General features: G+C 63.9%; 56 protein-coding genes (2 of these 56 only partly in view). 24 read left to right on the top strand and 32 right to left on the bottom strand.

Features of this window, described 5'->3' with window-relative positions:
• The 4 genes from API01S_RS10070 to API01S_RS10055 all read left to right on the top strand — a co-directional run.
• Positions 1–258, top strand: partial view of an NTP/NDP exchange transporter gene (locus tag API01S_RS10070; RefSeq protein WP_050727844.1) — the 3' end only. 1,035 nt of this gene lie to the left of the window's left edge; only the last 258 of its 1,293 coding nucleotides appear in the window; its start codon lies beyond the left edge, outside the window; its stop codon occupies positions 256–258.
• Positions 259–348: 90 nt separating this feature from the next.
• Positions 349–1,305: a Bug family tripartite tricarboxylate transporter substrate binding protein gene (locus API01S_RS10065; protein WP_050727845.1), complete on the top strand. Its 957-nt coding sequence runs from the start codon at positions 349–351 to the stop codon at positions 1,303–1,305.
• Between the two features lie 31 nt (positions 1,306–1,336).
• On the top strand, positions 1,337–2,317 hold the full coding sequence (locus API01S_RS10060) for a M14 family metallopeptidase (RefSeq protein ID WP_050727846.1): 981 nt from the start codon (positions 1,337–1,339) through the stop codon (positions 2,315–2,317).
• Between the two features lie 2 nt (positions 2,318–2,319).
• Positions 2,320–3,420, top strand: coding sequence for a pyridoxal-phosphate dependent enzyme (locus tag API01S_RS10055; RefSeq protein WP_050727847.1), 1,101 nt, complete (start codon positions 2,320–2,322; stop codon positions 3,418–3,420).
• A gap of 22 nt (positions 3,421–3,442) precedes the next feature.
• Here the strand turns inward: API01S_RS10055 and API01S_RS10050 are convergent, their stop codons facing one another.
• The 18 genes from API01S_RS10050 to API01S_RS09960 all read right to left on the bottom strand — a co-directional run bounded on the left by API01S_RS10050 (position 3,443) and on the right by API01S_RS09960 (position 20,349).
• Positions 3,443–4,351 (bottom strand): LysR family transcriptional regulator, encoded by a 909-nt coding sequence (locus API01S_RS10050; RefSeq protein ID WP_050727848.1) that lies wholly within the window; start codon positions 4,349–4,351, stop codon positions 3,443–3,445.
• An 18-nt stretch (positions 4,352–4,369) separates the two neighbouring features.
• Positions 4,370–4,957 carry a DNA repair protein RecO gene (recO, locus tag API01S_RS10045; RefSeq protein ID WP_039882914.1) on the bottom strand — a complete coding sequence of 196 codons (588 nt, stop codon included), beginning with the start codon at positions 4,955–4,957 and terminating at the stop codon, positions 4,370–4,372.
• Positions 4,950–5,840 (bottom strand): GTPase Era, encoded by an 891-nt coding sequence (gene era, locus API01S_RS10040; protein WP_006218052.1) that lies wholly within the window; start codon positions 5,838–5,840, stop codon positions 4,950–4,952. Before era ends, recO begins: the two co-directional genes overlap by 8 nt.
• Positions 5,837–6,598, bottom strand: a complete 762-nt coding sequence (gene rnc / locus API01S_RS10035) for a ribonuclease III (RefSeq protein WP_006218051.1) — start codon at positions 6,596–6,598, stop codon at positions 5,837–5,839. Before rnc ends, era begins: the two co-directional genes overlap by 4 nt.
• A gap of 2 nt (positions 6,599–6,600) precedes the next feature.
• On the bottom strand, positions 6,601–7,485 hold the full coding sequence (gene lepB / locus API01S_RS10030) for a signal peptidase I (RefSeq protein WP_050727849.1): 885 nt from the start codon (positions 7,483–7,485) through the stop codon (positions 6,601–6,603).
• Between the two features lie 23 nt (positions 7,486–7,508).
• Positions 7,509–9,302, bottom strand: a complete 1,794-nt coding sequence (lepA, locus tag API01S_RS10025) for a translation elongation factor 4 (RefSeq protein ID WP_006218049.1) — start codon at positions 9,300–9,302, stop codon at positions 7,509–7,511.
• A 225-nt stretch (positions 9,303–9,527) separates the two neighbouring features.
• On the bottom strand, positions 9,528–11,006 hold the full coding sequence (locus tag API01S_RS10020; protein WP_050727850.1) for a DegQ family serine endoprotease: 1,479 nt from the start codon (positions 11,004–11,006) through the stop codon (positions 9,528–9,530).
• 46 nt (positions 11,007–11,052) lie between these two features.
• Complete coding sequence (locus API01S_RS10015; RefSeq protein ID WP_006218047.1) at positions 11,053–12,135, bottom strand: MucB/RseB C-terminal domain-containing protein; 1,083 nt, start codon at positions 12,133–12,135, stop codon at positions 11,053–11,055.
• Complete coding sequence (locus tag API01S_RS10010; RefSeq protein ID WP_050727851.1) at positions 12,135–12,650, bottom strand: sigma-E factor negative regulatory protein; 516 nt, start codon at positions 12,648–12,650, stop codon at positions 12,135–12,137. The genes API01S_RS10015 and API01S_RS10010 overlap by 1 nt, the downstream gene beginning before the upstream one ends.
• A gap of 12 nt (positions 12,651–12,662) precedes the next feature.
• The gene (gene rpoE / locus API01S_RS10005; RefSeq protein ID WP_006218045.1) at positions 12,663–13,262 is read right to left on the bottom strand and encodes an RNA polymerase sigma factor RpoE; all 600 of its coding nucleotides are present in this window, start codon (positions 13,260–13,262) and stop codon (positions 12,663–12,665) included.
• A 486-nt stretch (positions 13,263–13,748) separates the two neighbouring features.
• Positions 13,749–14,978, bottom strand: coding sequence for a beta-ketoacyl-ACP synthase II (gene fabF / locus API01S_RS09995; protein ID WP_006218043.1), 1,230 nt, complete (start codon positions 14,976–14,978; stop codon positions 13,749–13,751).
• A 185-nt stretch (positions 14,979–15,163) separates the two neighbouring features.
• Positions 15,164–15,403 (bottom strand): acyl carrier protein, encoded by a 240-nt coding sequence (gene acpP, locus API01S_RS09990; protein ID WP_003813816.1) that lies wholly within the window; start codon positions 15,401–15,403, stop codon positions 15,164–15,166.
• A 215-nt stretch (positions 15,404–15,618) separates the two neighbouring features.
• Entirely contained in the window at positions 15,619–16,368 is a 750-nt protein-coding gene (gene fabG, locus API01S_RS09985; protein WP_050727853.1) for a 3-oxoacyl-ACP reductase FabG, read from the bottom strand.
• A gap of 4 nt (positions 16,369–16,372) precedes the next feature.
• Positions 16,373–17,308, bottom strand: a complete 936-nt coding sequence (fabD, locus tag API01S_RS09980; protein ID WP_050727854.1) for an ACP S-malonyltransferase — start codon at positions 17,306–17,308, stop codon at positions 16,373–16,375.
• Positions 17,309–17,401: 93 nt separating this feature from the next.
• Positions 17,402–18,388: a beta-ketoacyl-ACP synthase III gene (locus tag API01S_RS09975; RefSeq protein WP_006218039.1), complete on the bottom strand. Its 987-nt coding sequence runs from the start codon at positions 18,386–18,388 to the stop codon at positions 17,402–17,404.
• Positions 18,388–19,455, bottom strand: a complete 1,068-nt coding sequence (gene plsX, locus API01S_RS09970; RefSeq protein ID WP_039882903.1) for a phosphate acyltransferase PlsX — start codon at positions 19,453–19,455, stop codon at positions 18,388–18,390. The genes API01S_RS09975 and plsX overlap by 1 nt, the downstream gene beginning before the upstream one ends.
• 59 nt (positions 19,456–19,514) lie before the next feature.
• Entirely contained in the window at positions 19,515–19,697 is a 183-nt protein-coding gene (gene rpmF, locus API01S_RS09965; protein ID WP_006218037.1) for a 50S ribosomal protein L32, read from the bottom strand.
• 52 nt (positions 19,698–19,749) lie between these two features.
• Positions 19,750–20,349 carry a YceD family protein gene (locus tag API01S_RS09960; RefSeq protein ID WP_050727855.1) on the bottom strand — a complete coding sequence of 200 codons (600 nt, stop codon included), beginning with the start codon at positions 20,347–20,349 and terminating at the stop codon, positions 19,750–19,752.
• A 282-nt stretch (positions 20,350–20,631) separates the two neighbouring features.
• Between API01S_RS09960 and API01S_RS09955 the strand changes: the two genes are divergently transcribed.
• From API01S_RS09955 to API01S_RS09945, 3 genes are read left to right on the top strand one after another with little or no spacing between them, the layout of a single operon-like run.
• A complete protein-coding gene (locus tag API01S_RS09955) occupies positions 20,632–21,234 on the top strand; it encodes a Maf-like protein (RefSeq protein ID WP_006218035.1) in 603 nt (200 codons plus the stop codon).
• The gene (locus API01S_RS09950; RefSeq protein WP_006218034.1) at positions 21,231–21,941 is read left to right on the top strand and encodes an SAM-dependent methyltransferase; all 711 of its coding nucleotides are present in this window, start codon (positions 21,231–21,233) and stop codon (positions 21,939–21,941) included. Before API01S_RS09955 ends, API01S_RS09950 begins: the two co-directional genes overlap by 4 nt.
• 3 nt (positions 21,942–21,944) lie before the next feature.
• Positions 21,945–22,730, top strand: coding sequence for an N-acetylmuramoyl-L-alanine amidase (locus tag API01S_RS09945; RefSeq protein ID WP_061304341.1), 786 nt, complete (start codon positions 21,945–21,947; stop codon positions 22,728–22,730).
• 21 nt (positions 22,731–22,751) lie between these two features.
• On the opposite strand, the gene msrQ is transcribed toward API01S_RS09945, so the two are convergent.
• The 4 genes from msrQ to API01S_RS09925 form a co-directional block, all read right to left on the bottom strand.
• A complete protein-coding gene (gene msrQ, locus API01S_RS09940) occupies positions 22,752–23,405 on the bottom strand; it encodes a protein-methionine-sulfoxide reductase heme-binding subunit MsrQ (RefSeq protein ID WP_006218032.1) in 654 nt (217 codons plus the stop codon).
• 7 nt (positions 23,406–23,412) lie between these two features.
• Positions 23,413–24,375, bottom strand: a complete 963-nt coding sequence (gene msrP / locus API01S_RS09935; RefSeq protein ID WP_061304339.1) for a protein-methionine-sulfoxide reductase catalytic subunit MsrP — start codon at positions 24,373–24,375, stop codon at positions 23,413–23,415.
• Positions 24,376–24,486: 111 nt separating this feature from the next.
• Positions 24,487–25,152 carry an HAD family hydrolase gene (locus API01S_RS09930; protein ID WP_006218029.1) on the bottom strand — a complete coding sequence of 222 codons (666 nt, stop codon included), beginning with the start codon at positions 25,150–25,152 and terminating at the stop codon, positions 24,487–24,489.
• 2 nt (positions 25,153–25,154) lie between these two features.
• On the bottom strand, positions 25,155–26,117 hold the full coding sequence (locus API01S_RS09925) for an RluA family pseudouridine synthase (protein ID WP_174544670.1): 963 nt from the start codon (positions 26,115–26,117) through the stop codon (positions 25,155–25,157).
• 524 nt (positions 26,118–26,641) lie between these two features.
• Between API01S_RS09925 and API01S_RS09920 the strand changes: the two genes are divergently transcribed.
• Positions 26,642–29,725 (top strand): Rne/Rng family ribonuclease, encoded by a 3,084-nt coding sequence (locus tag API01S_RS09920; protein WP_061304337.1) that lies wholly within the window; start codon positions 26,642–26,644, stop codon positions 29,723–29,725.
• A gap of 133 nt (positions 29,726–29,858) precedes the next feature.
• On the opposite strand, the gene API01S_RS09915 is transcribed toward API01S_RS09920, so the two are convergent.
• From API01S_RS09915 to argE, 5 genes are all read right to left on the bottom strand, one after another.
• Complete coding sequence (locus API01S_RS09915) at positions 29,859–30,407, bottom strand: acyloxyacyl hydrolase (RefSeq protein ID WP_006218026.1); 549 nt, start codon at positions 30,405–30,407, stop codon at positions 29,859–29,861.
• 238 nt (positions 30,408–30,645) lie between these two features.
• Positions 30,646–31,521 (bottom strand): acetyl-CoA carboxylase, carboxyltransferase subunit beta, encoded by an 876-nt coding sequence (accD, locus tag API01S_RS09910; protein ID WP_006218025.1) that lies wholly within the window; start codon positions 31,519–31,521, stop codon positions 30,646–30,648.
• A gap of 36 nt (positions 31,522–31,557) precedes the next feature.
• On the bottom strand, positions 31,558–32,421 hold the full coding sequence (trpA, locus tag API01S_RS09905; protein ID WP_006218024.1) for a tryptophan synthase subunit alpha: 864 nt from the start codon (positions 32,419–32,421) through the stop codon (positions 31,558–31,560).
• A 4-nt stretch (positions 32,422–32,425) separates the two neighbouring features.
• Positions 32,426–33,625: a tryptophan synthase subunit beta gene (gene trpB / locus API01S_RS09900; RefSeq protein ID WP_006218023.1), complete on the bottom strand. Its 1,200-nt coding sequence runs from the start codon at positions 33,623–33,625 to the stop codon at positions 32,426–32,428.
• 124 nt (positions 33,626–33,749) lie between these two features.
• On the bottom strand, positions 33,750–34,901 hold the full coding sequence (argE, locus tag API01S_RS09895; RefSeq protein WP_006218022.1) for an acetylornithine deacetylase: 1,152 nt from the start codon (positions 34,899–34,901) through the stop codon (positions 33,750–33,752).
• 130 nt (positions 34,902–35,031) lie between these two features.
• Between argE and API01S_RS09890 the strand changes: the two genes are divergently transcribed.
• Positions 35,032–36,345, top strand: a complete 1,314-nt coding sequence (locus tag API01S_RS09890) for an MFS transporter (RefSeq protein ID WP_061304335.1) — start codon at positions 35,032–35,034, stop codon at positions 36,343–36,345.
• A gap of 40 nt (positions 36,346–36,385) precedes the next feature.
• Here API01S_RS09890 and API01S_RS09885 read toward each other — a convergent pair whose 3' ends face one another.
• Positions 36,386–38,695, bottom strand: coding sequence for a RelA/SpoT family protein (locus tag API01S_RS09885; protein WP_061304334.1), 2,310 nt, complete (start codon positions 38,693–38,695; stop codon positions 36,386–36,388).
• A 103-nt stretch (positions 38,696–38,798) separates the two neighbouring features.
• Between API01S_RS09885 and API01S_RS09880 the strand changes: the two genes are divergently transcribed.
• Together API01S_RS09880 and API01S_RS09875 are read left to right on the top strand one after the other, a co-directional pair.
• On the top strand, positions 38,799–39,632 hold the full coding sequence (locus tag API01S_RS09880) for a M90 family metallopeptidase (RefSeq protein ID WP_061304332.1): 834 nt from the start codon (positions 38,799–38,801) through the stop codon (positions 39,630–39,632).
• Positions 39,629–40,138 (top strand): hypothetical protein, encoded by a 510-nt coding sequence (locus API01S_RS09875; RefSeq protein WP_061304330.1) that lies wholly within the window; start codon positions 39,629–39,631, stop codon positions 40,136–40,138. The genes API01S_RS09880 and API01S_RS09875 overlap by 4 nt, the downstream gene beginning before the upstream one ends.
• Before the next feature lie 67 nt (positions 40,139–40,205).
• Here API01S_RS09875 and API01S_RS09870 read toward each other — a convergent pair whose 3' ends face one another.
• Together API01S_RS09870 and pncB are read right to left on the bottom strand one after the other, a co-directional pair.
• Positions 40,206–40,556 (bottom strand): RidA family protein, encoded by a 351-nt coding sequence (locus API01S_RS09870; protein WP_006218017.1) that lies wholly within the window; start codon positions 40,554–40,556, stop codon positions 40,206–40,208.
• Positions 40,557–40,626: 70 nt separating this feature from the next.
• Positions 40,627–41,802, bottom strand: coding sequence for a nicotinate phosphoribosyltransferase (gene pncB, locus API01S_RS09865; protein WP_006218016.1), 1,176 nt, complete (start codon positions 41,800–41,802; stop codon positions 40,627–40,629).
• A gap of 157 nt (positions 41,803–41,959) precedes the next feature.
• Here pncB and fdxA point away from each other — a divergent pair, with 157 nt between their 5' ends.
• From fdxA to API01S_RS09800, 13 genes are all read left to right on the top strand, one after another.
• The gene (gene fdxA / locus API01S_RS09860; RefSeq protein WP_006218015.1) at positions 41,960–42,283 is read left to right on the top strand and encodes a ferredoxin FdxA; all 324 of its coding nucleotides are present in this window, start codon (positions 41,960–41,962) and stop codon (positions 42,281–42,283) included.
• Between the two features lie 49 nt (positions 42,284–42,332).
• Positions 42,333–43,133 carry a ferredoxin--NADP reductase gene (locus tag API01S_RS09855; RefSeq protein WP_006218014.1) on the top strand — a complete coding sequence of 267 codons (801 nt, stop codon included), beginning with the start codon at positions 42,333–42,335 and terminating at the stop codon, positions 43,131–43,133.
• A 212-nt stretch (positions 43,134–43,345) separates the two neighbouring features.
• Positions 43,346–44,572: a polyhydroxyalkanoate depolymerase gene (locus tag API01S_RS09850; RefSeq protein WP_006218013.1), complete on the top strand. Its 1,227-nt coding sequence runs from the start codon at positions 43,346–43,348 to the stop codon at positions 44,570–44,572.
• Positions 44,573–44,683: 111 nt separating this feature from the next.
• Positions 44,684–45,328 carry an electron transport complex subunit RsxB gene (gene rsxB / locus API01S_RS09845; protein ID WP_061304328.1) on the top strand — a complete coding sequence of 215 codons (645 nt, stop codon included), beginning with the start codon at positions 44,684–44,686 and terminating at the stop codon, positions 45,326–45,328.
• The gene (gene nth / locus API01S_RS09840) at positions 45,325–45,960 is read left to right on the top strand and encodes an endonuclease III (RefSeq protein WP_061304326.1); all 636 of its coding nucleotides are present in this window, start codon (positions 45,325–45,327) and stop codon (positions 45,958–45,960) included. Before rsxB ends, nth begins: the two co-directional genes overlap by 4 nt.
• Positions 45,961–46,312: 352 nt before the next feature.
• Positions 46,313–47,086 (top strand): ABC transporter ATP-binding protein, encoded by a 774-nt coding sequence (locus API01S_RS09835; RefSeq protein WP_006218009.1) that lies wholly within the window; start codon positions 46,313–46,315, stop codon positions 47,084–47,086.
• The gene (locus tag API01S_RS09830) at positions 47,083–47,793 is read left to right on the top strand and encodes an ABC transporter ATP-binding protein (RefSeq protein ID WP_006218008.1); all 711 of its coding nucleotides are present in this window, start codon (positions 47,083–47,085) and stop codon (positions 47,791–47,793) included. The genes API01S_RS09835 and API01S_RS09830 overlap by 4 nt, the downstream gene beginning before the upstream one ends.
• Positions 47,794–47,854: 61 nt before the next feature.
• Positions 47,855–49,069, top strand: coding sequence for an ABC transporter substrate-binding protein (locus API01S_RS09825; RefSeq protein WP_050727868.1), 1,215 nt, complete (start codon positions 47,855–47,857; stop codon positions 49,067–49,069).
• Between the two features lie 97 nt (positions 49,070–49,166).
• Positions 49,167–50,054, top strand: a complete 888-nt coding sequence (locus API01S_RS09820; RefSeq protein ID WP_006218005.1) for a branched-chain amino acid ABC transporter permease — start codon at positions 49,167–49,169, stop codon at positions 50,052–50,054.
• On the top strand, positions 50,051–51,034 hold the full coding sequence (locus API01S_RS09815; RefSeq protein WP_006218004.1) for a branched-chain amino acid ABC transporter permease: 984 nt from the start codon (positions 50,051–50,053) through the stop codon (positions 51,032–51,034). Before API01S_RS09820 ends, API01S_RS09815 begins: the two co-directional genes overlap by 4 nt.
• Before the next feature lie 109 nt (positions 51,035–51,143).
• A complete protein-coding gene (locus tag API01S_RS09810; protein WP_061304323.1) occupies positions 51,144–52,175 on the top strand; it encodes an ABC transporter substrate-binding protein in 1,032 nt (343 codons plus the stop codon).
• An 86-nt stretch (positions 52,176–52,261) separates the two neighbouring features.
• The gene (locus API01S_RS09805; RefSeq protein WP_061304321.1) at positions 52,262–53,107 is read left to right on the top strand and encodes a branched-chain amino acid aminotransferase; all 846 of its coding nucleotides are present in this window, start codon (positions 52,262–52,264) and stop codon (positions 53,105–53,107) included.
• A 95-nt stretch (positions 53,108–53,202) separates the two neighbouring features.
• Positions 53,203–55,359 (top strand): phosphocholine-specific phospholipase C, encoded by a 2,157-nt coding sequence (locus tag API01S_RS09800; RefSeq protein ID WP_061304319.1) that lies wholly within the window; start codon positions 53,203–53,205, stop codon positions 55,357–55,359.
• Between the two features lie 97 nt (positions 55,360–55,456).
• Here API01S_RS09800 and API01S_RS09795 read toward each other — a convergent pair whose 3' ends face one another.
• Positions 55,457–56,218, bottom strand: a complete 762-nt coding sequence (locus API01S_RS09795; protein ID WP_061304317.1) for an ABC transporter ATP-binding protein — start codon at positions 56,216–56,218, stop codon at positions 55,457–55,459.
• A protein-coding gene (locus API01S_RS09790; protein ID WP_006217999.1) for a branched-chain amino acid ABC transporter ATP-binding protein/permease crosses the window boundary here: on the bottom strand, positions 56,215–56,487 show its final stretch. The gene runs 1,566 nt beyond the window's last position; only the last 273 of its 1,839 coding nucleotides appear in the window; its start codon lies off the right edge, out of view — the gene reads right to left on this strand; its stop codon occupies positions 56,215–56,217. Before API01S_RS09790 ends, API01S_RS09795 begins: the two co-directional genes overlap by 4 nt.

The following is a 56,487-nucleotide window of genomic DNA, read 5'->3' as shown; positions in this document are numbered from 1 at the left end:
GCCCTGATCCGGCCGGGCCGCGAAATGCTGTTCACCGCCGTGCCCGCGCAGGACAAGTACAAGACCAAGAATGTGATCGATACGGTGGTCTACCGTGGCGGCGACGCGGCCAGCGGCTGGGTCAAGGCCGGGGTCGACATGCTGGGCCATGGCGCGGCATTGATCGCGCTGCTGGGCGCGGCGGTGGCGCTGGTCGCTGCCGCCGTGGGATACGGGTTGGGCAAGCAGGCCGACGTGAAAAAGCCGAACGACGATTAGATTCATCCGAACATCCATCTTATTGAAGCGAACGGATTCCTCTGGGCTCGACCGCACAATGGCGCAGCTCTCAACGCCTCGGGAATCGTCATGAAACGCACCACCCGCCTTGCCGCCCTGCTGTTCTGCCTTGCCGCCCCCTGCGCCCAAGCCGACTACCCGGAACGCGCGATCACGCTGATCGTGCCTGCCGCCGCAGGCGGTAATGCGGACATCACCGCCCGATTGATCGGGCAGGAAATGAGCCGCCAGCTTGGCCAACCCGTCGTCGTGGAAAACCGGGTCGGCGCGGGTGGCCGCATCGGCACGCAGGCCATGCTGCGCGCCCCCGCAGACGGCTACACCATCGGCTACGCTCACGTCGGCACGCTGGTGCTGCATCGGTTCCTGTTCAAACAACAGCTCTATGACCTGGATCGGGACGTGGCCCCGATCGGGCTCGTCGCCGAAACGCCGAACGTGATCGTGGTCAATGCCGCCTCGCCCTACCGCGATCTCAAGAGCTTTATCGACGCCAGCCGCGCGCAGCCGGATCGCCTGACCATGACGTCGGCGGACCCCGGCACGACCAGCGAGGTCGGCGTCAAGCTGTTCATCGCGCAGACCGGCGCGGCCGTGCGCCAGATTCCCTACAAGGCCACCGCCGCGCAGCTGTCGGACCTGCTGGGCGGTCACGTCGACGCCATGATGGAAAACCTGCCGCCCCTGATCGGCAATCTGAAAGACGGGCGGCTGCGCGCCCTGGCGGTCACGACCAAGACTCGCGCGGCCTCCAACCCCGATGTGCCGACGGTGGCCGAACAGGGCTACCCCGCCTACGAGCAATCCGCCTGGAGCGCGCTGATCGCGCCCGCTGGCACGCCGCCCGCCGTCATTGAACGGCTCAATACCGCCTTGAACAAGGCGCTGCGATCCGACAACGTCGCCAAGGAACTGCGCAGCCGATCGCAGGAACCGCTGGGCGGCACGCCCCAAGACGTCCAAACCCAAATGCGCAAGGAGCTGCCCAAATGGGAGAACATCATCAAGGCCGCCACGCTGGACTGAGCGCCTTGTACGCCGTCACCGGAGCTGAATCATGGCCCGCGTAAGCCGCGAAGACTTCTCCGTGGCCGCCGCGACCAACGATTCGGCTTACCGCCGCATCACCATACCCGTGCTGCGGATCGACGCGGGGCCTGGCCCCGCGGTGGCCCTCATTGCGGGCGTTCACGGCGACGAGTGGGAAGGTCAGGCGGCCATCCTGGATCTGTGGCACCAACTGCCCGACATCCTGCAACGCGGCACGGTCTACCTGCTGCCCGCCGTCAATGCCGAAGCGTCGCTGGCAGGCACCCGGCTATCTCCGTCCGACGGCGGCAACCTGAACCGCGCCTTCCTGGGCGCACCCGCGCGTGGCTATACCGAAAGCGTGGCGGCAGCCCTGGAAGCACGGCTGTTGCCACGCGTAGAAGCGATGGTCGATGTGCACAGCGGCGGCGCGTCCTTGTGCTACGTCCCGTCCTCCGTGATCACGCGCTATGGCGACGATGCCTACGACGAACGCCTGCCCGCCCTGGCGCGTGCTTTCGGACTGCCGCATTGCGTATTCTTCCGTGGCAATGAGGCCGGCTCCTTGCCAGCCGCCGCCAGCCGCCATAAGGTGCTGCGCCTTAGCGCGGAGATCGGTGGCGGCAGGCAGACCCGCAGCGCGCTCGCCGACCGCTGCCGCGATGGCTTGCTGGGTTGCCTTGCGGCACTGGGCCTGCTGCCCGACCATCGCGTGCCGGCCAACCCCGACATCCACCTCTATGACCTGGACGCGCCGGCCGCCACGCTGCGCGCGCACGAAGGCGGCGTGTTCGTGCCGGACGTTGATCTGGGCCAGGCGGTAAGCGCCGTCCAGCAGGTCGGCCGCCTGATCGAACCGGCCCGGCCCGATACGCCTTCGCGCCCCCTCTACAGCCCACAAGCCGGCACGATCGTCTGCCTGCGCGCCATCGCGCGCAGCGACGACGGCGACTGCCTGCTGCAAGTGGCCCCCGCCCTTTCCCTAGACTCCCTCGCGTCGAAGTACTGACCATGCAGATGAATCCAAGATTGTCCGGCCTGTGCTGTATCCGCTGCGCAAGCCTGTGGGCGCCCGGCGACTATGCCGAAGGCTGCCCGAGCTGCCTCGCCGCAGGCCACCCCGCCACGCTGGAATGCATCTATGACGCGTCTGAAGACGACGCGGCGATGCCCTTGCCGATACTGGCCCCCGTCACGCTGGGCGAAGGCGGCACGCCATGCCTGCCAGCATCCGACCTCGCTCAAGCAGAAGGCGTGGGCCAGCTTTGGCTCAAGTGCGAAAGCGCCAACCCCACGGGCAGCCACAAGGACCGCATGGCGGCCCTCGTGGTGTCGCGCGCCAAGCTGGCAGGCGCGAACCGCGTGGCGGCGGCCTCCAGCGGCAACGCCGGCGTGTCCATCGCGGCTTACTGCGCCGCCGCCGGCTTGCAGGCAGACATCGCCATCACCCACAACTGCCCGCCCCTGCAGCGCGAAGCCATGCAAGGCTTTGGCGCGAAGCTGCGCGCGTTCGAAGACAGCCTGGCGCGCTGGCCCTATGTGCAGGACCTCTGCCGCAACCACGGGGCGTATGCCGGCACCAACTACCTGAATCCGCCCGTCGGCACGAACCCGTATGGCGTCGAAGGCTACAAGCCCATCGCCACGGAAATCCTGGAAGCCTGCGGCGCGCCCACCGACATCATCGTACCCACCGCGCGCGGCGATCTGTTGTGGGGCATTTTGCTGGGCTGGCAGCATCTGCTGCACAGCGGCCGCATCGAACGGCTGCCGCGTCTGCACGCAGTTGAACCGTATGCGCGCCTGTCGTTGGCGCTGGCCACGGGCGATGCGCGTGGCCAGTGGGAAGGCGCGACGGATCAATACTCCATTGCCGGCGGCACCTGCACGCTGCAATCACTGGAAGCCCTGTCGCGCTCGGGCGGATCACCGGTGGAAGTGTCGGACGCCGCTGCCGCGCGGGCCAGGCAGCGGCTTGCCGGGCGTGGCTTCAGTACCGAATTGTCATCCGCCGCCGCGTTGGCTGCGGTGTCGCAGTTGCGGCGCGCCGGAGTGCTGGACGCGGAATCGTCGGTGGTGTTGATGCTGACGTCGGACGGACGTCGAGGCTGATCGCGCAGCTATCGTTTCCGCCTCACACCCCGAAACGATCCACCAGCGGCGCCAACGCGCCACGCAGGCAGGTCGCCCAGAACTTGCCGGCCTCGGACAAGGGCCGGCTGCCATGCAGGATCATGTGGCATTCGAAATGCACGGGAGCCGTCAGTGGGCGATAGCAAAGGCCCGCCGCTTCCATGCCCACGGCCGTTGCCGGGTTGGCGATGCCGACCCCATGGCCGGCCAGCGCCAACTGGCACACGGTGCTGGAATACGGAGTCTCGATCGCCACCTTCAGGCTGCGGCCCGCCTCGCGCAACAGCGCGTCCAGACGCTTGCGCGAACCATCCTCGGCATTCAGGGCAATGACGTCGGTGTCGGCCAGATGCGCGAAGTCCACGCATTCCAGACGCGCCAATGCATGCGTGGCGGGAAACACGGCCACCGCGCGCAGGCTCGCCAGCCGATGCCCGCGCAGCCCTTCCAGCTCGGACTCATCGGCCACCACGGCAAGATCCAGTTCCCCCGACACCACCATGTCGCGCAGGGTATTGGAGTCGCGGATCTGCAAATACAGCGGGGTATCGGGATAACGGGTGCGAAAGCGCGAGATCGACTCGCTGACGATGGCGCCGCCATAAGCGTGGATGCAACCGATGCGCAACCGTGGTTGCGCGGCGCCACGAATGGCCCGGATCTTGCGGCCCAGGCTTTCCAGGCCCACATTCAAGCGGCGGATTTCCTCGTATAGCAGCGTGGCCTCGGGCGTGCGCTGCATGCGCTGGCGCACACGTTCAAACAGGCGCAGTTCGATGCTTGCTTCCAACGCGGCCAGGGTGGCGCTGACCGTCGCCGGAGACACATCAAGCCGCCTGGCGGCAGCCGTCACGCTTTCCGTTTCGTAAACGGTGCGAAATGTCTCGACCTGTTTTAGCGTGAAGGTCATGGTTGAGGCGCGGCGCGCTCAGATGCGTTGCAGGTCCATCAGGACGCGGCGGGTCGACAAGGGACGGCCGGCCAGGATCTCGGCCAGGCGCTCGCGCAAGTCGCGCCGCAATGCGGGTTCGATCGTGACGTCTTCGAAATCGGGCGCCTGTTCGTCCACGCCGTATCCGGTCTCGCGCAGCAAGGTCCATTCGAAGCGGCGTAGCGCGCCTGCGGCCCGCGTGCCGTTGGACAGTTGCTGCAACGCCATGTCGTAGGCGTCGAACAGCAGGGGGTGGGCGTCCTCGCGCGGCAGCAAACGCAGCAACAGCTCGTTCATGTACCAGGCGGACATCAGCGCGGTGCCCGTCAACGGGCGGATCCCCGCGATTTCAGCGCGCGTCAGCGTTTTGACTTCGCCGTTGCCCGTCCAGGACAGCAGCAATGGCTGAAAGGCCGACAACACGGGACGCAGCACGGAATAAGGGCGCTTGGCGCCCTTGGCGACCATGGCCACACAGCCATGATCGCGGGAAAAAGTCTGAACAATAAGGGAAGTCTCACGCCACGCGGTGGCGTGCAACATAAAGCCCGGGCGATCCTGGACGCGAGGCGCCCGTCTACTCATAACCCAGATCGCGGAGCGCACCCTCGCGGTCGGACCAGCCCTTGCGCACCTTGATGTAGACCTCCAGGTGCACCGGCTTGTCCAGCAGCTTGGCGATGTCCTGCCGCGCCTCCGTGGCGATACGCTTCATGTGCATGCCGCCCGCGCCCAGCAGGATCGGCTTGTGGCTGTCGCGCTCGACCACCACGCAGGCGTTGATGCTGGCGCCCTTAGCGGTCTCTTCCCATTGCTCGATGACAACGGTACAGCCGTAGGGCAGTTCGTCGCCGACCAGGCGGAAGATCTTCTCGCGCACCAGTTCGGCGGCGATGAAGCGCATGGGGCGGTCGGTCAGCGTGTCTTCTTCGAACATCGCCTCGCCTTCCGGCAGACGCGATGCGATCTCTTCCAGCAATTGGTCCAGCTGCTGGTTCTTGGAAGCGCTGACGGGCACCACGGCGCCGAACGGATGCAGCGCCATGATCTTGGAGACAAACGCGAACAGATCATCGCGGTTCTTCAGCGCGTCGATCTTGGAGACGACCAGGATGGTGCGCTCGGGGTTGGGCAAGAGCGGCAGCAGCTTCGCGTCGCCTTCCGACCACTTGCCGGCTTCCACCACGTGCACCACGACGTCCACGTCGGCCAGGGCCTGCGTGACGACGCGGTTCATCATGCGGTTCATCGCGCCGCCATGGCGCGTCTGGAAACCCGGGGTGTCAACGAAAACGAATTGCTCGTGTTCGCGCGTCAGCACGCCATGAATGCGGTGGCGCGTGGTCTGTGCCTTGCGCGACACGATGGAGATCTTGGAACCGATCAGGGCATTGGTCAGCGTGGACTTGCCCACATTGGGACGGCCAACGATGGCAACAAAGCCGGTACGAAAAGGGGTATCGCTCATTTAGTCTCTTGAGCCACTGCCACGGGCAGCGACAATTGCGCGGTTTTGCGCGCCTTGCCCGACTTGCGGGCAGCCTTGGTGGCCGGGCTGATGGCCAGCGCGGCCTCTAAAGCCAGCTTGGCCGCCGATTGCTCGGCGGCGCGGCGGCTGGCGCCGGGCGCCGTAACCTTGATCTCGAGCGCCGGGATGGCGCACTCGACTTCGAACTGTTGGCTGTGCGCCGCGCCATGCGTGGCCACCACCGTGTAAAGGGGCAGCGCCAGCTTTCGGCCTTGCAGGAATTCCTGCAGCAAGGTCTTGGCGTCCTTGCCCAGCGTTTTGGGATCTACCGAGGCCAGCACCGGCTGGTACTGGCGCACGATCACGCGGCGCGCGGCGTCAAAGCCTGCATCCAGGAAGACGGCGCCAAACAGGGCCTCGACCGTGTCGGCAAGAATCGACGGCCGGCGGAACCCGCCGCTTTTCAATTCACCTTCGCCCAGGCGCAGGTATTGCGACAATTCCAGGCGCTGGGCGATGTCAGCCAACGAGGCCTGCTTGACCAGATTGGCCCGCAGCCGCGACAGATCGCCTTCGTCGATTTTGGAATAGCGTTCAAACAGCATTGCCGCCACGACGAAGTTCAACACGGAATCCCCAAGGAATTCCAAGCGCTCGTTGTGGCGCGCACCGTGACTGCGATGCGTCAGTGCCTGTTCAAGCAAGGCTGGATCACCGAAGTGGTGATCCAGGCGGTTTTCTAGCGTGGCTAGCGACATAATCAGTTGAACCGGCCGATGCGGCTGAGATCGCTGAAATTCATCCAGATGAAGAACGCGCGTCCGACGATATTGGATTCAGGAACGAAGCCCCAATAACGGCTGTCCGCGCTGTTGTCCCGATTATCGCCCATGGCGAAATAACTGCCTTCAGGTACTTTGCAGCGTACCCCATTGCGGCTGTATTGGCAGTTCTCACGGTGAGGAAATTGCCACATCGGCGAATAATCCTGGGGCTTGTTCTCATCTAGCAGGATCTTGTGCTCAACGTCGCCCAACTTCTCTTTATATTGTGCGATATACGACACACGATCCGGCTCGAAGTAGTCGCCGTCGCGCACATGGGGCACCAGAGTCCCGTTCACGTACAGTTTTTTGTCCAGATAAGCGATCTCATCGCCCGGCAGGCCCACCACGCGCTTGATGTAATCGACGTCCGGATCCACCGGGTAGCGGAACACGAAAACGTCGCCACGCTGGGGCTTGCCGATGTCGATCACCTTCTTGTCGATGACGGGCAGACGCAGTCCATAGCTGAACTTGTTCACCAGGATCAGATCGCCGGATTGAAGCGTCGGCAACATGGAACCGGAGGGAATCCGAAACGGTTCAACCACGAACGAACGCAGCATGAACACGAACAGGATGACCGGAAAGAAGCTGACGGCGTATTCGATCCACCACGGCACGCGGCGCGCGACGTCGCCTGCTTCGCGGCGCAGCCGTTCGGCTTCCTGCGCGTCACCGATCAGGGCCACGTCGTACTGCGCCATTGCCGCTTGGGCCCGCGCTTCACGGCCCCGCCGCAGCACTGCCAGATCAAGCACCCAGATAATGCCGGTCAAGACCAGCAGAACAAACAGGATCAGGGCAAAGTTCCAACTCATCAGCTAACCGCCTTCTTTTGGTTCTACTTGTCTTCCACTTGCAGGATGGCCAGGAACGCCTCCTGCGGAATCTCAACACTACCCACCTGCTTCATGCGCTTCTTGCCGGCCTTCTGCTTTTCAAGCAGCTTCTTCTTGCGCGAGATGTCGCCGCCGTAGCACTTGGCCAGCACGTTCTTGCGCAGCGCCTTCACGTTTTCGCGCGCGATGATTTCAGCGCCGATCGCGGCCTGGATCACAACGTCGAACATCTGGCGCGGAATCAGACCACGCATGCGGGTCACGACGTCGCGCGCACGATGGCGCGCATTGCTGCGGTGGACAATGACGGCCAGCGCATCGACGCGATCGTTGTTGATCAGCAGGTCTACGCGCACCACGTCCGCCGAGCGGTATTCCAGGAACTCGTAGTCCATCGAGGCGTAACCGCGCGACACCGACTTGAGCTTGTCGAAGAAGTCCAACACGATTTCGGCCAGCGGGATCTCGTACACCAGGTGAACCTGACGGCCGTGATAGCTCATGTTGACCTGCGACCCGCGCTTGTTGTTGCACAGGGTCATGACCGGGCCGACATAGTCCTGCGGCATGAACAGCGTGACCTTCACGATGGGTTCGCGAATGTCCTGGATCTTGCCCACTTCGGGCATGCGCGACGGGCTTTCGACGGTAATGACGGAGCCATCGCGCTGCTCGACTTCATAGACCACCGACGGCGCGGTGGTAATGATGTCCATGTCGAATTCGCGCTCCAGGCGCTCTTGCACGATCTCCATGTGCAACAGGCCAAGAAAGCCGCAGCGGAAACCGAAACCCAGCGCTTGCGAGACTTCGGGTTCGAACATCAGCGCGGCATCATTCAGCTTGAGCTTGTCGAGCGAATCACGCAGCTGGTCGTATTCCGAGCTTTCCACCGGATACAGGCCGGCGAACACCTGGGGTTTCACTTCCTTGAAACCGGGCAGCGCGGACGGCGCGGGCTTGTTCGCCAGCGTGACCGTGTCGCCGACCTTGGCGTCTTCCAGTTGCTTGATACCGGCGATGATGAAGCCCACCTCGCCTGCCGACAGATGCGGCCGCTGCTGCGACTTCGGCGTGAACACACCGGTCTGCTCGCACAGATGGGTGGCACCGGAGGCCATCAGCAGGATTTTGTCCTTGGGCTTGAGCACGCCGTTGATGATGCGCACCAGCATGACCACGCCTACGTAGTTGTCGAACCACGAGTCGATGATCAGCGCTTGCAGCGGGGCTTCCGGGTCGCCCTTGGGCGCCGGCACGCGGGCCACGATGGTTTCCAGGATTTCGTCGATGCCCATGCCCGTCTTGGCGCTGGCCAGCACAGCCTCGGAAGCGTCGATGCCGATGACGTCTTCGACTTCCTGGCGCGCGCCTTCGGGATCGGCCTGCGGCAAGTCCATCTTGTTCAGGACCGGCACCACTTCCACGCCCAACTCGATCGCGGTGTAGCAGTTGGCGACCGTCTGCGCTTCCACGCCCTGCGACGCATCCACCACCAGCAGCGCGCCCTCGCACGCCGAGAGCGAACGGCTGACTTCATACGAGAAGTCCACGTGCCCCGGGGTGTCGATCAGGTTCAGGTTGTAGACCTTGCCGTCATTGGCCTTGTACTGCAGGGCGGCGGTTTGGGCCTTGATGGTAATGCCGCGCTCGCGTTCGATTTCCATGGAATCGAGCACCTGCGCCGACATTTCGCGATCCGCCAATCCGCCGCAGCGCTGGATCAGGCGATCGGCCAAGGTCGATTTGCCATGATCGATGTGGGCAATGATGGAGAAGTTGCGAATATGCTGCATGCTTGAAATTATAAGGGACGGAACACTCGGCACCAGGCCGGAAGACGCCGCCGCCGGAGAAGACACGGCTGACGAGAGGGGCGCTGACGGGGCAAAACCCGGGCAAAACGAGGGGGCGCCAAGCGCCCCCTTTTGCGGCAACCAGCCATTTTAGCCGGTCTTGGGCAAATTTTTCTGCAAGGTGGCCGCCCCTGGACAAAAAGGCGGCCAACCCTGCAAACCTGCCTACTTCGATGCGGGTACCGCGACCCACTGCGTCTGGTCGCCCCGACGTACCAGCAGGCCCGCCGACCGGCTCTTGTCGAGCTTGCCCACCAGCTCGCCGAATTGCTTGGCGCCGGTGACGTCGGTGTCGTTCAGGGCCAACACAATGTCGCCTTCCTGCAAACCGGCCTTGGCTGCCGCACCCTCGGCAACCTTCACCTGAACGCCGCCCTTGATGCGCAATTTCTTCTGCACGTCCGCCGGCACGTCCACGACGCCCAGGCCCAGCGCATTTGTCACTTCGGGCGCAGGCGCAGCCTTCTTGGCGGCCGCCGCCGATTTCTCGGTGGGAATCTCGCCTACCTTGACCGACAGCGTCATGCTCTTGCCCTTGCGCCAGACCTGCATATCGGCGCGGGTGCCGGGCTTGGTTTCGCCCACGATGCGCGGCAGATCGGACCAGCGCTTGATCGGCTCATTGTTGAACTTGAGGATCACGTCGCCCGGCTGCACGCCGGCCTGTTCGGCGGGCCCGTCGGCTTCGACGCTGCTGACCAGCGCGCCTTCCGCCTTGGGCAGCCCGATCGCTTCGGCCACGTCCTTGCCGACCTCACCGATCTGCACGCCGACGCGTCCGCGCGTGACCTTGCCGGTGGTACGCAGCTGATCGACCACGCGCATGGCTTCGTCGATCGGAATGGCCAGCGAAATGCCCATGAAACCACCGCTACGCGAAATGATCTGGGAGTTGATGCCCACCACCTCACCGTCCAGATTGATCAGCGGACCGCCAGAGTTACCCGGGTTCACGGCAACGTCCGTCTGGATGAACGGCAGGTATTCGCCGGTGTCGCGGCCGATCGCGCTGACGATGCCGGACGTCACGGTCGAATCCAGGCCGAAGGGCGAGCCGATTGCCAGCACCCATTGGCCTTTCTTCAATTTCTTGGGATCGCCGATGACCAGCGGCACCATGTCCTTGGCTTCGATCTTGATCAGCGCCACGTCGGTACGCTCGTCGGTGCCGATGACCTTGGCCTTGAACTCGCGGCCATCGGTCAGCGTGACGTAAATGTCCGTCGCGTCCACCACCACGTGGTTGTTGGTCAGGATGTAGCCGTCATCCGACACGAAAAAGCCGGAACCCACGCCGCGAGGCACGGTGCGCTCTTCGGGTTGCGAAGGCTGCGGGCGCTGACGCGGCGTAGGCCCTTGCCCACCGCCCGGAGGTTGAAGATCGGGGCCGAAGAACCAGCGGAACAGCTCGTAGGGATCACTGCCGCCGCCCGGGCCGGGACCGCGCACCGGCACGGTGGCCGTCGTGCGGATGTTCACGACGGCGGGATCGGCCTTTTCAACGATGCCCGTGAAGTCGGGAAGCGCGACCGTCGGGGTCTGCGCCATCGCGGGAGGCACGTAGGCCGTGGACAGGAATACGCCTGCCGCGACGGCCACCACAAAGCGCCGGAAAAAAGCGTTCGACACCGTCATTGCTTTCATAAATTACTCCGAAGTTGCTGCTTGCTGCTTGTGGCTATGGCTAGGATCACTTGGGGGTGTCGGCCGGAGGCGCGGCGGGAGGAGCGGCCGACGCTGCCGTCGGCACGTATTCCGTTGCTGTCGCCAACTGCTCCAGCGTCGCCACGGGCACCTCGCCCACGGCCGTCAACCAGAAGTCAGCAATACGCGTGCCGTACACCGTGATGGAGCCCCGTTGCGCGGCGCCCGGAGGGGGATGATGGCCGCGCTGACTGTCGTAAGGCTCGATGAATACGGAGATGGCGGCCAAGCCATCGGACAGCACCATCTGGCTGACCGTCGCGCCGCGTCCCATGGAGCGCGCAACTTGCATGATCACCTTGAAGCCCTTGGGCGCCGGAATCCGCCAACCCTGGGCCATCAGGTCCACGGGCGTCATCGAAGGTTCAAGCACCTTCCAATCGCGCGTGCTCCAGCGCGAACTGAGCTGCTGCGGATCCACTTCGGAACCCAGGCGCAGCGACGTGAACGACACCTGCTCAACCACGCCACGGGCGGCGTTGAGCGTCTGCGCCTTCAGCAGCAGATTCGTTTCAACATCGGCGCAAAGGCGGTAGCCGTAACGCAGCTGGTCCAGCGGTTCGATCGTGATCAGGCGGCATTCCCGGCCCGCCACCCGATGCAGCTTGGACTCGGTGCGGATTTTGTAGTGTTCGGAAAGATTGGCCGGATCTCCCAGCAGCAACCCAGGAAACCGGTCCCCGCGACGGCGCTCAATCAGGACCGTCTTGCGTTCGGGAATCAGGCATTGCACGTCATCGTTGTGACGCAGATATTCGCGCGGCTGGCCGTCAAGAATTTCAAGGCGTTCGCGTTCGCCGGTGCCGTCCAGCACGTGCACCAGACGCGACGATTGAATCATCTCGCCTTGCTGGTACATGAAGACGCCCGCGTAATCCTGCTTGCGGGCGGCCTGCTGGATACGGCTCAACAGCTGGACCACATCGTCCGTGGCCGGGGCCGCATCGGCGGCGCGCGCCGGCTCGTGCGCGGAGAGGAAAGCGGTCAGAAGCGTAGCGGCGAACCATCCCGCTCGGTGGACATGCCAGGAACCTGCGCGCGGCCAACGTGTCGGTAACGCCAGCGCCATCAACGTCCTGCTCCGACGTCGAACGAGACTTGCCGGACCGCGCTGGGGCCGGCCATCTGGCGATGGGCCTCGAGATAGTCGCGCAGGCCGGCGTCATCCGCGGCGGTGGCAGAGGCGGGGGTTCCGCTGGCATCGGCCAGCACACGCACTTCCGTGGCCGGGGTGCCGGTCAGGTAAGGTTGCGCCACCCAGGCGACCGTTGCGACGGCAGCCGCCACGGCCAGGCCGGACAAACCAACGCGCAATGGCGAACGGCGCCGAGGCGCCGCCACGATCGGCAGCTCCGCGTCCAACGCTCGCGCCAATCGCGACTGGAACGCGGCGCTTGGGGTCAATGCCAGATCGGCATTGCGCAGGGAATCACCGATCAAATGATAGGTGTCCCAGGTCTGACGTCCTTCCTTGGACAACAGACTGGGAAGAATATCGTCGGAATCTTCTCCGTCCATCCAGGCGGAAACCGATTCCTCCCAGGAGGACTCGGCGATCTCAACGGACTTGGCTGCTGTTTGCATGACTGCCACTCCTTACCAGCGACGCTCGGCATCGGTGCCAAGCAATGGACGTAATTTGGTTGCGATGGCCTCGCGCGCACGAAAAATGCGGGAGCGCACCGTACCGATAGGGCAGTCCATGCTCTGGGCGATGTCTTCGTAACTCATACCTTCGATTTCACGCAGGACAATTGCGGTACGCAATTCTTCGGGCAATTCCTCGATAGCCGCGTTCACCGTCTCGGCGATTTCGCGGCTGGCGACCATGGATTCCGGCGTGCTTATGTCGGTTAGGTTGTCGGTTTCGTTAAAAGTTTCACCGTCTTCCGTTTCTATCGCATTAGGCGCACTAGGTCGTCGGCCTTGCGAGGCCAGCCAGTTACGCGCCGTGTTGATGGCGATACGATACAACCAAGTGTAGAAGGCGCTATCACCCCGGAACTGGGGCAAGGCTCGGTACGCCTTGATGAACGCCTCCTGGGCTACGTCCTCGATTTCCGAGGGGTCGCGGATCATCCGGGCCAGCAAGCGCAGGATCTTGCGCTGGTACTTGAGCACCAGTAGATCGAACGCTTTTTTATCGCCTCGTTGAACGCGCGCGACCAACTCCGCGTCGACTTCGCGTTCGCTCATGACGCCTCCTGCGGGCGTGCCGTCTGGTGGCCACGTTGCGCCGTGCCCGACAGCAGGCACAAGCGCCGCCAGGACTGGGGTTTCAACGTATGTTGCCAGACGGTGAGGGTGACTGTGCTATTTGTAAAGACCGTACTCCCGGTGGGCAAGGGCTGCAAAGTGAGCGTGAGCCAGCGGGGGCCGCGCTGCTGCTCCAGCAGTTGCGCGTCCTGCCAGCCTTGCGGCTGACGTACCTGCCAGCGCCCCGCCCCGACCGCCGTACGTAACGCCGATACCGGGGACAGTCCGCTCCGTGCCGAGTGTAACAGCCCTGCCGGCACAAGCAGCAGGGCAATGGCGGCCCAGCCGCTCATGCCGTGCCACAGCGCCGCAAGCGCCGCGCAACACGCGGCGGCGGCGCAGGCCAGCCCAAGCAAAGCATGGACGCCGGCCGGCCGCCCGATGGGCACCCAAAACGACCAGCGCCCTGCCTCGGAGCCTTCCAAATCAGACCCGGCGCACGGCCATCGAGCCGTTGGTGCCGCCGAAGCCGAACGAGTTGGACAGGCCGACCTCGATCTTCATCTGCCGCGCTTCGTTGGCGCAGTAATCGAGATCGCATTCCGGATCTTGATTGAAGATGTTGATCGTGGGAGGAGAAACCTGGTTGTACACGGCCAAGGTCGTGAACACGGCTTCAATGCCGCCCGCCGCGCCCAGCAAGTGGCCGGTCATGGACTTGGTCGAATTGACCACCAGTTTCTTGGCGTGGTCGCCGAACGCCAGCTTCAGCGCATCGGTTTCGTTCTTGTCGCCCAGGGGAGTCGACGTGCCGTGTGCGTTGACATACTGGATGTCATCCGCGTTCAGGCCACCATTGCGCAGGGCGTTGATGACGCCACGGCGCGGACCGTCCTTGTCGGGAGCGGTGATGTGGTGTGCGTCCGAGCTCATGCCGTAACCGGCAAGTTCGCCATAGATACGCGCGCCGCGCTTTTTGGCGTGCTCGTATTCTTCAAGCACCAGAACGCCAGCGCCTTCGCCCAGGACGAAGCCATCGCGGTCGCGGTCCCACGGACGCGATGCCGTTTGCGGGTCGTCGTTGCGGGTCGACAAGGCGCGCATGGCTGCAAAACCGCCAATCCCCAACGGGGACACGGTCGATTCCGCGCCGCCAGCGACCATGACATCGGCGTCGCCGTATTCGATCAGGCGCGCAGCGTCGCCAATGCAATGCAGGCCCGTCGTGCACGCCGAAACAACGGCGTAGCTGGGGCCCTTCATGCCGTAGGCAATGGACAAATGACCGGAGATCAGGTTGATCAGCGAACCCGGCACGAAGAACGGCGAAATACGTCGCGGCCCCTTGGCCATGTATTCGACCTGGGTTTCTTCAATGCGCGGCAGACCGCCGATGCCGGAGCCCACGATCACGCCAATGCGCTCGGCATTGGCTTCGGTGACTTCCAAACCGCAATCACGCCATGCCTGCATCCCCGCAGCCAGGCCGTAATGGATGAACGTATCCATCTGGCGGGCTTCTTTGCTGGAGATATAGGTGCTGATATCGAAGTCTTTGACTTCGCCAGCAATGTGCGTGGTGATGGCCGAGGGATCGAAACGGGTGATGCGGCTGATGCCAGAACGTCCGTTGACGATATTGTCCCAAGCGGTGGTCAGGTCGTTCCCAACGGGAGAAACGATACCCAGGCCGGTGATGACGACACGTCGCTTCACGGATGACTCCTCAAACAGACAAAAGAAAGGCGGTTTTCGGGATGCGCTGCGCGTGTGGCCCACGCGAAAGCGGGTCGGGCATGACAACGCCCTTCCCGCACGCGGACCACACGGCAAATTCCTGAAACCGCCCCGTTTCCCGGCTGGCCCCGAAAATCGGGCAACCGGAAGGATATAGGTTGAGCTTACTGCTTACCGTGCGAATTGATGTAGTCAATCGCTTGTTGCACGGTCGTGATCTTTTCGGCCTCTTCGTCGGGGATCTCGGTCTCGAATTCGTCTTCGAGCGCCATGACCAGTTCGACCATGTCGAGCGAATCGGCACCGAGGTCGTCAAGGAAGGAGGATTCGTTCTTGATCTCGGCTTCGTTGACGCCAAGTTGTTCAGCGACGATCTTCTTGACGCGCTGTTCGATGCTTTCCATGCAGATCTCCAATTGGGAAAAATCCCGCGAATTATAGCCAAGCGTAGAGGAAAGCAACGCCTGGCCGTGACAAAAATAACACCGCGCACTTGTTCTGTCGCCCGTGAGGCACAGGAATACCAGTATGCGGCGTTTCCGGTTGAACTGCGCGCCGCCTTGGCCGGCTACCCGGCATCGGCGCGGCGGCCTGGGCCGCCTGACGCGCAACTCGTGATTTATTGCATGTACATCCCGCCGTTGACGTGCAGGGTGGTGCCGGTAATGTAACCCGCTTGCGGCCCGGACAAAAAGGCCACCGCATGGGCGATGTCTTCGGGCGAGCCCAAACGGCCCAGCGGAATCTGTTGCAACAGCGCGGTGGTCTGGCTTTCAGCCAGCGCACGCGTCATGTCGGTGTCGATGAAACCCGGAGCGACGCAGTTGACGGTGATGTTGCGGCTTCCCAACTCGCGGGCCAGAGCACGCGACATGCCCGACACGCCCGCCTTCGCGGCGGCGTAGTTGGCCTGACCCGCGTTGCCGCTGGAACCAACCACCGACGTGACGTTGATGATGCGTCCCCAGCGGGCCTTCATCATGCTGCGCATCACGGCGCGCGACAGGCGAAACACCGACGTCAGATTGGTGTCCAGCACGGCGGACCAATCGTCGTCTTTCATGCGCATGGCCAGCGTGTCGCGCGTGATGCCAGCGTTGTTGACGAGGATGTGCGGGCCGCCGCCATCCTTGGCGAGCGCGTCGATGAGCGCGTCGCAGGCTTCTGCGTCAGTCACGTTCAGCACCACGCCACGGCCACCCATGGGCGCGAGCGCTTCGGTGATGGCGGCTGCGCCGGATTCCGTGGTGGCGGTGCCGACCACGGTCGCACCGCGCGCGGCCAATTCCTGGGCAATGGCGCGGCCGATGCCGCGCGTGGCGCCGGTCACCAGCGCGATCTTGCCTTGCAGTTCGATCGAGTTGTCCATGTCTTTAATTTCCGTTAACAACGGCCAACGCGGCTTCAAGCGAAGCGGGATCGGTAATGGCCAGGCCGGTAAGTTCGGGGTCGATGCGCTTGGTCAGACCGGCCAGAACCTTGCCGGGACCGCATTCGATGACGTGGGTTACGCCCTGAGCCTTCATGGCGCGCAGCGTTTCAACCCAGCGCACAGGATGCCATGCCTGACGCACCAACGCATCCCGGATTGCGGCGGGTTCCGTGGGCGAGGCAACGTCAACGTTGTTGATGACCTGGATCTGCGGCGCGGACACCGCAGCGTTGGCCAGCGCGCCGGCCAGAACGTCGGCGGCGGGCTTGAGCAGGCTGGAGTGAAACGGCGCGGACACCGGCAGCAGCAGCGCGCGCTTGGCGCCCGCAGCCTTGGCCAATTCACAGGCGCGTTCGACAGCGGCCTTGTGACCGGCGATCACGACTTGAGCGGGCGCGTTGAAATTGACGGCTTCGACCACTTCGCCCTGGGCGGCGGCGGCGCAGGCGCTGCGCACGGCATCGTCATCCAGTCCCAGAATGGCGGCCATGGCGCCCGTACCAACCGGCACGGCGGCCTGCATGGCGTCGGCGCGCACGCGCACCAGCCGGACAGCATCTTCAAGCGCGAGCGAACCGGCGGCCGTCAGCGCGGCGTATTCGCCCAGGCTGTGACCGGCGACGACGTCGGGCTTGCGGCCACCCGCTCCCGTCCACGCGGCGTAGAACGCCACGCCAGCGGTCAACATGGCCGGCTGCGTGTTTGTGGTCAGGTTCAGTTGTTCCGCCGGACCCTGCGCGATCAGCGCGCCCAGATCCTGCCCCAGGGCTTCGGAAGCGCGCGCCACGGTGTCCGTGACGGCGGCAACGCCGGACCAGGCATCCAGCATGCCGACAGCTTGCGACCCTTGGCCGGGAAAGACAAAAGCAATTTTCATGATTGACCGCTTGGATTGATTCAGTATCTGTGTGGAATGCCAGGCGCGCTCTCGCAGCGGTGGCGCGCGATGCGCCGCCGCCGGGACGCGCGCTTACATGCGAGCGAGTACCGAGCCCCAGGTGAATCCGCCGCCCACGCCTTGCATCAGGATGAGCTGGCCTGGCTTGACGCGGCCATCGCGGCGCGCGGCGTCCAGCGCCAGCGGCACGCTGGCCGCGGAGGTATTGGCGTGGCTATCAACAGTGATGACGACTTTCTCGACCGGCACGGCAAGCTTGCGCGCCAGGAAGTTCAAGATGCGCACGTTGGCCTGGTGGGGGATGAGCCAATCGACATCGGCAACTTCGACGCCGGCTTCGGCGCAGGTGTCGCGCGCCGAGCGATCCAGCACCGTGACGGCCTGCTTGAACACCGCTTGGCCGTCCATGCGCAGGAAGGGGTCGCCCGTCACGTCGCCATAGGCCACGTTGCCCGCGGCGCTCAGGATCTTCATCTGGCTGCCGTCGGCATGCAATTGCGCAGCCATGATGCCGGGTTCGTCGGAAGCCTTCAGCACAACAGCGCCCGCGCCATCTCCGAACAGCACGCAGGTGCTGCGGTCGTTCCAGTCGAGAATGCGCGAGAACACTTCGGCGCCGATCACCAACGCGCAACGGGCGCGGCCGGCGCGCACGAAGCTGTCAGCGGTGGTCAGCGCGTAGACGAAGCCGCTGCACACGGCCTGCACGTCGAACGCCGCCGAACCCTTGGCGCCCAGGTTCGCCTGCACCAGGCAAGCCGTGCTGGGAAACACGAAATCGGGGGTGGAGGTCGCGACGATGATGAGGTCGATTTCGGAAGCATCAACGCCTGCGTCGGCCAACGCGCGGCGCGATGCCTCGGTGGCCAGTTGGCTGGTCGTGACGCCACGCTCGGCAAGATGGCGCTGACGGATGCCCGTGCGCTCGACGATCCATTCATCGGAAGTGGCGATGTCGCGCGTCGCCAGTTCCGCTGCCAGTTCGTCATTCGAAACCACGCGTTCCGGCAGGAAGCTGCCGGTGCCCGCGATCGCGGAAAATTTCATTGCGGTATCCATCAAGCGGTGTCCCCAGCCACGTTCGCGGGAGGCGTTGCGGCGCCCTCTTCCGATTGAACGCGCTTGGTAATCTGAGCGACCGTCTGAGCGGTGCGCTCCAGCAGTTTACTCACTACGGCTTCGCGGGCACGTTGCAATGCAAATCCGTAGGCGTAGACATCCGCGGAACCGTGGCTCTTGATGACCACGCCGCGCAAGCCCAACAACGCGGCGCCGTTATAACGACGGTTGTCGACGCGGTTGCGCAAACGGTTCAGCACCGGCTTGGCGATGGCGCCCGCCAGCAGCGTGAAGATATTGCGTTTGAACTCTTCGTGGATGATGCTGGACAACATCTTCGCAAGCCCTTCGACGGACTTGAGCACGACGTTGCCGACGAAGCCGTCGCAGACGACGACGTCGACCGTACCCTTGAAGATGTCGTTGCCTTCCACGTTGCCGTAGAAATTCAACGGGCTGCCGCGCAGAAGCTCGGCGGCTTCCTTGACGACTTCATTGCCCTTGATGACTTCTTCGCCGATGTTCAGGAGGCCCACGGTCGGGCTTTCACGATGGTCCACCGCCTGCGACAGCGCGGCGCCCATGATGGCGAATTGCAGAAGGTGCTCGGCCGTGCAGTCCACATTCGCGCCCAGGTCCAGCACCGTGGTGGCGCGGCCCGTCTGGTTCGGAATGGACGTGGCGATCGCGGGGCGGTCGATGCCGTCCAGCGTCTTGAGCACGTAGCGTGAAATGGCCATCCAGGCGCCGGTGTTGCCCGCAGAAACGCAGGCGTCGGCGCGCCCGTCCTTGACGGACTGGGCGGCCAGGCGCATGGAGGAGTCTTTTTTGCGGCGCAGGGCGACCTCGACCGGGTCGTCCATGGTGACGACTTCAGAAGCCGCCACGATTTCCATGCGATCGCGCGGAGCGTCGCGGTGCTCGGAGAGCGCCGCTTCGATCGCGTCGGGAAGCCCGACCAGCAACAGCCGGGTATCCGGAAATTGCCGGGCGAACTCGATCGCAGCCGGAATGGTGACGGGCAGACCGAAGTCTCCGCCCATACAGTCTATGGCGATGCGTATCACGGGTGCCAGGTATCAGCGATCAGCCGAATTGGTCCGAGTACGAGTTCGGCCCGGGGGCCTTATTCGTCGGCCTTGGTCTTCAGGACCTTGCGGCCGCGATAGAAACCATTGGGGCTGATGTGGTGGCGCAGGTGCGTTTCACCGGTGTTCGGCTCGATGGCGGTCGACGGAGCAACCAGAAAATCGTGCGAACGGTGCATACCGCGCTTGGAGGGGGACTTCTTGTTTTGTTGAACGGCCATGATGACTCCTAGAAACGGGGCGCATTGTACGCGATGCGGCCCGATGTTGATCTCAATCTTTGTGCTTCAGTTGTTCCAGCACCGCAAACGGCGACGGACGCTTGACAGCGGGTTCTTCAGGAACTTCGCTGACTTTGGCCTGCGCGCCCGGGCATACATCATGCTTGGGCACATACGGAACGCTCAGAATGAGCTCATCTTCGATCTGGGCCAACAGATCAAAATGATGTGAACCCACCACCTTTTCGGGTTGGTTGGACACAAAACCATTTCCTTCTTCGTCTTCGTCGTCGTTGCCGGCGGTCGAACCGTCGGTGTAATCACCGTTGGTAAAACCATCGTCAAGATCCGCTTCGGACTTAACCAGCTGCAAGAGGACTTCGCTATCGACCGAATACACGAACGGCACATTGCACCGCTGGCACACCAGCACCGGATTCGCTTGCACGTGAACATGCAAAAGCGGCCGGCCAAGCAAAAGACCCGACTTGCCCACTTCACCGCGCACGGACCATGTCACAAGCCCGGCATCGCCCAGCGGTTGTTCGGGTAACCCTTCAACCGCGCGCGTAAACCGCACAAGAGGTATGGTGCCTTGCGCTTGCTTGCCGCTATGGGCAAATGCGAATGCATCGATGCGCTTGATGATCAATCCTTTGCATTCACGGGATTCTCAGGGGTTGCGAGGCTGCCGCGTTAAAGGCCGCTGAGTTAAAGACTGCTGAGTTAAAGACTGCTGAGCTAAAGACCGCTGCTTAACGCTACTGCCTTTGGCAATGCAGCTTTGCCAACTCGGGCTTCGCTTCCCACACTCTTGCGCTGTCAGGGCAAAAAACCCTGTCGGGGTAAAACCCCGGGGTCACCCCCTTCCAGTGCAAAAATCCCGCAAAACGTTAGATAATACTGCGACTTACGCTTTAACGTCAAATACCGCATGCCTTCAACGCCTAGTCTGATCCTCGCTTCCAGCTCCCGTTACCGCAAAGAATTGCTGTCGCGCCTGCGCCTTCCCTTTACCGCCATTTCCCCGGATGTGGACGAAACGCCACAAGCGGGAGAAACCCCCGAAGCGCTGGCTTTGCGGCTGTCCGTCGCCAAGGCCATGGCCGTGGCTGTCAATCATCCGGGCAGCATTGTGATCGGGTCGGACCAGGTAGCCACGATTGATGGCCAGCCCATCGGGAAACCGGGGGATTTCCCCCGCGCTCAGGCGCAGCTGCGGGCCTTGTCCGGGCAAATCGTCGAATTTCATAGCGCACTGGCGGTCACGGACGGCCAGCGGGTGGAAAAGGCCGACATCGTCACTCGCTGCCATTTCCGCCAGTTGTCGGACCACGCCATTGACGCCTATCTGCGCGCCGAAGAACCTTACGATACCGCAGGCAGCGCCAAGGCGGAAAGCCTGGGCATCGCCCTGATGGAGAGCATCCAGAGCGATGATCCGACCGCGATTATCGGGCTGCCGCTGATCGCGCTCACGCGCATGCTGGCGCAGTTCGGCCTGGACCCGCTGAACGCACCGGGCGCGCCGGCATGAGCGGCGCCCTGCACCTGATTCCCGTCGGCCTGGGCGATGCCCCACCCGAACGCTGGCTGCCCGCGGACGTGCGCGCCCTGGCCGGACGGCTGGACACCTACATTGCCGAAAACGCCAAGACGGCGCGCGCCTTTCTGAAACTGATCGGCACGACCCGGCCGTTGCAGGAAATCACCATCCACACGCTGACGGACAAGGTCGACGCCGGCCAGATCAACACCTGGCTGGCGCCAGTGAAGCGCGGCGCGGAAATCGGCCTGGTATCCGAGGCCGGCTGCCCCGCCGTGGCGGATCCCGGCGCGAAGGTTGTGGATGCTGCCCACCGACTGGGCATCACGGTCAAGCCGTGGGTGGGCCCCTCGTCCATCCTGCTGGGCCTGATGGCCAGCGGCCTGGATGGGCAGCGCTTTGCCTTTCACGGCTACGCCCCGGTGGACGCCGCCGAGCGCGCCAAGCAGCTCAAAGCCTGGGAGCAGCACTCCGCCAAGCACAACCAGACGCAACTGCTGATCGAAACCCCCTATCGCAACGCCGCCATGTTTGCGACGCTGCTGGCCAGCCTGAAGGGCGACACCAAGCTGTGCGTGGCGCGATCGGTCACGACGGCAGACGAATGGGTGGTGACGCACACCGTCGCCGACTGGAAAAAGCTGCCGGCGCCCCAACTGGACAAACTGCCTACGCTGTTCCTCTACCTGGCGCGCTGACTCATGATCCGCCTTATCACCACCCTGCTGGCCACGGCAGTGCTGGCCGGCTGCGCCACGCGCGGCCCCGCCGGACTGGACCTGGACACCTCAATCACCGCCGTCAGCCAAGCCAGCCGGGTGCGCAGCATCGTCCTGCACTACACCACGGTAGACGACGCCACGTCGCTCAAGCTGCTGTCGCGCGGCAAGGTCAGTTCGCACTATCTGATCACCGACACCGGCCGTGCATATCGACTGGTCGATGAAAATCGTGCCGCATGGCATGCCGGGGCCAGTTCCTGGTACGGCAACATCGCGATGAACAGCACCTCCATCGGCATCGAAATCGTCAACCCCGGCTGGACGGAAGGCCCGGACGGCAAGCCCCTGTGGCATGCCTATAACGACCGCCAGGTGCGCGCGCTGACCATCCTGCTTCGAGACCTTATCCAGCGCCACGGCGTTGCGCCGGAGAACGTGGTGGGCCATAGCGATATCGCGCCTCAACGCAAGGTAGACCCTGGCCCGCTGTTCCCGTGGAAGACGCTGGCGATTGCCGGCATCGGACGCTGGTACGACGAAACGGGAGCCGCCGAGCACCTGGCGCGCCTGCAAGTGCAAGGCATGCCCGATGTCGCCTGGTTTCAGAAACAGTTGCAGCGGCTGGGGTATACCTGTGGGCAGGATGGCAAGCTGGACGCCGCCACCATCAACACGCTAGCGGCATTCCAGATGCATTACCGGCCCGCGCTGCACGACGGCCAGCCGGACCTGGAAACTGCCGCCATCATGCTGGCGATGCCGTAGCAACGCCAGGACGGGCGCCGCTCAGGCGCCGCGCCGTCGCCTCCACCACGCGACGATGCGCCAGCCCAGCAACAGGGCCAGCACGGCCGCATACAAGGCTGGCTCGGTCAGATCGTTCTTGCCAGCCTTGTGCCACCAGTAATGCAGCACCGCCAGCAGGCCGATTGCGTAGATGGCCCGGTGCAATTGCTGCCACCGCTTGCCCAGGCGGCGCATGGCCCACTGCGTGGACGTGGCGGCCAGCGCCGTCATCAGCACGAACGCCGCAAAACCCACCATGATGAACGGGCGTTCGCCAAGGTCTTGCAGCATGGCTGCGGGGTCCAGCCCGCGATCCCACCAGACCCAGGCCATGAAATGCATGGCGCCATAGAAAAACGCGAACAGGCCGCACATCCGGCGCACCCGCACCAGGGCGGGTTGGCCCGTCAGGCGGCGCAGCGGCGTAATCGACAGGGTCACCAGCAGGCAGACCAGGGTCCATGTGCCGGACGAACGGGTCAGGAATTCAACGGGGTTGGCGGTCAGTCCGTTGTTCACGCCCAGCCATACCCAGCGCGCGAACGGCGCCAGGCCCAGCAGAAACAAGAAGGGCTTGAAGCGCCCGACGGTCTTGGCGGATAGCTGCGTCTTGGCGGTCGGCGCCGCAGCGCGCCGGGTAGTGGCCTCGGACATGGCGCCGTCAGTAATTGGCCTTCAGGTCCATGCCCTGATAGAGCGAGGCCACCTGCTCGCCATAACCATTGAACATCAACGTCTTGCGCTTGGGGCTGAACAGGCCGTCTTCGCCGATGCGACGTTCGGTGGCCTGGCTCCAGCGCGGATGCGGCACATTGGGATTCACATTGGCGTAAAAGCCGTACTCCTGCGGCGCCGCCTTGATCCAGGACGACACCGGCATCTTTTCAACCAGGCGGATCTTGACGAGCGACTTGGCCGACTTGAACCCGTATTTCCAAGGCACGGCCAGCCGTAGCGGCGCGCCGTTCTGGTTCGGCAGCACCTTGCCATAGACCCCGAACACCAGCATGGCCAGCGGATTCATGGCCTCGTCGATGCGCAATGCCTCGACGTAAGGCCATTCCAGGATCGCGGCGCGCACCCCGGGCATGTTTTCGCGCTGCACCGCCGTGACGAACTCCACGTACTTCGCGTTGCCGGTGGGCTCCACCTGCTTGAGCAACTCGGACACCGAATAGCCCACCCAGGGGATCACCATGGACCAGCCCTCGACGCAGCGCAGCCGGTAGACGCGCTCTTCCATGGGAGCCAGTTTCAGCAGTTCGTCGATGGAGAAAGTGCGCGGCTTGCCCACTTCGCCTTCGACGCTGACCGTCCACGGACGCGTTTGCAGCTTGCCGGCATTGGCGGCGGGATCGCCCTTGTCGACGCCGAATTCGTAGTAGTTGTTGTAGGACGTGACGTCGGCCAGCGAGGTCGGCTTGTCCATGACACTGAGCGAGCCATTGGGCTTGCCGGTCAGCGCACCCGCATCTTGAGCAAAAGCGCTGCGGCTCGCCCAGCCGGGCAGGCCCACCGCAGCGACGGTAAGGCCCGCGCGAAGCATGAGCTCGCGGCGCGAACGCCAAACCGTTTCGTCAGTGATTTCGGACGGAAGAATATCGTCGGGCTTGCGTATCAACATCGTGGTCTCCGGTTCAACGCCCGCCAGCCGTGGCCGTGGGGACAAAGTCATAGACGTTGCGCCGCCCCAGAAAATTCCCGGATCCGACGTCGCTGCGCGATTCTTGCAGGATCAGGCGTGGGCCGCCACGCGCGGCAAGAGCCATTCGCGCACCAGCGGCACGCTGTCCAGCACGGCTTGGGGCGCACAACCTTGAAGTTCCTTCACGGTATGCGCGCCATAGGTCACACCCAGCCCGTGCACACCCGCATTGACCGCCATCTGCAAATCATGCGATGTGTCCCCCACCATGACGACTCGGCCGGGGTCGACATCCAATTCCTGCATCAGCTCCTGCAGCATGGCGGGATGCGGCTTGCTGAAGGTTTCATCGGCCGTGCGGGTGGCGTCGAACAGCGGGCCCAGGCCCGTCGCGGCCAGCGCGCGGGTCAGGCCCACCCGGCTTTTGCCGGTGGCCACCGCCAGGCGCACGTTTTGGTCGGCCAAGGTTTGCAACAGCTCGGGAATGCCGTCGAACAGGCGCAGTTCCGGGTCGCGCAGCAGATAGTGCGTGCGATAGCGCTCCAGGAATCGCGGCATCATCGCCGGCGTCAGTTCGGGCACCGCGCGACGCAGCGCGCTTTCCAGGGACAGACCAATCACCCAACTGGCCTCGGACGCCGACGGCACCGCCAATTCCAGGTCGCGGCACGCGCCCTGGATGGCGGCCACGATGCTGTGCGTGGAATCCATCAGGGTGCCATCCCAGTCAAACACGACCAGCGAATACGACGACATAATCAGTCCGACTCCAGTTGTTTCAGTATTTTCCGGCATGCGGGCGGCAGCTCGGCGGTAAGGGTCATGGACTCGCCCGTGACCGGGTGAGCCAGCGTCAATTGGTGCGCATGCAGGAACATCCGACCAAACCCCATGCGCGAGAACTCAGCGCGCACGTCGTCATGGCCATACTTGTCGTCGCCCACGATGGGAAAGCCGCTGGCGGCCAGATGCACCCGGATTTGATGGGTGCGCCCGGTGCGCAGTTCCGCATCGACCAGACTGTAACCGCCGAAGCGCTGTTTGAGCGTGATGATGGTGTGCGCGGTCTGGCCATCAGGGTCGACCTTGACCCGGCGCTCGCCGGACTGGGTCGTCCACTTGGATAGGCCCAGCTTGATGTGCTGGCGATCGTTCACCCAATCGCCCTCGACCAGGGCCAGATAATGCTTGTCGCCCTTGCCTTCGCGCAGCATGGCATGCAGGGCCAGCAAGGCGCTGCGCTTCTTGGCCACCATCAGCAGCCCGGACGTTTCCCGGTCCAGCCGGTGCACCAGCTCAAGGAACTTCGCATCGGGCCGCGCCGCGCGCAATTGCTCGATGACGCCAAACGAAACGCCGCTGCCGCCATGCACCGCCACCCCGGCCGGCTTATCCACGACCAGCAGCGCATCGTCTTCGAACACCACCGGAAATTCGGCTCCGGGCACGGGGCGAGGCTTGCCGGGATCGGGCAGACGCAAGGGGGGAATGCGAACAATGTCGCCCGCGACGATGCGGTAGTCGACCGAGATGCGTCCCTTGTTTACTCGCACTTCGCCGCCACGGATGGCCTTGTAGATATGAGTTTTGGGGACACCTTTGCACAGGCGCATCAGGAAGTTGTCCAAACGCTGGCCGGCGTGCTCGTCATCGACCTCCACCATACGGACGGCGGGGGCGGCTTTAGAGGGGGATATGGGGGAGGAAGTTTCTTTGCGCATTGCGGAAAGCGACATATAATCGGGACAGCCTAAAGGGGCTGAACTAGCCGCCTGGCGTAGAGATGCAAACAAGTACGCAACTCCGTCGAGCGCGCGGGCCGCTATTGTACTGCCTGCTGATTCAACCCCTGGGTCTCTTGGTCGCCGGCGCAACCGCGCCCTGCCGGATAGTGGTGTGGCATTCACTTTGCCCGCTGTCCCAGCAGGTCCGTTGCATGCCGCAAGCGGCTCTGAAGCACTGCAAGAATCGTCGCATATTTAAAGCACCAGCTGCGTGTAGGCAACCAATCCGACCGCAACTGCCGTTCACAGCAATTTTTCCGTCAAACCACATTCAGTGAAGCTGACCCTCCTGCTGACAGAACCCCGTGCCCCACGGCACGACGTGCCCGCCTGACCCGCGGCGGATACGCCTGGGCGCCGCCCAGGTACGGTCCGCATTTCTTGCCCGCTTCAGCCGCAGCCCGAGTGACCCGAGGTCACGCGCCGATATCGGCGCGTCATGACAACGGAGAAACCCTCTCATGAAGCGCATGCTGTTCAATGCGACGCATCAGGAAGAATTACGCGTCGCTATCGTCGATGGGCAAAAACTCATCGACCTCGACATCGAGACTGCCGGCCGCGAACAACGCAAAGGCAACATCTACAAAGGTGTCATTACCCGGATCGAACCCGGCCTAGAAGCTTGCTTCGTCAACTACGGTGAAGACCGTCACGGCTTTCTGCCCTTCAAGGAAGTTGCTCGCAGCTTCTTCAAGGAAGGCGTCGACGTTCGTAGCGCCCGCATCCAGGATGCGCTGCGCGAAGGCCAGGAACTGATCGTCCAGGTTGAGAAAGAAGAGCGCGGCAACAAGGGCGCAGCCCTGACCACGTTCATCTCGCTGGCCGGCCGCTACCTGGTCCTGATGCCCAACAACCCCCGTGGCGGTGGCGTTTCGCGCCGCGTCGAGGGCGAAGATCGCCAGGAACTGCGCGACACGATGGAGCAGCTTGAGCTGCCCCAGGGCATGAGCATCATTGCCCGCACCGCTGGCATTGGCCGCAACGTCGAAGAGCTCCAGTGGGACTTGTCCTACCTGTTGCAGCTGTGGACCGCCATCGACGGCGCCGCCCGCGACAACTCCGCGCCCATCCTGATCTATCTGGAATCCAGCCTGGTCATCCGGGCCATCCGCGATTACTTCTCGCCGGAAATCGGCGAAATCCTGATCGACACGGACGAGATCGCCGACCAGGCCACCGCGTTCATGAGCGTGGTGATGCCGGACAACGTCCAGCGCGTCAAACGCTACCGCGATGACATCCCGCTGTTCTCGCGCTTCCAGATCGAACACCAGATTGAAACGGCGTACTCGCGCACGGTGCAACTGCCCTCGGGCGGCGCCATCGTGATCGACCACACCGAAGCCCTGGTTTCCGTTGACGTGAACTCGGCCCGCTCCACGCGCGGCGCCGATATCGAGGAAACCGCGCTGCGCACCAACTCCGAAGCGGCCGACGAAGTGGCCCGCCAGTTGCGCTTGCGCGACTTGGGCGGCCTGATCGTCATCGACTTCATCGACATGGAAGACAGCAAGAACCAGCGCGCCGTTGAACAGCGCCTGCGTGATGCCCTCCATTTCGATCGCGCCCGTGTACAAATGGGCAAGATTTCGCGCTTCGGCCTGATGGAACTGTCGCGTCAGCGCCTGCGTCCGGCCCTGAACGAAGGCTCGCACATCACCTGCCCGCGTTGCAACGGCACCGGCGTGATCCGCGATGCCGAGTCCAGCGCCCTGCACGTGCTGCGCCTGCTGCAAGAAGAGGCGATGAAGGAAAACACCGCGGCGGTTCACGCCCAGGTGCCGGTGGATGTCGCCACCTACCTTCTGAACGAAAAGCGCGCCGACATCACCAAGATGGAAGCCCGCCTGAAGGTCAACCTGATGCTGATCCCCAACAAGCATCTGGAAACGCCGCATCACCACATCGAGCGCCTGCGCCACGACGATCCGCGCCTGGAAGAGCTCAAGACCAGCTTCGATCTGGTTGAAGCTCCGGCCACGAACGCACCGTGGCAGCCGCGCGAAAGCGAAATCAAGGCCCGTCCGGAAGCTCTGGTCAAGGGCATCACGCCCTCGCAACCCGCCCCGGTTTCGACGCCTGCCGCTCCCGTCGCCGCGCCTGCTGCCCCCGCTGCCGCTGGCGGCCTGGGTGGTTTGTTCAAGCGTCTGGTCGGCTGGCTGACTGGTGGCTCCGAAGCCGCCAAGCCGGCGCCCACCGCTCAGGAAGACAGCGCCAAGCGCGCCGCTTCCGGCCGCGGCAAGGGCCGTGCCGGTCACGATGGCCAGGAACGCCGTGGTGAACGCCATGGCTCGGACCGCAACCGCAACAATCGCCGTGGCGAATCGCGCGGCGAAGGTACCGAAGGTTCCGAGGGCAACCGTCACCACGCTCGTGGCAATCGTCGCAATGAAGGCGAACGTCAGGACCGTGGCGACCGCAACAACCGCGGCGAAGGCCGTGGTGAGCGCGAAGGCCAGGCAGCCCAGGCTGCCCTGGCGTCCAACCGCCCCGACCAAGCCGATCTGGCCAATGGCGACGATACCGGCGCCGGCCGCAACCGCCGCCGTGGCCGTGGCCGCAATCGCCGCGAAGAAGGTCAGTCCGACGCGCCGATGAGCGAACAGGAAAGCATGGTGGCCGCGCTGGCGCAGTCCGTTGCGACCGCCCTGCCCGACACCAAGCCCTCTGCCGATTCGTCGACGGAAGCCGCTGACGCCGCCGAGCAGTCCGCTGATGGCATTGCCTCGCTCGAAGGCGCCGAAGGCGCAGCCGATCCGGAACGCAAGCGCCGCCGCCGCCGCAGCCGCCGTGGCCGCCGCAGCCAGGACGAAGCCGGTCTGGCCGGTAGCGACGAGCAGCTGGACGACGGTTCGGACGACGACTCCGCCGAGCAAACCGAAAGCGTAGCCGCCCCCGCAGAAGCCGCCCCCGCCGCCCCGGTGCAGACGCAAGCCGTCGAAACCAAGGTGACCGAAGCGCAAGTCGTGCAAGGGCAGTCCGCACAGCAGTCCGCCGAGGTCGAAACCCCGGTCCACGCTCCCGTGCAAACGCCGGCAGTAGCCCAGGCCGAACCGGCCGCGCCGGTCGAAGCCGCCCAGGCTGCACCGGAACAGGTTGCCGAAGTCGTGGCCCAGCCCGTGCAAACGGCACCGCAGGCGACCGAGCCGGTTTCCGTGCAAGCCGCCGAACCGGTTCAGGCTGCTGCTGAAGAGCCGATCAAGACCGCCGCTGTGGAACCCGTCGTGACGACGCCCGCTCCGGTCGCGGAAAGCGCAGCGTCGGCTGCCGCAGCACCGGCTACCGCAGCACCGGCTGCCGCAGCCCCTGCCGAATCGCAGGCTATCGTGGTGCCGGCAACGACGCCGTCCGCCAAGGCTCAGGCCTTGCATGACGTGGTCAATGCCGCTGGCTTGAAGTGGGTGGAAACCGATCCGGACCGCCACGCTCAAACCCAGCTGCGCATTGCCGCCGCGCATACGCCGACCCGCCTGGGCCGTGAGCGCAAGCCGGTTGCCACCGTATCGAACGAACCCCTGGTTCAAGTCGAAACGCGTCACTAAGCCACGCGCTTAGCGAAAAGCCCTCGTCGCATGACGAGGGCTTTTTTTTCGTCTGGTGCCGCGCAATGCTCGCCTGCCAATGGGCGAAAAAAAACCCTCGTGAGAGGGTTTTCATTCTGGCTCGACGCCGACTTCAGAACTGATACGTGTACGTCAACTGCACCAGGTCCAGGCCCGGGTTCGGACGCTTGATGCTGGCATTGGAGAAGTGCGAATAGCGCACGCCGATGCGGTTGTTCGGGGTCAGCAAAAAGCCCATGCCGACGTGATCACCGAATTGGAAAGCGGTGCTGATGTTTTCGTCGGCAAAGCGGGTGCTCGAGAAAACCGTCGCGCCGATACCGGCCTCAAGGTAGAAGCGTTCGCCGGTCCACCAGCGGAACATCGGGATGGCGTTGAGCTGCCAGACGTGGCCTGGGGAACGCGAGCCGTCTGCCCACCAATACGAAGCGCCCAACTCGGGCGTCAAATCGAGGCGGCCCCAATTGCCGCCGAACTGGTGCGTCCAGACCGACGCGGTTTCGTAGTTCAGCGTGATGCGCTGGTAGTGGTCACCAATGCCGTAGTGCATGCTGACACCGCCCTGCGTCCCTTCCGACGACTGAGCGCTGGCAATCGTGGCCGCGCCTGCCAAGGCCAAACCTACGAGGCGGGTAAGCAGTTTCTTTTTGGTCGACAGCATGAAGTAACTCCGAAGATTTGGGTCTAACCGGCAACATAGCAAAATACGGGCCAGATGGCTTGAACCTTGTCGCAATAAGACAACATAATCCGGGTGGAAAACACTGTTCCGAAAAGCGCCGTCACAATCGATACGAGATCCGCTAGGCGGCGTCACAAAATGCCGCCGCCGCGTCGCAAAGAAAATGCCGTCGTCAGCTTGCGCTTGCGACGGCATCGTTCATTGCGGCAAAGCTAGTTCAGGCGGTGACGACGTCGGCCGGCTGATTGTTCAGCAGCGCCAGCAAGCGCGCGATTTCCTCACGCAGCTGACGGCGGTCGATGACCATGTCGATCGCGCCCTTTTGCAGCAGGAACTCTGCGCGCTGGAAGCCTTCCGGAAGCTTCTCGCGCACGGTCTGTTCGATCACGCGCGGCCCGGCAAAGCCGATCAGCGCCTTTGGCTCGGCGATGACTACGTCGCCCATGAAGGCGAAGCTGGCCGACACGCCACCCATGGTGGGATCGGTCAATACGCTGATGAACGGCAGACCGGCGGCCGACAGGCGCGTCAGCATGGCGTTGGTCTTGGCCATCTGCATCAGCGACAGCAGGCTCTCCTGCATGCGCGCGCCGCCCGAAGCGGCCACACAGATGAACGGTGTCTTGTTGTCCAGGGCAGCCTGGGCGCCGCGCGCGAAGCGCTCGCCCACCACCGAACCCATGGACCCGCCCATGAATTCGAATTCAAAGCAGGCCAAGGTGGCGGGCACGCCACGGATGGAACCGCTCACGACCACCAGCGCATCGGACTCGCCGGTTTGCTTGACGGCCTCTTGCAGGCGCTCGGGATACTTGCGGGTGTCCTTGAACTTCAGCGTGTCCACGGACCGCGTGTTCTGACCAATTTCAACCCGGCCTTCCATATCCAGCAGCGAATCGATACGAGCGCGGGCGCCAATACGCATGTGGTGGTCGCACTTGGGGCACACGTGCAGATTGGCCGCCAAATCTTCGCTATACAGCACCGATTCGCACGACGGGCATTTCACCCACAGGCCTTCGGGAACGCGGCGAGCGCCGCTGTCGCTGGTTTTATTGATGCGAGGAGGCAGGAGTTTTTCGATCCAGCTCATTGATTTTTCATCCCGTTAGAGGTCGCGCCCAGCCACTCAGGCCGACGCGTCGTCTCGTTTTACTTGATCCAGCGCATGCCGGATGGTGCGCAGCCAGCCGCTGGCGGCGGTGACTGCGGCGTTGGTTTGCTGGGCAGCCGGGGCGTCCGCCACCGCCTGCTCCATCGTTTCAATCAGTTTGCTGCCGATCACCACGGCATCGGCCACGCGTGCCACGCGCTGCGCGCTTTGCGCATCGCGGATGCCGAAGCCCACGCCAACCGGAATATCGCCCATGTGGCGACGAATGACGGCCACGCGTTCGGCGACGTCGTCGGTGTTCAGCGAGCCCGCGCCCGTGACGCCCTTGAGCGACACGTAATACACATAGCCGCGCGCTACCTTCGCCACGGACTGGATCCGCGCCTCGGTGGACGTGGGGGCCAGCAGGAAAATGGGAGCAATGCCATGCGCGCCCAAGGTGGAAGCGAATTCGATGACTTCTTCCGGCGGATAGTCCACGACCAGCACGCCATCCACGCCAGCGCGCTCGGCGTTGCTGGCAAATTCGGATTGGCCCATGCGTTCGATGGGGTTCGCGTAGCCCATCAACACCACCGGGGTGGTGGTGTCGGTCTGGCGAAATTCGGCTACCAGCTCAAGCACGCGGGTCAGGCCCACGCCTTGGGCGATGGCGCGATCGGCAGCGCGTTGGATAACGGGGCCGTCCGCCATCGGATCAGAAAATGGCACGCCCAGTTCGATGATGTCCGCGCCAGCCTCGACCAGTGCATGCATCAGAGCGGGCGTCGCGGCGGGCGACGGATCGCCAGCAGCGATATAGGGAATCAGCGCGGCCGAACGGCCAGATTCGGCGGTACGCGCGAACGCCGCAGCGATACGATCAATGCGAGTTGTCATGGTGTTAGAGCTCGATGCCTGCACGTTCGGCGACGGTATGCATGTCTTTATCGCCACGACCCGACAAGTTGACCAGGATGACGGCATCGCGAGGCAGCGTGGGAGCCATCTTCACGGCTTGCGCGATGGCATGCGAAGACTCCAGCGCCGGCATGATGCCCTCGGTGCGGCAGCAGTCGTGAAACGCCTTCAGGGCCTCTTCGTCGGTGATCCCCACGTATTCCGCACGGGCGGAATCCTTCAGCCATGCGTGTTCGGGACCCACGCCCGGGTAGTCCAGGCCCGCCGAGACGGAATGCGTTTCCTGCACCTGGCCGTCGGCATTCTGCATGACGTAGGTGCGGTTGCCGTGCAACACGCCCACCTGGCCAGCGGCCAACGATGCGGCATGCCTGCCCGTTTCCATGCCCTCGCCCGCCGCCTCGACGCCAATGAGACGCACGTTTTCGTAGGGGATATAGGGATGGAAGATGCCCATGGCGTTGGAACCGCCGCCAACCGCCGCCACGACATAGTCAGGCTGGCGGCCGATGGCTTCCGGCATCTGCGTCAGGCATTCATTGCCGATGACGGTCTGGAAATCGCGCACCATGCGGGGATAGGGGTCGGGACCCGCTACCGTGCCGATGATGTAGAACGTGTTTTCGATGTTGGTGACCCAGTCGCGCATGGCTTCGTTCAGCGCGTCTTTCAGCGTGCGCGAACCGGAAGTGACCGGCACCACCGTGGCGCCCAGCAGCTTCATGCGGTAGACGTTCGACGCCTGGCGGCGGATGTCTTCGCTACCCATGTAGACGACGCATTCCATGCCGTAGCGGGCAGCTACCGTGGCCGTGGCCACGCCGTGCTGGCCAGCGCCGGTTTCGGCGATCACGCGGGGCTTGCCCATGCGACGCGCCAGCAATGCCTGGCCGATGCAGTTGTTGACCTTGTGCGCGCCCGTGTGGTTCAGGTCTTCGCGCTTGAACCAGATCTGCGCGCCGCCCAGCATTTCCGACCATCGACGAGCGTGGTAGACCGGGCTGGGACGCCCGACAAAGTGCTTGAGTTCATAGTTGAACTCTTCCAGGAAGGCGGGATCGACACGGTAATGGTCGTAGGAGGCGCGCAGCTCGTCGAGTGCGTGCATCAGCGTTTCCGCCACGAAAACACCGCCGTAAGGACCAAAATGGCCCTGGGCATCCGGAAAGTCGTAAGGTTTCACCAAGCATCTCCCCCGGTATCGCGGCAAGCCACTGCCGGCCGCAAATCCGGTTTGCAACCCGTCATTTTACCTGACGCGGGCGGGGCCGGGGTCCGCAGAGTCGGCCCGCCCCACCCCCGCCTGCTCAGAGCGATTGGCCCAAGCGGCGCAGGAACGTCTCGCAAGACGCCATCTGGTCGATGGCCACGAATTCGTCCGGCTTGTGGGCCTGTTCGATATGGCCGGGCCCGCACACCACCGTGGGAATGCCGATGCCCTGGAACAGGCCGGCCTCGGTGCCGTAGGCGACCTTGCGGGTGCTGCGGTCTTCGGTCAGCGCCCGAACCAGCTGCGTGATGGCGGCCTCTTCCGATGCCTCCAGCGCAGGCGCCGCGGCGCCGGTTTCGATCTCGATGCTGGCGCCGTCAAATTCCGCCTTCATGCGCGGCAAGAGCTCATCACGCACGTATTTTTCAACTTCAGCCTGGATCTGGTCGGGTTGCATGCCCGGCAGGTTGCGGAATTCGTAGGTGAATTCGCACAGCTCGGGGATGGTGTTGACGGCGATGCCGCCCCGGATCTGGTTGGTCGTCATCGTGGAGAAAGGCACGTCGTAGAACTGGTCGTACGGGCCGTTGGCCTTGAAGCTGTCGGCCAGATCGCGGATGCGGCAGATCAGGCGGGCAGCGTATTCGATGGCGTTGCAACCGCGCGGGGTCAGCGACGAATGCGCGGCCTTGCCATGCACCTTGCAGCGGAACAGGTTGATGCCCTTGTGCGCCACGACCACCTGCATGCCCGTGGGTTCGCCCACTACGCAGCCCTCAGGCCGGATGCCGCGTTCGTGCAGATCGGCAAGCATGTAGGGCGCGCCGGCGCAGCCCACTTCCTCGTCATACGAGAACGCAAGGTGGATCGGCTTTTTGCGCGGCATGGCCAGGAATTCAGGCACCAGCGCCAGGGAACCGGCGATGAAGCCCTTCATGTCGCAAGCGCCGCGACCATAGAGAAGTCCGTCTTTTTCGACGAGTTTGAACGGATCCGTGCTCCAGTCCTGGCCATCGACAGGCACCACGTCGGTGTGGCCCGACAGGACGATGCCGCCTTGCTGGTTACCGTCTTGCGCGGGCAAGGTGGCAAACAGATTGGCCTTGGTGCGCTCGGGGTTGTGCGCCAGCCATGCATCCACGCCCTGGCCCTTGAGCCAATCACGGACGGTTTCGATCAGGGCAAGATTGGAATTGCGGCTGGTGGTATCGAAACCCACCAGCGTTTCCAGCCAGGTGCGCGCGTTCATGTCACTTCTCTTTGGGGGAAAAACGACAAGTGTAAAGCCAGGAAGCGCCCGCGTCTTGGCATGCCGGGCGACCGTTCACCGGTTAAGCGCCTAGAATGTCGCCGGATTGAATTACCCCCAAGGAGAAACCGTGCAGCACAAAGCAGTCCCCACACGCAACATCGTGGCCGCAGTCATAGGCAACGCCCTCGAATGGTATGACTTCCTGGTGTTCGCGTTCATGACGCCGATCATCGCGAAGCTGTTTTTCCCCACCGACCCCAATCTGCCCGGCAGCGAATTGAACGCCATCCTGATGACGACGGCGATCTTCGGCGTGGGCTTCTTCATGCGTCCGGTGGGCGGCATCATCCTTGGCCTGTATGGCGACAAGAAAGGACGCAAGGCCGCCATGGTGATGGTGACCTCGCTGATGGCCGTGTCGATCGCGCTGATCACGGTGGCTCCGACCTACCATGCCGCCGGCATCCTGGCCCCCATCTTCATCCTGATCGCGCGCCTCTTGCAGGGTTTCTCGGCGGGCGGCGAATTCGGCACGTCCACCGCGTTGCTGATCGAGATGGCGCCCAACGGCAAGCGCGGCTTCTATGGCTCCTGGCAGATGGCCGGCCAGATGCTGGCCCTGCTGATCGGCGCGGCATGCGGCACGCTGATCACCGAGTTCTTCACGCAGGAACAGATCGCGGCCTGGGCATGGCGCATTCCGTTCGCCTTCGGTCTGGTGATTGTTCCCATCGCGATCTATATCCGCAAGAACATCGACGAAACCGAAGTCTTCAAGCAGATGCAGGAAGAAGACCGCCAGGCGGCCGCGCGCGGTGAAGTGCAGCGCCTGAGCCTCGTCCAGATGATCAAGACCCACACGCGTGAAACGATGATCGGCGTGGGTCTGGTGGTGACCGCGACAGTGTCCATCTACATCACCTTCACGTATCTGGTCACGTACTCGACGCAGATCCTGAAGCTGCCGATGAAGGACACCTTCATGGTGCAGATGGCTGGCGCGGCGCTGATGGTGCTGATGACCCCGTTCATGGGCGCCTGGTCCGACCGCGTCGGCCGCCGTCCGCTGGTGATCGGTTCGCTGATCGGCTACCTGATCGTGCTGTACCCGCTGTACTACTGGCTGTCGGACGCCCCGTCGATCGGCCGTCTGCTGACGGTGCAGATCGTGGTGTGCTTCTTCGTGTCGGCGTTCTTTGGCGTCTTCAGCACGGTGATGGCCGAATTGTTCCCGGCGCGCGTGCGTTCCGTGGGCCTGTCGCTGGCCTATAACGTGGCCGTGATGATCTTCGGCGGCTTCGCGCAGTTCATCGTGACCTGGCTGATCAAGACCACCGGTTCGCCGATGGCGCCGGCCTACTACGTGATGTTCGGCGTAGCGCTGGGCCTGATCGCCTCGTTCTTCATGCGCGACCGCGCGCACGAGAACCTGGACAACTAAGCGTTGCCCCCAGGGCCGCCCGGCCCTGGGCAGCGGCGCGCTAGCGGCGCGCCGCCGAGGACACGCCCGCCACTTCGGCCAAGGCGTCCATGGCGCGGGCCAGCGATTCGCCCCCGCGCACTTCCACCGTGAACACCATGTGCGCCAGCGACTGCTTGCTTTGCGTGTTCACGCCCACGACGTTCAGCCGCAAGCGCGCGAACACTTCAGACAGATCACGCAACAGGCCGGGACGGTCGTGCGCGCGCACGCTGATATCCACCGGATAGAAGGTGTCCGACGTTTCGCCCCAGGCGACTTCGATGATGCGTTCGGGTTCGCGCGCCGCCAGCGCCAGATAGCTGTGACAGTCACTGCGATGGATGGACACGCCACGGCCGCGCGTCACGAACCCGGCGATGGCGTCAGGCGGCGCGGGGCGGCAGCAACGCGCAAGCTGCGTCAAGAGAGAGCCCACTCCCACCACCAGCACGCCGCTCTTGCCGCTTTTCTCGGCGCTGCCCGCGCTGGCGTGGCGCAGCGCGGCAGGTTGCGGTTCGGTGGCCGGCGCGGGCTGCTGGAAGACGCTGTCGATCTGGCGCAGGCTGAATTCTTCCTTGGCCGCCGCCACGTACAGGTCGTCAGCGCGGGCGAATCCCAGGTTCTGCGCAAGCTGCTCAAGGTTGATCGCGGTCTTGCCCAGCCGTTGCAGCTCTTTTTCCACCAGCGCCTGGCCCTGCGTGATGCGCTGCTGCAATTCAATGGCGTTGAACCACATCCGCACCTTGGCGCGCGCGCGCGGGCTGGCCAGGAACCCCAGCTGCGGGTTGAGCCAGTCGCGCGAGGGCCCGCCCGACTTGGCGGAAATGATCTCGACGGTCTGGCCGGTGGACAGCTGCGTCTGCAACGGCACCATCTGGCCGTCGACGCGGGCGCCCCGGCAGCGATGGCCCAGGTCGGTATGCAGGTGATAGGCGAAGTCCACGGGCGTGGCGCCGGCGGGCAGCTCGATCACGCGCGCCTGCGGCGTCAGCACGTAGATGCGCTCGTCCGTATGCGCGGGCGGCTTGACCATGTTGCGGCTCTTGCCCGACCCCGGCTTGCCTGACGCGGCCTTCCCGGATTCAGCGCGGACGGCCTCGGGCTTGCCGGGTTCTTGCCCCGGCTGGCCGCCGCCTTCGACGTCGCTGTTCCAGGCCAGCAACTGACGCATCCACGCCAACTGGCGGTCGTATTCGCTGGACGCGGCGACCTGGCCGCCCTTGGCGCCCGCTTCCTTGTAGCGCCAATGCGCGGCCATGCCGTATTCGGCGAACTGGTGCATTTCGCGCGTGCGGATCTGCACTTCGAAAGGCCGGCCGTCATCGTCGGCCACCACGGTGTGCAGCGAACGATAGCCGTTGGGCTTGGACCGCGAGATGTAGTCGTCGAATTCATTCGACAGCGGCGTCCACATTTCATGCACCAGCCCCAGCGCCGTATAGCAGGCGCGCACATCCTCGACGATGATGCGCAGCGCGCGCAGGTCGTACATCTGGGCAAAGTCCAGGCGCTTGACGCGCATCTTGTTCCAGATGCTGTAGATGTGCTTGGGCCGGCCGCTGACCTCGGCGTCGATGCCCGCCTTGGTCAGCGCCGTTTGCAGGCGGTCGATTGCGCCGGCGATGAAGGCTTCGCGCTCGACCCGCTTTTCTTCCAGCAGCCGGGCGATCTGCTTGTAGCGATCGGGCTCCAGGAAGCGGAAAGACAGGTCTTCCATTTCCCATTTGATCTGCCAGATGCCCAGCCGGTTGGCCAGGGGCGCGTACAGGTCCAGCGTCTCGCGTGCAAAATCGGTCGAACACGGGGCCTTGCTCTCGGCATGCCAGCGCAAGGTGCGCAGACGCGAGGCCAGGCGCATCAGCACGATGCGCAGATCGGCCGCCATCGCCAGCAGCATCTTGCGCTGCATTTCCTTTTGCGAGCCGCTTTCGGCTTCGACGTCACTGGCCTGGCGCGCCACCACGCCCAGGCGCAGCAAGGCGCGAGTGCCTTGGACCAGCCGCGCGACTTCCGCGCCAAAGGCGGCCGCGACGGGGTCGTTGCGCAGGGCGGGCGCGGGCGCCATCAGATCAGTGGGCAAGGCGGCCAACAACGCCGCAGCGCGCGTGGCGGCGTCCGTGTGCAGCGCCGCCAGGATGCGGACGACGCCCGCGCCGTGACTGGCCAGCGGCTCGCCGGTCAGGGCGTGCTGACCTTCAAATCGAGGGATGGCCCAGGCGACGGCCCGGTCGATCAACGCAACGCCATCGGCGTCCAGGCCCGCGCCTACCTCCTGCCGCCAGGAAGCGTCGAAAGGCGAAGGCGCGTCGATAACAGGCGGGGCGGACATGACTGGCGCAGTGCAGGGTTAGTTGATTTCCCGACACTCTACACTAGCGTTTGATCACGCTGAAATCCCCTGCCTCTCAGGCATATAGAAGGAACCAAAGCTTATGTTGCGCTGGCTCAAGGGCCGGGGCGCCCGTCCGTCGGAAGTGGCCCAGATGCAAGCCCGCATCGAGCCACAACTATGGCGGCAGGTGCTGGATGCCCACCCTTTCCTGGCGGCGTTGAACGCCGATGAAACCGCGCAGTTGCTGGCGCGGTCCGCCTGGCTGCTGGCCAGCAAGACCATCAACGGCGCCCAGGGCCTTGAGGTATCGGATTTCATGCGTCTGTCGATCGCGGCGCAGGCCAGCCTGCCTATCCTGAACCTGTCGCCCGAACTGTATGAAGGCTGGGATGAAATCATCGTCTACCCGGCCAGCTTCCGGATCCCGCGCTCGCGCCAGGACGAAGACGGCGTCGTCCATGAGTTCATCGAAGACGCGGCGGGCGAAGCGTGGGAAGGCGGCCCGCTGGTGCTGTCATGGGAAGACACGCAGCTGTCCGAGGGCGGCTTCAACGTCATCATCCACGAGTTCGCCCACAAGCTGGATCTGCGTTCGGGCCTGGCGGACGGCATGCCGTCGCTGGCCGCGCATCCCGACTTGAAACCGCAGGTATGGCGCCGGGTGCTGGACGACAGCCTTGACCGCTTCATCGCCGCCCTGGACGCGGTCGAAGCCGCAATCCCCCCCGACGTGGATCCCGAGAGCGAAGCGGCGGACGCCTGGTACGGCCAATTGCCGCTGGACCCTTACGCGGCCACGGACGAGGCCGAATTCTTCGCCGTCAGCTCCGAACACTTCTTTGTCGACCCCATGCCCTTGCAGCAGGCGCTGCCCGAATGGCACGCGCTGTTGCGGGCGTACTACCGGCAAGACACCTTGGGGCGCTACGCATGAAGCAATTGCTGATCGCCTGGCATTCGCGCACGGGCGCTGCGCGGCAAATGGCCGAAGCGGCGGCGCGCGGGGCGGCCGCGGCGGCCGTTCAATTGGAGCAGGCCGATCAATTGCGCGTGGTCGCGCGCCGCGCGGCGGACGTGGACGCCAGCGCCATCCTGGCCAGTCAGGGCTTTTTATTCTGCGCGCCGGAAAACCTGGCAAGCCTGAGCGGCGAAATGAAGGAATGCTTCGACCGCAATTACTACGCCGTGCTCGACCGTATCCAGGGCCTGCCCTACGCCTGCGCCATCAGCGCCGGCAGTGACGGCGCAGGTGCTGCGCGGCAGGTTGAACGTATCTGCACCGGCTGGCGGCTGAAGCCGGTAGCGCCCGCCCTGATCGTCAATCTGGGCGCGCAAACGCCGCAGCAGATCATGGCGGAAAAAGTCGTGCCCCAGGCCGATCTGGACCGCTGCGAGGAACTGGGCGGCCTGCTCGCGGCAATGGTGCTGACGGGCGGCTGAGATACGTCGCCCATGAAAAAGCCCTTCGGCGCGCCGAAGGGCTTTTTGTCTTGCAGGCGGACGAGGCTTAGATAGCGGCCGTCACGATGATCTCGACCTTGAAGTCGGGATTGGCCAGGCGGGCTTCGACCGTGGCGCGCGGGGGCGAGTTGCCATCGGCAACCCAAGCGTCCCAGGCCTTGTTCATGCCGTCGAATTCCTTGATGTTGGCCACGTAGATCTGGGCCATCAGGATCTTGGTCTTGTCGGTGCCGGCTTCGGCCAACAAGCGATCGATCGTGGCGAGCACTTGTTCGGTCTGGCCGGTGATGTCCAGCTTGGCGTCGTCCGGCACCTGGCCTGCCAGGTACGCGACACCGTTGTACACGGCCATGTCCGACAGGCGCTTGGCGACGTGGAAGCGCTTGATGCTGCTCATGAATATTCCCCTAGATTCGAGTGGTGGGTTGGATCAAAACAAGAAACCAGCAATTTACCCCGAGCCGCGATCAGGCGGGAGGCAGCTGGAACACCTGGCGCAAGTAGGCCAGGTAAGCGGGATCGTCGCACATGGTCTTTTCGGGCGCATCCGACACCTTGGCCACCGGTTGGCCGTTGCAGCGAACCATCTTCATCACGATCTGAAGCGGCTCGTGGCCCAGGTCGTTGGTCAGGTTTGTGCCGATACCGAACGACACCTTGCACCGCCCGGCGAACTGGCGAGCGAGCTCGATGGCACGCGGGAACGTCAATGAATCCGAGAACACCAGCGTCTTGGCGCGCGGGTCCACGCGGTTCTTGCGGTAGTGCTCAAGCAGCCTTTCGCCCCAGACGAAGGGGTCGCCCGAATCGTGGCGGGCGCCATCGAAGAGCTTGCAGAAGTACATGTCGAAGTCGCGCAGGAACGCGTCCATGCCGTAGACATCCGACAGCGCGATACCAAGATCGCCGCGATATTCCTTGGCCCAGACTTCCAGGGCGAACACCTGCGAATCGCGCAGGCGCGGCCCCAGCGCCTGGCAGGCTTGCAGGTACTCGTGGCCCATCGTGCCCAGCGGCAGCACCTCGTGCTGCTTGGCCAGCAACACGTTGCTGGTGCCGGCGAAATGTTCGCCCATCTGCGCTTTCATGGTGGACACCACTTCCTGGTGCCAGACCTTCGAGAAGCGGCGGCGCGTGCCGTATTCGGCCACACGGAAATCGGCCAGCGCGGGGTCGTCCAGCACCAGGTGCATCTTGGACTGCAAGCGCTGGCGGCCTTCTTCCCAATCGGGATTCTTGCGCGTGTTGCGGAAATAGACCTCGTTGACGATGGCGAGCACGGGAATCTCGAACAGGATCGTGTGCAGCCAAGGGCCTTTCACTTCGATCGAGATCTCGCCGGGGGCATCGCCTTCGCTGATGTGGATGCAGCGCTCGGGCAGATGGAACAGGCCCAGGAAATCGACGAAGTCGCTTTTGATGAAGCGCAAGCCGCCCAGGTAATCCAGTTCGTCCTGCGTGAAGCGCAACTGGCAGAGCTGGTGCACTTCTTCGCGGATTTCATCCAGATAGGGGCGCAGATCGGCCCCGGCGGTGCGGCACTTGTAACGGTACTCAACCTGTGCAGCGGGAAATTGATGCAGTACCACCTGCATCATGCTGAATTTGTACAGATCGGTGTCGAGCAGCGAAGTGATTATCATGATTGCGCGTATCGGTTTCGCGACACCATAGCATAGAGAACGCGGGCTTTATGGCCATGAGCCACGGTGTCAATACGGGTATTACCGGCACATCCGTCGCGCATTGGGTAAAATCCGCCCAACAAGACACAAAAGCCGCCGATCCCGGAGTTCCTGAATGACCCACGTTGTCACCGAAAACTGTATTAAGTGCAAGTACACCGATTGCGTTGATGTGTGCCCGGTGGACTGTTTTCGTGAGGGTCCGAACTTCCTCGTGATCGACCCTGACGAGTGCATCGACTGCGCGGTCTGCATCCCGGAATGCCCGGCCAATGCGATCTACGCCGAAGAAGACGTGCCGCAGGACCAACTGAATTTCATCGCGCTGAACGCCGAACTGTCGCCCGAGTTCGCCAGCATCAGCCGCGCCAAGAAGCCCCTGCCGGACGCCGACGACTGGAACGGCAAGCAGGACAAGCTGCAATACCTGGAAAAATAATCCGCGACGGCCGGCGTCTTCCTGGCGCCCGGCTTCGCGCGATGCCCCGATGACCGACGACTCCAAATACACGCGCCAGACCGTAACCCAGATCCATACCTGGGTGCCCGACAAGCTGTTCTCCTTGCGCGTGACCCGCGACGACGCCTATACGTTCTTGCCGGGCCAATTTGCTCGCGTCGGCCTGCCCGGGGCCGATGACCCCCACGGCCCGCCCACCCTGTGGCGCGCCTACTCCATGGTCTCCGCGCCGCACGAGTCGGGGTTGGAGTTCTATTCGATCGTGGTCCCCGACGGCCTGTTCAGCCCCCGCATGGCGCAATTGCGCCCCGGCGACGCGCTCTACGTCGAGAAAACGCCCTACGGCTTCCTGACCCTCGAGCGCTTTGCCCCGGGCGGCGACCTGTGGCTTCTGGCCTCCGGGACGGGGCTGTCGGCCTACCTGTCTTTGTTGCGCGATCCGGCCACCTGGCGCGCCTACCGCCGCATCATCCTGGTGCACGGCGTGCGCACCGTTGCGGAACTTGCGTACCGCGAAGAGATCGAATCGTCTCGCGCTCGGCCTGAACTGGCCGATCTGTTTGCGGCCGACCCGCACAAGCTTGTCTACCTGCCCATCGCCACGCGCGAAGCCTTGCCCGGCATGCCCCAAGAGCGCCTGACCACACTGATCGCCGATGGCCGGCTGGAGCAGTTGGCCGGGCTGCCCCTGGATCCTGAGCAAGCCAAAGTCATGCTTTGCGGCAACCCGGACATGTTGGCGGACGCCCGCAAGCTGCTGGGCGAGCGCGGTTTCAAGCCAGGCCGCCGGGGCATCCCCGGCAACCTGGCGGTAGAAAATTACTGGTGATCCCGCACTGCCCGGCGTAGTGCATAAATCCTCCGTTTGGTCTCTGTGCAGGGCAGATAAACGCCCTAAACTGGTGCCTAATGGGATGACGGGTCTCTTTTTAGCAACATATTCCCGGTTCTTGCGGCAGTTTCTTCAGGCTGATTGGATATATCTTTAGTCCTCGGCGCAATAATCGGGGCACACGCTCGACCCAGAAGGACATCACCCAAATGCTGTACCAATTGCACGAAATGCAGCGCGCCTTCCTGACTCCGTTCGCTGCATTCACGGATGCCGGTTCTCAGCTGTTCTCCAGCCCCTATAGCCCCCTCGCTTACACCCCGATTTCCCGCCAACTGGCGGCCGGGTATGAGTTGATGACGCGTATCGGCAAGGAATACCAGAAGCCCGCCTGGAACCTGCCCGCCACCGAGATCAACGGCAAGTCGGTCCGCGTGACCGAAGCGGTTGCGCTGGATAAGCCCTTCTGCCGCCTGGTGCACTTTCACCGCGACGTGCGCGGCGCGGGCAAGGACGACCCGAAGGTGCTGCTGGTTGCGCCGCTGTCGGGCCACCACGCCACCTTGCTGCGCGACACCGTGCGCGCCCTGCTGCCGGGCCATGACGTCTATGTGACGGACTGGGTCGACGCCCGCATGGTGCCGCTGTCGGCCGGGCCGTTCCACCTGAACGACTACGTCCGCTACGTGCAGGATTTCATCCGTCACCTGGGCCCGGACGTGCATGTCATTTCGGTATGCCAGCCGACGGTGCCGGTGCTGGCGGCCGTTTCGTTGATGGCCACCGCCAACGATCCCTGCCAGCCGCGCAGCATGGTGATGATGGGCGGGCCCATCGATCCGCGCCAGTCGCCCACGCAGGTCAATCGCCTGGCCACCACCAAGCCCTATTCGTGGTTCGAGAACCAGGTGATCCATCCGGTGCCGCCGCGCTACCCGGGGGCCGGCCGCAAGGTCTACCCCGGCTTCCTGCAGCATGCTGGGTTCATGGCCATGAATCCGGATCGCCACATGAAGTCGCACTACGAGTTCTACCTGGACCTGCTGCGCGGCGACGACAGCGACGCCGAAGCGCACCGCCGCTTCTACGACGAATACAACGCCGTGCTGGACATGCCCGCCGAGTTCTACCTGGACACGATCCGCATGGTGTTCCAGGACTTCGCGCTGCCCAGCGGCACGTGGGAAGTCGACGGCCAGACCGTGCGCCCCGCCGACATCAAGAAAGTCGCGCTGTTCACCATCGAAGGCGAACTCGACGATATTTCCGGACAAGGCCAGACGCGCGCCGCCATCAAGCTGTGCAAGAACATTCCGGCCGAGCGCAAGTCGCATTACACGGCGCCGAACTGTGGCCACTACGGCATTTTCTCGGGTCGCCGCTGGCGCGAAATGATCTGTCCTAAAATTGCCGAATTCATCCGGCAATCGGCTTGAGGACGGCAACACGCCGTCCAACGCAACACGCGCGGGCCCGGCCCGCGCCTTCTCAAGCCTGAACCGTATTCCACGGGGCCCGAGTGGCCCCTTTTTCTTTATTGGCCTTACATGTCCTGTCGTTCACTTGCCGACCGCATCGACGCCTTGTTGCCGCAGACGCAATGCACCAAGTGCGGCTATGACGGCTGCCGGCCTTATGCCGACGCCATCGCGGAAGGCTCGGCGCCCATCAACCGCTGCCCACCCGGCGGCGACGACGGCATCGCTGCGCTGTCCGCGTTGCTGCACACGCCTGCCCTGCCCCTGGACCTTGAACGCGGCGAACCGGGCCCGCTGCTCGTCGCCCGCATCGATGAATCGCACTGCATCGGCTGTACGCTGTGCATCCAGGCCTGTCCGGTCGACGCCATCGTAGGCGCGAACAAGCACATGCACACAGTGCTGGCCGACTGGTGCACGGGCTGCGACCTGTGCGTGGCGCCGTGTCCGGTGGACTGTATTCAGATGGTGCCCGCCGGCCGCGCCTGGACCGAGCAAGACGCCGCGATCAGCCGCCAACGACATCGCAATCACCTGGCGCGCGCCGAACGTCTGGCCTCGGACAACGCGCGCCTGATGGCCCCGGAGGCGCCCGCCGCCGTCAGCGCCCCGCCTGCCGCCACCGACGACGCGCAAAGCCTCGACCGCAAACGCTCCGCCATTGAATCCGCGCTGGCCCGCGCCCGGGCCCGCCGCAATCCGACGCAGTCATGAACGCAGCCAAACGCCGTGAGATCTTCGCCCGCCTGCAAGCGGCCAACCCCAACCCGACCACCGAACTGGAATACGACACACCCTTCCAATTGCTGATCGCGGTGCTGTTGTCGGCGCAGGCGACCGACAAGTCGGTGAACATCGCCACGCGCAAGTTCTTTCCGAACTACGGCACGCCGCAAGCCTTGTTGGACCTGGGCGAAGAAGGCCTGTCCGACTACATCAAGACCATCGGGCTTTATCGGACCAAGGCGAAGAACACCATCGCAACGTGCCGCATCCTGCTTGAACATCACGGTGGCCAGGTGCCGACCACGCGCGAAGCGCTGGAATCGCTGCCCGGCGTGGGCCGCAAGACCGCCAACGTGGTGCTCAACACGGCGTTCGGCCAGCCCACCATGGCGGTCGATACGCACATTTTCCGAGTCTCCAACCGCACGGGAATCGCGCCGGGCAAGAACGTGCTGGAAGTCGAAGACAAACTGGTGAAGTTCATTCCTCGCGAATATATCCAGGACGCCCACCACTGGCTGATTTTGCACGGCCGCTACATCTGCGTGGCGCGCAAACCAAAATGCCCGCAATGCGGCATCTCGGACCTGTGCGAATTCAAACAGAAAACACCCGTGTAAACCCTGCGGTCCAAATATGGCATTGTGATTTCAGCGAGTGGAAAACCGGGTTTTCCCTCGCTGAAATTATTTGATCAATTGCAAAGTATCAACGCGCATTTGCTGCAACGCATTGCGCTTTGAAAAGGGTTTTCCCGCCTTACATGCCGTGTATTGTCGGCCTGCCGACAATTGCCCTTTCCGCACTGCAAAACCTATGTAAAACCCTCATGGAATTTTGATAAAGAGGTCCGCATACTCGCCGGCAACTCATCGGAAAACTAAGAAAGTTCGCTAGGATTTCCGCCCTACGGGGGCCCGTCGCAATGACGACAGGCAGAGACCATATAAATACAACGCCGGTGCAGCGGACATGGATGACACAATCCTGGAGACAAAAGGCCTCACCAAGGAGTTCCGCGGATTCGTCGCGGTCAATGGGGTCGATTTGCGTATCAAGCGTGGGCAGATTCATGCCTTGATCGGGCCGAACGGCGCGGGCAAGACCACATGCTTCAACCTGCTCACCAAGTTCCTATCTCCCACGTCGGGAACCATCAAGTTCAACGGCATCGACATCACCGGCGAACGTCCGGCGCAGATCGCCCGACGCGGCATCATTCGTTCGTTTCAGATATCGGCGGTGTTTCCTCACCTGACCGTGCTTGAGAACGTGCGCATCGGCTTGCAACGCAAGACCGGGCTGTCGTTTCACTTCTGGCAAAGCGACAAGCGGCTGGCGGCGCTGAACGAGCCGGCGCGCGCACTGCTCGAACAGGTGGACCTGGGCGCTTTCGCGGACGAAACCACGGTGAACCTGCCGTACGGCCGCAAGCGCGCACTGGAGATCGCCACCACGCTGGCGATGGAACCCGAATTGATGCTGCTCGACGAACCCACGCAGGGCATGGGCCACGAAGACGTGGATCGCGTCACGCAGCTGATCAAGCGTGTCAGCGCGGGGCGCACCATCCTGATGGTGGAACACAACATGAACGTCGTGTCCTCCATCGCCAACACCATTACCGTGCTGGCGCGCGGATCGGTGCTGGCCGAGGGCTCGTACGCCGAAGTCTCGCGCCATCCGGCCGTGATGCAGGCCTACATGGGCACCACCGACGGCGAACTTCAAGGAGCGCACGCATGAGCACCCCGGCACTGGAAATCTCGGGCTTGCAAGCCTGGTACGGGGAATCGCATATCCTGCACGGCGTGGATATGCGCGTGGGACAAGGCGAAGTCGTCACGCTGCTGGGCCGCAACGGCGCCGGCCGCACGACCACGCTGCGGGCCATTCTGGGCCTGACCGGTTCACGCAAGGGTTCGGTGCGCATTCATGGCACGGAAGCCATCGACCTGCCCACCTACAAGATCGCGCATCTGGGCGTGGGCTATTGCCCCGAAGAACGCGGCATTTTCGCCAGCCTTTCCTGCGAAGAAAACCTGCTGCTGCCGCCCGTCGTGGGTTCGCTGGGCGGCGGGATGTCGCTGGCCGAAATCTACGACATGTTCCCCAACCTGCAAGAACGCCGCCATTCCCCGGGCACGCGCTTGTCGGGCGGCGAACAACAGATGCTTGCGGTGGCGCGCATCCTGCGCACCGGCGCCAACCTGCTGTTGCTGGACGAGATCTCGGAAGGCCTGGCGCCCGTCATCGTGCAGGCACTGGCCCGCATGATCACCACGCTCAAGCAGCGTGGCTACACCATCGTCATGGTGGAGCAGAACTTCCGCTTCGCGGCTCCGTTGGCCGATCGCTTCTATGTCATGGAGCATGGCCAGATCGTCGAGCATTTCGAAGCCACCGAACTTTCAGAAAAACAGGACACGCTCAACGAATTGTTGGGCGTCTAAAACAACCTGTCATCCGCCGGAACCCCGGCAACACTACACCGTAGGGAAGAGGAGTCATCCCATGAAGCTGCACACCATCACTGCTGCACTGGCCATGGCGGGCCTGGGATTTGCGGGGGCAACCGCTCACGCGCAAGGTATCTCCGACGATGTCATCCGCATCGGCTTCATCACCGACATGTCGGGCGTGTATTCGGACATTGACGGCAAAGCCGGTCTGGACGCGATCCGCATGGCGATCGAAGACGCCGGCGGCAGCATCAACGGCAAGAAGATCGAAGTCGTGTCGGCCGATCACCAGAACAAGGCCGACGTCGCCTCGGCGCGCGCACGCGAATGGTTCGACCAACAGAAGGTCGACGTCATCGTCGCGGGCACCAATTCGGCCACCAGCCTGGCCATGGCGGCCGTGGCTGCCGAAAAGAAAAAGCCGTTCATCGCGGTGGGTGCGGGCGCGTCCGACCTGACCAACGCGCAATGTTCGCCCTACACCATCCACTACGCCTACGACACCGTGGCGCTGGCGCGCGGCACCGGCTCGGCAGTGGTCAAGGACGGCGGCAAGAGCTGGTTCTTCCTGACCGCCGACTACGCCTTCGGCCACGCGCTGGAACGCGACACGATGGCCGTGGTGAAAGCCGCGGGCGGCGAGATCAAGGGCCAGGTGCGCGCACCGCTGGGCGCCTCTGACTTCTCGTCCTTCCTGCTCCAGGCGCAAGCGTCCAAGGCGCAGATCCTGGGCATGGCCAACGCGGGCGGCGACACCATCAACACCATCAAGGCCGCCAACGAATTCGGCGTGACCAAGACGATGAAGATGGCCGGCCTGCTGGTGTTCATCAACGACGTGCACTCGCTGGGCCTGCAAGCCACGCAAGGCATGTACCTGACCGACGGCTGGTACTGGGACCAATCCGACGCCTCGCGCGCCTGGTCCAAGAAGTTCGAAGCCAAGGTCGGCCGCAAGCCGTCGATGCTGCAAGCGGGCGATTACTCGTCGACGATGTTCTATCTGAACGCCGTCAAGGCAACCGGCACCGACGACGCCGACACCGTCATCAAGTGGATGAAGTCGAACAAGATCAACGACTTCTTCACCCAAGGCGGCTACGTGCGCGAAGACGGCCGCATGGTGCACGACATGTACCTGATGCAAGTGAAGACCCCGGCCGAATCCAAGGGCCCGTGGGACTACTACAAGGTCGTGGCCACGCTGCCCGGCGACGAGGTCTACACCAAGTTGTCCGAATCCACCTGCAAGCTGGTCAAGAAGTAATTTTCGGCTCATGTGACCCCAACGCGCGGCCCGGCCATTTCCGAGGCCGCGCGTTGAATTCGCTCACTTTTATCCGTACGCGCAGGATTTTCACAAGATGACTGATCTTTTCGGCATCCCTATACAGGCCTTGTTTGGCCAGCTATTACTGGGCCTGGTCAACGGTTCCTTCTATGCCATGCTGTCGCTCGGGCTGGCCGTTATCTTCGGGCTGCTGAACGTCATCAACTTCGCGCACGGCGCGCTCTACATGCTGGGCGCGTTCGTCGCCTGGATGGGGCTGTCGTACCTGGGGTTGAACTACTGGGTCATGCTGATCCTGGCGCCACTGGTCGTCGGGCTGTTCGGCATACTCATCGAAAAACTATTGCTCAGGCATCTGTACAAGCTTGATCACCTTTACGGCCTGCTGCTGACTTTCGGCCTGACCCTGCTGATCGAAGGTCTGTTCCGCAGCTTCTACGGCGTGTCGGGCCAGCCGTATCCCACGCCCGACGCCTTGCGCGGCGCGACCAACCTGGGCTTCATGGTCCTGCCGAACTATCGCGGCTGGGTCGTGGCGGCGTCGGTGGTGGTCTGCCTGGCGACCTGGTTCGTGATCGAACGCACCCGCCTTGGCGCCCTGCTGCGCGCCGGCACCGAAAACCCGCGACTGGTTGAAGCGTTCGGCGTGAACGTGCCCCGCATGATCACGCTGACCTACGGCTTCGGCGTGGCGCTGGCAGGCTTTGCCGGCGTGCTGGCCGCGCCCGTGCTGCAAATCTCGCCGCTGATGGGGTCCAACCTCATCATCGTCGTGTTCGCCGTGGTCGTGATCGGCGGCATGGGGTCCATCATGGGCGCCATCGTCACCGGTCTGGGCCTGGGCGTGATTGAAGGACTGACCAAAGTGTTCTGGCCCGAGGCGTCCAGCACCGTGGTGTTCATCATCATGGCCATTGTTCTGTTGATCCGCCCGGCCGGGCTGTTCGGAAAAGAAAAATGAATCGTCAATTCCTGGGCTATGCGGTATTGGCCGTCGTGGTGGCCGCTCTTCCCTTTCTTGGGGTGTACCCGATCTTCGCCATGAAGATCATGTGCTACGCGCTATTCGCCTGCGCCTTCAACCTGCTGCTGGGCTTTACCGGGCTGCTGTCGTTCGGCCACGCGGCCTTCCTGGGCAGCGCGGCCTACGCGGCCGGGCATGCGATGAAGGTCTGGGGCTTTCCCACCGAGATCGGCCTGCTGTTCGGCGTGGGCGTGGCGGCGTTGCTGGGTTTGGCGATGGGCGCCATCGCCATCCGGCGCAGCGGCATCTACTTCGCCATGATCACGCTGGCGCTGGCGCAGATGGTCTTCTTCTTCTTTTTGCAGGCCAAGTTCACCGGCGGCGAAGACGGCCTGCAAAGCGTGCCGCGCGGAACCCTGCTGGGGCTGGTGGATCTGTCCAAGGACATCAACCTGTACTACCTGGTGATGGCCATCTTCGTCATCGGCTACTTCATCATCTGGCGTACCGTGAATTCGCCTTTCGGTCAGGTGCTGCAAGCCCTGCGCGAGAACGAACCGCGCGCCATTTCGCTGGGCTATGACGTGGACCGCTTCAAGCTGCTGGCCTTCGTGCTGTCGGCAGCGCTGGCAGGCCTGGCCGGCGCGACCAAAACGCTGGTGTTCGTGTCCGCCACCCTGTCGGACGCCACCTGGCAGATGTCCGGCCTGGTCATCCTGATGACGCTGATTGGCGGGCTGGGCACCTTGACCGGCCCCATCCTGGGCGCCTTCATCGTGGTGCTGCTGGAAAACAAGGTGGGTGACTTCGGCCAGATGATGGCCAACCTGACGGGCGTGGAATGGTTCCTGCGCCTGGGCGAATCGGTGACCATCGTGATCGGCCTGATCTTCGTTATCTGCGTGCTGGCTTTCCGGCGCGGCATCGTAGGCGAAATCGGCGCGTTCATTGACAGGCGTCGCGCAGCCCGCGCCTGATCCGCGCACGCCATCCTTGCCGGGGCCGCATCACGCGGCCCCGTTTGCATTGGGCGCCAACGCCGGGGCCCGTACAATAAAACGCACCCAACCCCACAGGTGCCTGACCATGCGCAATCTGCATCCGCTCGCTCCCGTTCTTGGCGCTTTCGCGCTGGCTGTCGCTGCTATCGCGCCCGCCGCCAACGCAGCCGACACCCCCCCTTCTACCGCCACATGCGAAGTCAATCGCCCCATCCGTTTCAGCGGCCTGAATTGGGAATCCAACCTGGTGCTGGCCGGCATTGAGCGCTACGTGCTTGAGCACGGTTACGGCTGCAAGACCACCGTGGAAATCGGCGAAACGCTGCCCATGCTGGCGGCGCTGCAACGCGGCGACGTGGATGTGACGCCGGAAGTCTGGCCCGGTCAGATCGAAGGCGCGTGGAAAAAGGCGCTGGCCAGCGGCAAGGTGCTGGGCGTGGGCCATGTGTATGACGCTGGCGAAGGCTGGTACGTGCCGCGCTACACCATCGAGCGCCATCCCGACCTGAAATCCGCCGCCGATCTGGCGCGCATGAAAGACGTCTTCGCCGACCCCGAAGACCCCGGCCGCGGCCGCATCTATGGCTGCCCCGCCGGTTGGGCCTGCGGCACCCTGAACGACAACCTGCTGCGCGCATTGAAGCTGGACAAGGACTACGCGCTGTTCGCGCCGGGCTCCGGGGCCGCGCAGAAGGCCGCCATCGTGTCGGCCTACAAGCGCAAGCGCGACATCGTCTTCTATTACTGGACCCCGACCTCGCTGGTGGGCGCGCTGGACCTGGTCAAGCTGGAACTGCCCGCTTTCGACCAGGCCGCCTACACCTGCATGACGGATCCCAAGTGCGCCAACCCCGTCGCCACCGAGTTCAAGCCCAATCCGGTCGTCACGGGCGTGAACGCGGCCTTCGCCAAGGACGCGCCGAAGATCACCGAATTCCTCGGCAAGCTGACCGTGCCTGATGATGCCATCAACGCCACGCTGGGCTGGCTGGAAAACGAAGGCAAGGAACCCGAGGACGCCGCGCGCTATTTCCTGAAGCAGTATGGTCCGGTCTGGAGGGCATGGATGCCGACGGATGTGGCGGACCGCGTGCAGGCGGCGCTTGCCCGGGAATAAACGGCCGGCAGCGCATGGCTCGTCATGTATCCTGACGTTTCGGCGCCGCTGCCGCGCCACCCAAATTCAAGCAAAGGAAGAAAGACATGGACGCCCTGTTTTGGCACAACGGTCACTGGACCACCGACAATCCCAAACTGCTGGGTCCGGCCGACCACGCCTTCTGGATGGCCAGCATGGTGTTTGACGGCGCGCGTGCGTTTCGCGGCCTGACGCCCGACCTGGACCTGCACTGCCAGCGCGTCGTGCGCTCGGCGGAAAAGATGCTGATGAAGCCGCAGATCGGCTGGGAAGAAATCCAGAAGCTGTGCCTGGAAGCCGTGTCCCGATTCCCGACCGGCACCGAGCTCTACATCAAGCCGATGTTCTACTGCGCCGATGGCTTCCTGCTGCCTGACGCCGACAAAACGCAATTCGTGCTGCACGTGTTCAAGGTGCCGATGCCGGGCGAACAAGGCTTCTCGGCCTGCTTTTCCAGCTACGCGCGCTCGTGGCCGAACATGGCGCCCACCGACGCCAAGGCCTCCTGCCTGTATCCGAACGGCCAACGCGCCATCCGCGAAGCCGCCGACAAGGGCTTTGACAACGCCATCATGCTGGACGGCGCCGGCAACATCGCCGAATTCGCCACCAGCAACCTGTGGATCGCCAAGAACGGTGTGGTGTCCACGCCGGTCGACAACGGCACCTTCCTCAATGGCATCACGCGCCGCCGCGTGCTGGCGCTGCTCAAGGCCGACGGGGTCGAGGTCCAAGAGCGCAGCCTGACGCGCGCCGACATCGAAGAGGCCGACGAAGTGTTTTCGTCGGGCAACTACGGCAAGGTCGTGCACGTCAACCGCGTCGAAGACCGCGCGCTGGAATACGGTCCGATGGCTCGCCGCGCCCACAAGCTGTACATGGACTACGCGGAAAGCACGGGTCGCAAATAAGAAGTCCCAAGGCGCTGGCAAACTCGGCGGAATCAAAGTCAGCGAAATAAAAGGAAAGGCGCGTAGGCTATGGGCTTCGACCGTTAGGTGAGCCCATGTCCAGCAGACGCGACTTCCTGCGCAACAGCGCCGCCCTGGCCGGGGCCAGCAGCGCCCTGGCCCTCTTCCCCGCCGCCATCCGGCGCGCGCTGGCCATCCCCGCCAACCAGCGCACCGGCACGATCCGCGATGTGGAACACATCGTGATCTTCATGCAGGAAAACCGGTCGTTCGACCACTACTTCGGCGCGCTTGCCGGCGTGCGCGGCTTTGGCGACCGCTTCCCCATCCCCGTGCCGGACTGCCCCGGCGCGCACCACCGCACGGTCTGGACGCAATACAACGACCGGCCCGACGACGGCGTGGCGCGCACGGTGCTGCCCTATCGGCTGGACACGCAGGAAGCCTTCGAGACCGTGCGCGTGGCGAGTACGCCGCACACCTGGTCCAACGCGCAAGATGCCTGGGACGCCGGCCGGATGGGCCGCTGGCCGGCCGCCAAGAAGAACCATTCCATGGCGTACTACGAAGCCGCCGACATGCCGTTCCAGTACGCGATGGCGCGCGCCTTCACGGTCTGCGACGCCTATCACTGCTCGTTCACCGGCGGCACCAACACCAACCGGCTGTTCGTCTGGAGCGGCACCAACGACGGCGCGGGACGCGGCAACGGCCCGGCACTGGGTAACGTCTACAACAAGCTCACGGGCGGCGATCCCGCCCGCGCCTACACCTGGACAACCTACCCGGAACGCCTGGAGGCGGCCGGCGTCAGTTGGCGCATCTACCAGGACATGGCCGATAACTATTCGCTGAACCCCACGGCCGGGTTCAAAGCCTATCGCGACGCCTATCACGGCCTGCCCGGCTCCCTGCCCGCGCTGAAGGACAAGGCGCTGACGACGCGCGGCCTGGACCTGCTGCGCCAGGACGTGCTGGACGGCACGCTTGCCCAAGTGTCCTGGATCTGCGCCACCAAGGCTGGCTCCGAGCACCCCAGCCCGTCCAGCCCTGCCCAGGGCGCGGACTACACCGCGCGCGTGCTGGACGCGCTGACAGCCAATCCGGACGTCTGGAGCAAGACCGTCCTGCTCTTGATGTTCGACGAGAACGACGGTTTCTTCGACCACATGCCGCCGCCCGCCCCGCCCTCGCGCGATGCTGCCGGCACGCTGGCCGGGGCATCCACGGTCGACACGCAGGGCGAATACCACACCCTCATCACGGGCGTGGAAAAGGACGACACCCCGGCGCATCTGAATGGCGTGTACGGGCTGGGGCCGCGCGTGCCGATGTACGTGCTGTCGCCCTGGACCAAGGGCGGCTGGGTCAATTCGCAGGTGTTCGATCACACGTCCGTGCTGCGCTTTGTGGAACAGCGCTTCGGCGTGGCCGAGCCCAACATATCGCCCTGGCGGCGCGCGGTCTGCGGCGACCTAACATCGATCTTCGATTTCGCCACGCCCAACAACGAAGACCTGCTGCGCGCGCTGCCGCGCACCGCCGAACGCGCGGCTGAAGCGTCGGCGCTTGCCGGCACCGTCATCCCACCGGCGCCCGCGCAACCCGCGCCAGCGCGGCAACAGGCGGGCACGCGGCCGTCGCGCCCGCTGCCCTATGCGCTGCAAACACATGCCCGCGTCGAGGGCGATCGCATCGAGCTGCGGTTCGACAACACGGGCAAGGCCGGCGCGGTGCTGCACGTGTACGACCGTCTGCGCCTGGACGACGGACCGCGCCGCTACACGGTGGAAGCGGGCAAGCAGTTGCAAGGGCAATGGCAGGCGGCCGAAGGCGACCACCGCTACGACCTGTGGGTGCTGGGACCTGGCGGCTTTCACCGGCATTGCACCGGCCGCGCCGCGCCCGGTGGCCCGCCCCCGCTTGAGGTCAGCGCGGACTATCAGGCGCCGGACGCGTCATTGCTGCTAACGGTGCGCAACCCGGACGGTAAGCCACGGGTATTCCGGATCGAGGCCAACGCCTACGGATTTCCCCACCCGACGCGCGCCACCCTGGCCCCGGGCGAATCCGTGAGCCTGTCGTGGAGCATGGCGGCAAGCGGTGGCTGGTACGACATCACCGTGCGCGACGACGACGAGCCGGCATACACGCGCCGGCTGGCGGGCCGCATTGAAACCGGCAAGCCCTCCACGTCGGACCCCGACATGGGGCAAACGCTGGTCCTGCATTGGAATCCGCAAGAAGCCTGAACGGCGCGGCATCGGCGCCATGTCGTCCGAGAGACGGGCAATAAAAAACCGGGCGCGCGGTTCAGCGCGCCCGGTTCCATTTCAGACCGTTGGCGGTTTATTCCTTCTCGGCGCCCTTGCCCAGGCCCAGATAGCTTTCAATGACCTTGGGGTCGCCCGCCAATTCGCGCGCCGGACCGTGCAGGATCACTTCGCCGGTTTCCAGCACATAACCGTAGTCGGCGACTTGCAGCGCCGCGCGCGCGTTTTGTTCCACCAGCAAGATGGCCACGCCGGTTTCACGCAAGCGCGCGATGATGTGGAAGATCTCGCGCACGATGCGTGGCGCCAAGCCAAGGCTGGGCTCGTCCAGCATCAGCAGATTGGGCTTGGCCATCAGCGCGCGGCCCACTGCCAGCATCTGGCGTTCGCCGCCGGACAAGGTGCCGGCCTGTTGGCCGCGCCGCTCGCGCAGGCGGGGAAACAGATCGAACACTTCGTTCAGCGTGTCGCGCCAGCCGGCCTCGCGGGCGCGGTAGCGGCGAAAGCCACCCAGCAGCAGGTTGTCTTCAACGGACATCGTGCCGAACAGTTCGCGGCGTTCGGGCACCAGCGACATACCGGCCGCCACGCGCCGCTCGACCTGCCAGCCCGACACATCGGCGTCCGCGTACTGCACGGTGCCCGCGGCATGGCCGGTGTGCGGCAACGAGCCCATCATGGCGTTCAGCATGGTGGACTTGCCAGCGCCGTTGGCGCCGATCACGGTCACGATGCTGCCTGCGGGGACGGTCAGCGACGCCCCGACCAGGGCGCCGACCTTGCCATAGCGGGCCGACAGATTGCTGACTTCAAGAACGGGCGATTGCGTCGCGCTCATTGCACACCTCCTGCCGACACCGGCTTGGCCTGATCCGCTTCCGGCAGGTCGTCATCGATACCGCCCAGATAGGCTTCCAGCACCGCCGGGTTCTTTTGCACGTCGGCCGGCACGCCCTCGGCCAGCTTGGTGCCGAAATCCATCACCACCAGGTGGTTGGTCAGGCGCATCACAAAATCCATATCGTGTTCGACCAGCAGAATGCTCATGCCTTCCGAGCGCAATTGCTCAAGCACGCGCGCCAGGTCTTGTTTTTCCTTGTAGCGCAG

Source organism: Achromobacter piechaudii NBRC 102461, assembly GCF_001571245.1.
Lineage (GTDB): Bacteria > Pseudomonadota > Gammaproteobacteria > Burkholderiales > Burkholderiaceae_B > Achromobacter > Achromobacter piechaudii.
This window is presented reverse-complemented; position numbering and strand designations above follow the sequence as displayed.

Bases quoted from the DNA above. Each gene is read 5' to 3' on its own strand.
- API01S_RS10065 (WP_050727845.1), top strand. From the start codon at position 349: ATGAAACGCACCACCCGCCTTGCCGCCCTGCTGTTCTGCCTTGCCGCC.
- API01S_RS10060 (WP_050727846.1), top strand. From the start codon at position 1,337: ATGGCCCGCGTAAGCCGCGAAGACTTCTCCGTGGCCGCCGCGACCAAC.
- API01S_RS10055 (WP_050727847.1), top strand. From the start codon at position 2,320: ATGCAGATGAATCCAAGATTGTCCGGCCTGTGCTGTATCCGCTGCGCA.
- API01S_RS10050 (WP_050727848.1), bottom strand. From the start codon at position 4,351: ATGACCTTCACGCTAAAACAGGTCGAGACATTTCGCACCGTTTACGAA.
- recO (WP_039882914.1), bottom strand. From the start codon at position 4,957: ATGAGTAGACGGGCGCCTCGCGTCCAGGATCGCCCGGGCTTTATGTTG.
- era (WP_006218052.1), bottom strand. From the start codon at position 5,840: ATGAGCGATACCCCTTTTCGTACCGGCTTTGTTGCCATCGTTGGCCGT.
- rnc (WP_006218051.1), bottom strand. From the start codon at position 6,598: ATGTCGCTAGCCACGCTAGAAAACCGCCTGGATCACCACTTCGGTGAT.
- lepB (WP_050727849.1), bottom strand. From the start codon at position 7,485: ATGAGTTGGAACTTTGCCCTGATCCTGTTTGTTCTGCTGGTCTTGACC.
- lepA (WP_006218049.1), bottom strand. From the start codon at position 9,302: ATGCAGCATATTCGCAACTTCTCCATCATTGCCCACATCGATCATGGC.
- API01S_RS10020 (WP_050727850.1), bottom strand. From the start codon at position 11,006: ATGAAAGCAATGACGGTGTCGAACGCTTTTTTCCGGCGCTTTGTGGTG.
- API01S_RS10015 (WP_006218047.1), bottom strand. From the start codon at position 12,135: ATGGCGCTGGCGTTACCGACACGTTGGCCGCGCGCAGGTTCCTGGCAT.
- API01S_RS10010 (WP_050727851.1), bottom strand. From the start codon at position 12,650: ATGCAAACAGCAGCCAAGTCCGTTGAGATCGCCGAGTCCTCCTGGGAG.
- rpoE (WP_006218045.1), bottom strand. From the start codon at position 13,262: ATGAGCGAACGCGAAGTCGACGCGGAGTTGGTCGCGCGCGTTCAACGA.
- acpP (WP_003813816.1), bottom strand. From the start codon at position 15,403: ATGGAAAGCATCGAACAGCGCGTCAAGAAGATCGTCGCTGAACAACTT.
- fabG (WP_050727853.1), bottom strand. From the start codon at position 16,368: ATGGACAACTCGATCGAACTGCAAGGCAAGATCGCGCTGGTGACCGGC.
- fabD (WP_050727854.1), bottom strand. From the start codon at position 17,308: ATGAAAATTGCTTTTGTCTTTCCCGGCCAAGGGTCGCAAGCTGTCGGC.
- API01S_RS09975 (WP_006218039.1), bottom strand. From the start codon at position 18,388: ATGGATACCGCAATGAAATTTTCCGCGATCGCGGGCACCGGCAGCTTC.
- rpmF (WP_006218037.1), bottom strand. From the start codon at position 19,697: ATGGCCGTTCAACAAAACAAGAAGTCCCCCTCCAAGCGCGGTATGCAC.
- API01S_RS09955 (WP_006218035.1), top strand. From the start codon at position 20,632: ATGCCTTCAACGCCTAGTCTGATCCTCGCTTCCAGCTCCCGTTACCGC.
- API01S_RS09950 (WP_006218034.1), top strand. From the start codon at position 21,231: ATGAGCGGCGCCCTGCACCTGATTCCCGTCGGCCTGGGCGATGCCCCA.
- API01S_RS09945 (WP_061304341.1), top strand. From the start codon at position 21,945: ATGATCCGCCTTATCACCACCCTGCTGGCCACGGCAGTGCTGGCCGGC.
- msrQ (WP_006218032.1), bottom strand. From the start codon at position 23,405: ATGTCCGAGGCCACTACCCGGCGCGCTGCGGCGCCGACCGCCAAGACG.
- msrP (WP_061304339.1), bottom strand. From the start codon at position 24,375: ATGTTGATACGCAAGCCCGACGATATTCTTCCGTCCGAAATCACTGAC.
- API01S_RS09930 (WP_006218029.1), bottom strand. From the start codon at position 25,152: ATGTCGTCGTATTCGCTGGTCGTGTTTGACTGGGATGGCACCCTGATG.
- API01S_RS09925 (WP_174544670.1), bottom strand. From the start codon at position 26,117: ATGCGCAAAGAAACTTCCTCCCCCATATCCCCCTCTAAAGCCGCCCCC.
- API01S_RS09920 (WP_061304337.1), top strand. From the start codon at position 26,642: ATGAAGCGCATGCTGTTCAATGCGACGCATCAGGAAGAATTACGCGTC.
- API01S_RS09915 (WP_006218026.1), bottom strand. From the start codon at position 30,407: ATGCTGTCGACCAAAAAGAAACTGCTTACCCGCCTCGTAGGTTTGGCC.
- accD (WP_006218025.1), bottom strand. From the start codon at position 31,521: ATGAGCTGGATCGAAAAACTCCTGCCTCCTCGCATCAATAAAACCAGC.
- trpA (WP_006218024.1), bottom strand. From the start codon at position 32,421: ATGACAACTCGCATTGATCGTATCGCTGCGGCGTTCGCGCGTACCGCC.
- argE (WP_006218022.1), bottom strand. From the start codon at position 34,901: ATGAACGCGCGCACCTGGCTGGAAACGCTGGTGGGTTTCGATACCACC.
- API01S_RS09885 (WP_061304334.1), bottom strand. From the start codon at position 38,695: ATGTCCGCCCCGCCTGTTATCGACGCGCCTTCGCCTTTCGACGCTTCC.
- API01S_RS09880 (WP_061304332.1), top strand. From the start codon at position 38,799: ATGTTGCGCTGGCTCAAGGGCCGGGGCGCCCGTCCGTCGGAAGTGGCC.
- API01S_RS09875 (WP_061304330.1), top strand. From the start codon at position 39,629: ATGAAGCAATTGCTGATCGCCTGGCATTCGCGCACGGGCGCTGCGCGG.
- API01S_RS09870 (WP_006218017.1), bottom strand. From the start codon at position 40,556: ATGAGCAGCATCAAGCGCTTCCACGTCGCCAAGCGCCTGTCGGACATG.
- pncB (WP_006218016.1), bottom strand. From the start codon at position 41,802: ATGATAATCACTTCGCTGCTCGACACCGATCTGTACAAATTCAGCATG.
- fdxA (WP_006218015.1), top strand. From the start codon at position 41,960: ATGACCCACGTTGTCACCGAAAACTGTATTAAGTGCAAGTACACCGAT.
- API01S_RS09855 (WP_006218014.1), top strand. From the start codon at position 42,333: ATGACCGACGACTCCAAATACACGCGCCAGACCGTAACCCAGATCCAT.
- API01S_RS09850 (WP_006218013.1), top strand. From the start codon at position 43,346: ATGCTGTACCAATTGCACGAAATGCAGCGCGCCTTCCTGACTCCGTTC.
- rsxB (WP_061304328.1), top strand. From the start codon at position 44,684: ATGTCCTGTCGTTCACTTGCCGACCGCATCGACGCCTTGTTGCCGCAG.
- nth (WP_061304326.1), top strand. From the start codon at position 45,325: ATGAACGCAGCCAAACGCCGTGAGATCTTCGCCCGCCTGCAAGCGGCC.
- API01S_RS09835 (WP_006218009.1), top strand. From the start codon at position 46,313: ATGGATGACACAATCCTGGAGACAAAAGGCCTCACCAAGGAGTTCCGC.
- API01S_RS09830 (WP_006218008.1), top strand. From the start codon at position 47,083: ATGAGCACCCCGGCACTGGAAATCTCGGGCTTGCAAGCCTGGTACGGG.
- API01S_RS09825 (WP_050727868.1), top strand. From the start codon at position 47,855: ATGAAGCTGCACACCATCACTGCTGCACTGGCCATGGCGGGCCTGGGA.
- API01S_RS09820 (WP_006218005.1), top strand. From the start codon at position 49,167: ATGACTGATCTTTTCGGCATCCCTATACAGGCCTTGTTTGGCCAGCTA.
- API01S_RS09815 (WP_006218004.1), top strand. From the start codon at position 50,051: ATGAATCGTCAATTCCTGGGCTATGCGGTATTGGCCGTCGTGGTGGCC.
- API01S_RS09810 (WP_061304323.1), top strand. From the start codon at position 51,144: ATGCGCAATCTGCATCCGCTCGCTCCCGTTCTTGGCGCTTTCGCGCTG.
- API01S_RS09805 (WP_061304321.1), top strand. From the start codon at position 52,262: ATGGACGCCCTGTTTTGGCACAACGGTCACTGGACCACCGACAATCCC.
- API01S_RS09800 (WP_061304319.1), top strand. From the start codon at position 53,203: ATGTCCAGCAGACGCGACTTCCTGCGCAACAGCGCCGCCCTGGCCGGG.
- API01S_RS09795 (WP_061304317.1), bottom strand. From the start codon at position 56,218: ATGAGCGCGACGCAATCGCCCGTTCTTGAAGTCAGCAATCTGTCGGCC.